Annotated in this window: 68 protein-coding genes (2 of these 68 running past the window's edge); 18 read left to right on the plus strand and 50 right to left on the minus strand. The window is 65.0% G+C overall.

Features of this window, described 5'->3' with window-relative positions; translation table 11 throughout:
• From NJD74_RS10095 to dxs, 3 genes are all read left to right on the plus strand, one after another.
• Positions 1-579: the 3' portion of an acyl-CoA dehydrogenase C-terminal domain-containing protein gene (locus tag NJD74_RS10095; RefSeq protein ID WP_319624090.1), read on the plus strand. The gene continues 1,215 nt to the left of window position 1, outside the view; the window shows 579 of its 1,794 coding nt (coding positions 1,216-1,794); its start codon lies beyond the left edge, outside the window; the stop codon is at positions 577-579.
• Positions 580-839: 260 nt separating this feature from the next.
• Positions 840-1,499, plus strand: a complete 660-nt coding sequence (locus tag NJD74_RS10100) for an HNH endonuclease (RefSeq protein ID WP_019182787.1) — start codon at positions 840-842, stop codon at positions 1,497-1,499.
• Between the two features lie 116 nt (positions 1,500-1,615).
• A complete protein-coding gene (gene dxs, locus NJD74_RS10105; protein ID WP_319624091.1) occupies positions 1,616-3,526 on the plus strand; it encodes a 1-deoxy-D-xylulose-5-phosphate synthase in 1,911 nt (636 codons plus the stop codon).
• Between the two features lie 116 nt (positions 3,527-3,642).
• Here dxs and NJD74_RS10110 read toward each other — a convergent pair whose 3' ends face one another.
• The 3 genes from NJD74_RS10110 to NJD74_RS10120 all read right to left on the minus strand — a co-directional run bounded on the left by NJD74_RS10110 (position 3,643) and on the right by NJD74_RS10120 (position 5,730).
• Positions 3,643-4,200 (minus strand): DUF3011 domain-containing protein, encoded by a 558-nt coding sequence (locus NJD74_RS10110; RefSeq protein ID WP_046273229.1) that lies wholly within the window; start codon positions 4,198-4,200, stop codon positions 3,643-3,645.
• 167 nt (positions 4,201-4,367) lie between these two features.
• The gene (locus tag NJD74_RS10115; protein ID WP_019182784.1) at positions 4,368-4,571 is read right to left on the minus strand and encodes a hypothetical protein; all 204 of its coding nucleotides are present in this window, start codon (positions 4,569-4,571) and stop codon (positions 4,368-4,370) included.
• Between the two features lie 118 nt (positions 4,572-4,689).
• The gene (locus tag NJD74_RS10120; protein ID WP_319624170.1) at positions 4,690-5,730 is read right to left on the minus strand and encodes a linear amide C-N hydrolase; all 1,041 of its coding nucleotides are present in this window, start codon (positions 5,728-5,730) and stop codon (positions 4,690-4,692) included.
• A 282-nt stretch (positions 5,731-6,012) separates the two neighbouring features.
• On the opposite strand from NJD74_RS10120, the gene NJD74_RS10125 reads away from it, so the two are divergent.
• Complete coding sequence (locus NJD74_RS10125; RefSeq protein WP_319624092.1) at positions 6,013-6,297, plus strand: peptidase; 285 nt, start codon at positions 6,013-6,015, stop codon at positions 6,295-6,297.
• Between the two features lie 12 nt (positions 6,298-6,309).
• Here NJD74_RS10125 and NJD74_RS10130 read toward each other — a convergent pair whose 3' ends face one another.
• From NJD74_RS10130 to NJD74_RS10140, 3 genes are all read right to left on the minus strand, one after another.
• The gene (locus NJD74_RS10130; protein WP_319624093.1) at positions 6,310-6,573 is read right to left on the minus strand and encodes a hypothetical protein; all 264 of its coding nucleotides are present in this window, start codon (positions 6,571-6,573) and stop codon (positions 6,310-6,312) included.
• A 69-nt stretch (positions 6,574-6,642) separates the two neighbouring features.
• Complete coding sequence (locus tag NJD74_RS10135; RefSeq protein ID WP_319624094.1) at positions 6,643-8,007, minus strand: HAMP domain-containing sensor histidine kinase; 1,365 nt, start codon at positions 8,005-8,007, stop codon at positions 6,643-6,645.
• Positions 8,004-8,678 carry a response regulator transcription factor gene (locus tag NJD74_RS10140; RefSeq protein WP_019182779.1) on the minus strand — a complete coding sequence of 225 codons (675 nt, stop codon included), beginning with the start codon at positions 8,676-8,678 and terminating at the stop codon, positions 8,004-8,006. The genes NJD74_RS10135 and NJD74_RS10140 overlap by 4 nt, the downstream gene beginning before the upstream one ends.
• Before the next feature lie 115 nt (positions 8,679-8,793).
• On the opposite strand from NJD74_RS10140, the gene NJD74_RS10145 reads away from it, so the two are divergent.
• From NJD74_RS10145 to NJD74_RS10160, 4 genes are all read left to right on the plus strand, one after another.
• Entirely contained in the window at positions 8,794-9,582 is a 789-nt protein-coding gene (locus NJD74_RS10145; RefSeq protein ID WP_019182778.1) for a MipA/OmpV family protein, read from the plus strand.
• Positions 9,583-9,584: 2 nt separating this feature from the next.
• Positions 9,585-9,797, plus strand: a complete 213-nt coding sequence (locus NJD74_RS10150) for a hypothetical protein (protein WP_046273230.1) — start codon at positions 9,585-9,587, stop codon at positions 9,795-9,797.
• A 38-nt stretch (positions 9,798-9,835) separates the two neighbouring features.
• On the plus strand, positions 9,836-10,252 hold the full coding sequence (locus NJD74_RS10155; protein WP_070470891.1) for a hypothetical protein: 417 nt from the start codon (positions 9,836-9,838) through the stop codon (positions 10,250-10,252).
• 135 nt (positions 10,253-10,387) lie between these two features.
• Positions 10,388-11,158, plus strand: a complete 771-nt coding sequence (locus NJD74_RS10160) for a transporter (RefSeq protein ID WP_102788054.1) — start codon at positions 10,388-10,390, stop codon at positions 11,156-11,158.
• A 94-nt stretch (positions 11,159-11,252) separates the two neighbouring features.
• Here the strand turns inward: NJD74_RS10160 and NJD74_RS10165 are convergent, their stop codons facing one another.
• The 4 genes from NJD74_RS10165 to NJD74_RS10180 all read right to left on the minus strand — a co-directional run bounded on the left by NJD74_RS10165 (position 11,253) and on the right by NJD74_RS10180 (position 13,844).
• Entirely contained in the window at positions 11,253-11,426 is a 174-nt protein-coding gene (locus NJD74_RS10165; protein WP_019182774.1) for a DUF1328 family protein, read from the minus strand.
• Positions 11,427-11,522: 96 nt separating this feature from the next.
• A complete protein-coding gene (locus tag NJD74_RS10170; protein ID WP_019182773.1) occupies positions 11,523-11,978 on the minus strand; it encodes a GNAT family N-acetyltransferase in 456 nt (151 codons plus the stop codon).
• A 372-nt stretch (positions 11,979-12,350) separates the two neighbouring features.
• Positions 12,351-13,196, minus strand: a complete 846-nt coding sequence (panB, locus tag NJD74_RS10175) for a 3-methyl-2-oxobutanoate hydroxymethyltransferase (RefSeq protein WP_319624095.1) — start codon at positions 13,194-13,196, stop codon at positions 12,351-12,353.
• A 30-nt stretch (positions 13,197-13,226) separates the two neighbouring features.
• Positions 13,227-13,844: a LysE family translocator gene (locus NJD74_RS10180; protein WP_319624096.1), complete on the minus strand. Its 618-nt coding sequence runs from the start codon at positions 13,842-13,844 to the stop codon at positions 13,227-13,229.
• Positions 13,845-13,961: 117 nt separating this feature from the next.
• Here NJD74_RS10180 and NJD74_RS10185 point away from each other — a divergent pair, with 117 nt between their 5' ends.
• Both NJD74_RS10185 and NJD74_RS10190 read left to right on the plus strand, forming a co-directional pair.
• A complete protein-coding gene (locus NJD74_RS10185; RefSeq protein ID WP_319624097.1) occupies positions 13,962-14,423 on the plus strand; it encodes an Lrp/AsnC family transcriptional regulator in 462 nt (153 codons plus the stop codon).
• A 70-nt stretch (positions 14,424-14,493) separates the two neighbouring features.
• The gene (locus NJD74_RS10190) at positions 14,494-14,865 is read left to right on the plus strand and encodes a hypothetical protein (protein ID WP_319624098.1); all 372 of its coding nucleotides are present in this window, start codon (positions 14,494-14,496) and stop codon (positions 14,863-14,865) included.
• 113 nt (positions 14,866-14,978) lie between these two features.
• Here the strand turns inward: NJD74_RS10190 and NJD74_RS10195 are convergent, their stop codons facing one another.
• Positions 14,979-15,998 carry an alpha/beta fold hydrolase gene (locus NJD74_RS10195; RefSeq protein WP_319624099.1) on the minus strand — a complete coding sequence of 340 codons (1,020 nt, stop codon included), beginning with the start codon at positions 15,996-15,998 and terminating at the stop codon, positions 14,979-14,981.
• 6 nt (positions 15,999-16,004) lie between these two features.
• Here NJD74_RS10195 and NJD74_RS10200 point away from each other — a divergent pair, with 6 nt between their 5' ends.
• Positions 16,005-16,730: a helix-turn-helix transcriptional regulator gene (locus NJD74_RS10200; protein ID WP_319624171.1), complete on the plus strand. Its 726-nt coding sequence runs from the start codon at positions 16,005-16,007 to the stop codon at positions 16,728-16,730.
• A gap of 561 nt (positions 16,731-17,291) precedes the next feature.
• Here NJD74_RS10200 and NJD74_RS10205 read toward each other — a convergent pair.
• From NJD74_RS10205 to NJD74_RS10395, 39 genes are all read right to left on the minus strand, one after another.
• Positions 17,292-17,591 (minus strand): hypothetical protein, encoded by a 300-nt coding sequence (locus NJD74_RS10205; protein ID WP_319624100.1) that lies wholly within the window; start codon positions 17,589-17,591, stop codon positions 17,292-17,294.
• A 609-nt stretch (positions 17,592-18,200) separates the two neighbouring features.
• Positions 18,201-18,515: a hypothetical protein gene (locus NJD74_RS10210; RefSeq protein WP_319624101.1), complete on the minus strand. Its 315-nt coding sequence runs from the start codon at positions 18,513-18,515 to the stop codon at positions 18,201-18,203.
• Positions 18,516-18,659: 144 nt separating this feature from the next.
• Positions 18,660-18,857: a hypothetical protein gene (locus NJD74_RS10215; protein WP_319624102.1), complete on the minus strand. Its 198-nt coding sequence runs from the start codon at positions 18,855-18,857 to the stop codon at positions 18,660-18,662.
• 75 nt (positions 18,858-18,932) lie between these two features.
• Positions 18,933-24,098 (minus strand): carbohydrate binding domain-containing protein, encoded by a 5,166-nt coding sequence (locus tag NJD74_RS10220; protein WP_319624103.1) that lies wholly within the window; start codon positions 24,096-24,098, stop codon positions 18,933-18,935.
• 9 nt (positions 24,099-24,107) lie between these two features.
• Positions 24,108-28,676, minus strand: a complete 4,569-nt coding sequence (locus NJD74_RS10225) for a tape measure protein (protein WP_319624104.1) — start codon at positions 28,674-28,676, stop codon at positions 24,108-24,110.
• Between the two features lie 419 nt (positions 28,677-29,095).
• On the minus strand, positions 29,096-29,857 hold the full coding sequence (locus NJD74_RS10230) for a hypothetical protein (protein WP_319624105.1): 762 nt from the start codon (positions 29,855-29,857) through the stop codon (positions 29,096-29,098).
• A 4-nt stretch (positions 29,858-29,861) separates the two neighbouring features.
• Positions 29,862-31,829 (minus strand): hypothetical protein, encoded by a 1,968-nt coding sequence (locus NJD74_RS10235; protein ID WP_319624106.1) that lies wholly within the window; start codon positions 31,827-31,829, stop codon positions 29,862-29,864.
• 3 nt (positions 31,830-31,832) lie between these two features.
• Positions 31,833-32,069 (minus strand): hypothetical protein, encoded by a 237-nt coding sequence (locus NJD74_RS10240; RefSeq protein WP_319624107.1) that lies wholly within the window; start codon positions 32,067-32,069, stop codon positions 31,833-31,835.
• Positions 32,070-32,125: 56 nt separating this feature from the next.
• The gene (locus NJD74_RS10245) at positions 32,126-32,503 is read right to left on the minus strand and encodes a hypothetical protein (protein ID WP_319624108.1); all 378 of its coding nucleotides are present in this window, start codon (positions 32,501-32,503) and stop codon (positions 32,126-32,128) included.
• 127 nt (positions 32,504-32,630) lie between these two features.
• Entirely contained in the window at positions 32,631-33,110 is a 480-nt protein-coding gene (locus NJD74_RS10250) for a phage tail tube protein (protein ID WP_319624109.1), read from the minus strand.
• A gap of 78 nt (positions 33,111-33,188) precedes the next feature.
• Complete coding sequence (locus NJD74_RS10255; protein WP_319624110.1) at positions 33,189-33,551, minus strand: DUF3168 domain-containing protein; 363 nt, start codon at positions 33,549-33,551, stop codon at positions 33,189-33,191.
• Positions 33,548-34,051 (minus strand): HK97-gp10 family putative phage morphogenesis protein, encoded by a 504-nt coding sequence (locus NJD74_RS10260; protein ID WP_319624111.1) that lies wholly within the window; start codon positions 34,049-34,051, stop codon positions 33,548-33,550. The genes NJD74_RS10255 and NJD74_RS10260 overlap by 4 nt, the downstream gene beginning before the upstream one ends.
• Complete coding sequence (locus tag NJD74_RS10265; RefSeq protein WP_319624112.1) at positions 34,044-34,379, minus strand: phage head closure protein; 336 nt, start codon at positions 34,377-34,379, stop codon at positions 34,044-34,046. The genes NJD74_RS10260 and NJD74_RS10265 overlap by 8 nt, the downstream gene beginning before the upstream one ends.
• Positions 34,376-34,855: a head-tail connector protein gene (locus NJD74_RS10270; RefSeq protein ID WP_319624113.1), complete on the minus strand. Its 480-nt coding sequence runs from the start codon at positions 34,853-34,855 to the stop codon at positions 34,376-34,378. Before NJD74_RS10270 ends, NJD74_RS10265 begins: the two co-directional genes overlap by 4 nt.
• Position 34,856: 1 nt before the next feature.
• The gene (locus NJD74_RS10275) at positions 34,857-35,339 is read right to left on the minus strand and encodes a hypothetical protein (protein ID WP_319624114.1); all 483 of its coding nucleotides are present in this window, start codon (positions 35,337-35,339) and stop codon (positions 34,857-34,859) included.
• 60 nt (positions 35,340-35,399) lie between these two features.
• Positions 35,400-36,650 carry a phage major capsid protein gene (locus NJD74_RS10280; RefSeq protein WP_319624115.1) on the minus strand — a complete coding sequence of 417 codons (1,251 nt, stop codon included), beginning with the start codon at positions 36,648-36,650 and terminating at the stop codon, positions 35,400-35,402.
• An 11-nt stretch (positions 36,651-36,661) separates the two neighbouring features.
• Positions 36,662-37,504 carry a head maturation protease, ClpP-related gene (locus tag NJD74_RS10285; RefSeq protein ID WP_319624116.1) on the minus strand — a complete coding sequence of 281 codons (843 nt, stop codon included), beginning with the start codon at positions 37,502-37,504 and terminating at the stop codon, positions 36,662-36,664.
• Positions 37,482-38,744: a phage portal protein gene (locus tag NJD74_RS10290; protein WP_319624117.1), complete on the minus strand. Its 1,263-nt coding sequence runs from the start codon at positions 38,742-38,744 to the stop codon at positions 37,482-37,484. Before NJD74_RS10290 ends, NJD74_RS10285 begins: the two co-directional genes overlap by 23 nt.
• Before the next feature lie 8 nt (positions 38,745-38,752).
• Positions 38,753-40,633, minus strand: a complete 1,881-nt coding sequence (locus NJD74_RS10295; RefSeq protein WP_319624118.1) for a terminase TerL endonuclease subunit — start codon at positions 40,631-40,633, stop codon at positions 38,753-38,755.
• Positions 40,590-40,967 (minus strand): hypothetical protein, encoded by a 378-nt coding sequence (locus NJD74_RS10300; protein ID WP_319624119.1) that lies wholly within the window; start codon positions 40,965-40,967, stop codon positions 40,590-40,592. Before NJD74_RS10300 ends, NJD74_RS10295 begins: the two co-directional genes overlap by 44 nt.
• Positions 40,968-41,152: 185 nt before the next feature.
• On the minus strand, positions 41,153-41,500 hold the full coding sequence (locus NJD74_RS10305) for an HNH endonuclease signature motif containing protein (protein WP_319624120.1): 348 nt from the start codon (positions 41,498-41,500) through the stop codon (positions 41,153-41,155).
• Positions 41,500-41,790: a hypothetical protein gene (locus tag NJD74_RS10310; RefSeq protein ID WP_319624121.1), complete on the minus strand. Its 291-nt coding sequence runs from the start codon at positions 41,788-41,790 to the stop codon at positions 41,500-41,502. The genes NJD74_RS10305 and NJD74_RS10310 overlap by 1 nt, the downstream gene beginning before the upstream one ends.
• Positions 41,790-42,089, minus strand: coding sequence for a DUF1064 domain-containing protein (locus NJD74_RS10315; RefSeq protein ID WP_319624122.1), 300 nt, complete (start codon positions 42,087-42,089; stop codon positions 41,790-41,792). Before NJD74_RS10315 ends, NJD74_RS10310 begins: the two co-directional genes overlap by 1 nt.
• A gap of 53 nt (positions 42,090-42,142) precedes the next feature.
• A complete protein-coding gene (locus NJD74_RS10320; protein ID WP_319624123.1) occupies positions 42,143-42,433 on the minus strand; it encodes a hypothetical protein in 291 nt (96 codons plus the stop codon).
• Positions 42,434-42,448: 15 nt separating this feature from the next.
• Positions 42,449-42,958, minus strand: a complete 510-nt coding sequence (locus NJD74_RS10325; RefSeq protein WP_319624124.1) for a hypothetical protein — start codon at positions 42,956-42,958, stop codon at positions 42,449-42,451.
• Positions 42,955-43,458: a glycoside hydrolase family protein gene (locus NJD74_RS10330; RefSeq protein ID WP_319624125.1), complete on the minus strand. Its 504-nt coding sequence runs from the start codon at positions 43,456-43,458 to the stop codon at positions 42,955-42,957. Before NJD74_RS10330 ends, NJD74_RS10325 begins: the two co-directional genes overlap by 4 nt.
• A gap of 32 nt (positions 43,459-43,490) precedes the next feature.
• Complete coding sequence (locus NJD74_RS10335) at positions 43,491-43,697, minus strand: hypothetical protein (protein ID WP_319624126.1); 207 nt, start codon at positions 43,695-43,697, stop codon at positions 43,491-43,493.
• 196 nt (positions 43,698-43,893) lie between these two features.
• Positions 43,894-44,553 carry a hypothetical protein gene (locus NJD74_RS10340; RefSeq protein WP_319624127.1) on the minus strand — a complete coding sequence of 220 codons (660 nt, stop codon included), beginning with the start codon at positions 44,551-44,553 and terminating at the stop codon, positions 43,894-43,896.
• A gap of 31 nt (positions 44,554-44,584) precedes the next feature.
• Complete coding sequence (locus NJD74_RS10345; protein ID WP_319624128.1) at positions 44,585-44,788, minus strand: hypothetical protein; 204 nt, start codon at positions 44,786-44,788, stop codon at positions 44,585-44,587.
• Positions 44,789-44,835: 47 nt separating this feature from the next.
• Positions 44,836-45,306 carry a hypothetical protein gene (locus NJD74_RS10350; protein ID WP_319624129.1) on the minus strand — a complete coding sequence of 157 codons (471 nt, stop codon included), beginning with the start codon at positions 45,304-45,306 and terminating at the stop codon, positions 44,836-44,838.
• Positions 45,303-45,671: a Ref family recombination enhancement nuclease gene (locus NJD74_RS10355; protein WP_319624130.1), complete on the minus strand. Its 369-nt coding sequence runs from the start codon at positions 45,669-45,671 to the stop codon at positions 45,303-45,305. Before NJD74_RS10355 ends, NJD74_RS10350 begins: the two co-directional genes overlap by 4 nt.
• Positions 45,671-45,898, minus strand: coding sequence for a hypothetical protein (locus NJD74_RS10360; RefSeq protein ID WP_319624131.1), 228 nt, complete (start codon positions 45,896-45,898; stop codon positions 45,671-45,673). The genes NJD74_RS10355 and NJD74_RS10360 overlap by 1 nt, the downstream gene beginning before the upstream one ends.
• Complete coding sequence (locus tag NJD74_RS10365) at positions 45,898-46,827, minus strand: DHHA1 domain-containing protein (protein ID WP_319624132.1); 930 nt, start codon at positions 46,825-46,827, stop codon at positions 45,898-45,900. Before NJD74_RS10365 ends, NJD74_RS10360 begins: the two co-directional genes overlap by 1 nt.
• On the minus strand, positions 46,824-47,072 hold the full coding sequence (locus NJD74_RS10370; RefSeq protein ID WP_319624133.1) for a hypothetical protein: 249 nt from the start codon (positions 47,070-47,072) through the stop codon (positions 46,824-46,826). The genes NJD74_RS10365 and NJD74_RS10370 overlap by 4 nt, the downstream gene beginning before the upstream one ends.
• Positions 47,072-47,725 (minus strand): hypothetical protein, encoded by a 654-nt coding sequence (locus NJD74_RS10375; RefSeq protein WP_319624134.1) that lies wholly within the window; start codon positions 47,723-47,725, stop codon positions 47,072-47,074. The genes NJD74_RS10370 and NJD74_RS10375 overlap by 1 nt, the downstream gene beginning before the upstream one ends.
• A complete protein-coding gene (locus NJD74_RS10380) occupies positions 47,715-48,602 on the minus strand; it encodes a helix-turn-helix domain-containing protein (RefSeq protein WP_319624135.1) in 888 nt (295 codons plus the stop codon). The genes NJD74_RS10375 and NJD74_RS10380 overlap by 11 nt, the downstream gene beginning before the upstream one ends.
• Before the next feature lie 3 nt (positions 48,603-48,605).
• Complete coding sequence (locus tag NJD74_RS10385; RefSeq protein WP_319624136.1) at positions 48,606-48,917, minus strand: winged helix-turn-helix domain-containing protein; 312 nt, start codon at positions 48,915-48,917, stop codon at positions 48,606-48,608.
• Positions 48,914-49,444: a phage regulatory CII family protein gene (locus NJD74_RS10390; protein ID WP_319624137.1), complete on the minus strand. Its 531-nt coding sequence runs from the start codon at positions 49,442-49,444 to the stop codon at positions 48,914-48,916. The genes NJD74_RS10385 and NJD74_RS10390 overlap by 4 nt, the downstream gene beginning before the upstream one ends.
• Positions 49,445-49,554: 110 nt before the next feature.
• Positions 49,555-50,001, minus strand: coding sequence for a helix-turn-helix transcriptional regulator (locus NJD74_RS10395; RefSeq protein WP_319624138.1), 447 nt, complete (start codon positions 49,999-50,001; stop codon positions 49,555-49,557).
• On the opposite strand from NJD74_RS10395, the gene NJD74_RS10400 reads away from it, so the two are divergent.
• The 7 genes from NJD74_RS10400 to NJD74_RS10430 all read left to right on the plus strand — a co-directional run.
• The gene (locus NJD74_RS10400) at positions 50,000-50,758 is read left to right on the plus strand and encodes a helix-turn-helix transcriptional regulator (RefSeq protein ID WP_319624139.1); all 759 of its coding nucleotides are present in this window, start codon (positions 50,000-50,002) and stop codon (positions 50,756-50,758) included. The two genes, NJD74_RS10395 and NJD74_RS10400, sit on opposite strands and share 2 nt — an antisense overlap.
• A gap of 58 nt (positions 50,759-50,816) precedes the next feature.
• Positions 50,817-51,560: a hypothetical protein gene (locus NJD74_RS10405; protein WP_319624140.1), complete on the plus strand. Its 744-nt coding sequence runs from the start codon at positions 50,817-50,819 to the stop codon at positions 51,558-51,560.
• Between the two features lie 166 nt (positions 51,561-51,726).
• Positions 51,727-51,924 carry a hypothetical protein gene (locus tag NJD74_RS10410; RefSeq protein ID WP_319624141.1) on the plus strand — a complete coding sequence of 66 codons (198 nt, stop codon included), beginning with the start codon at positions 51,727-51,729 and terminating at the stop codon, positions 51,922-51,924.
• Positions 51,921-52,109: a hypothetical protein gene (locus NJD74_RS10415; RefSeq protein WP_319624142.1), complete on the plus strand. Its 189-nt coding sequence runs from the start codon at positions 51,921-51,923 to the stop codon at positions 52,107-52,109. Before NJD74_RS10410 ends, NJD74_RS10415 begins: the two co-directional genes overlap by 4 nt.
• Positions 52,106-52,240 (plus strand): hypothetical protein, encoded by a 135-nt coding sequence (locus NJD74_RS10420; RefSeq protein WP_319624143.1) that lies wholly within the window; start codon positions 52,106-52,108, stop codon positions 52,238-52,240. Before NJD74_RS10415 ends, NJD74_RS10420 begins: the two co-directional genes overlap by 4 nt.
• Positions 52,228-52,410 carry a hypothetical protein gene (locus NJD74_RS10425; RefSeq protein ID WP_319624144.1) on the plus strand — a complete coding sequence of 61 codons (183 nt, stop codon included), beginning with the start codon at positions 52,228-52,230 and terminating at the stop codon, positions 52,408-52,410. The genes NJD74_RS10420 and NJD74_RS10425 overlap by 13 nt, the downstream gene beginning before the upstream one ends.
• Positions 52,403-52,561, plus strand: the start of a protein-coding gene (locus NJD74_RS10430; RefSeq protein ID WP_319624145.1) for a hypothetical protein. 381 nt of this gene lie beyond the right edge of the window; only the first 159 of its 540 coding nucleotides appear in the window; the start codon lies at positions 52,403-52,405; the stop codon falls past the right edge of the window. Before NJD74_RS10425 ends, NJD74_RS10430 begins: the two co-directional genes overlap by 8 nt.

Below are 52,561 nucleotides of genomic sequence, written 5' to 3' on the forward strand. Positions count from 1 at the left end.
GGCATCGAGAACACCTACAACGCGCTGCAGTGCTTCGGTGGCCACGGCTATATCCGCGAGCACGGCATGGAACAGCTGGCGCGCGATGCCCGCATCACCACGCTGTATGAAGGCACCACCGGCATCCAGGCGCTGGACCTGATCGGTCGCAAGACCGCCTCCAGCCAGGGCGCCGGCCTGAAACTGATGCTGGCCGAGATCGAGGCCTTCGCCAGGGCCAATGAAGGCAACCCGGCGCTGGCCGAGTTCATCGCCCCGCTGCGCGGCAAGGCGGACGAATGGGGCAAGCTGACCCTGGCGACCCTGCAGCGCGCGGCCACCAACCCGGACGAACTGGGCGCGGCCAGCTTCGATTACCTGTTCTATTCGGGCTATGTGGTGCTGGCCTACTGGTGGGCACGCAGCGTCGCTGCCGCCGATGCCTCCGCGCAGAGCGCTGCGTTCAAGCAGGCCAAGCGCGAGACCGCCCGCTTCTACTTCGCCCGCGTGCTGCCGCGCACGCTCAGCCACGCCGCCGCGATCCAGGCCGGCGCCGAACCGCTGATGGCGATGACCGACGCGCATTTCGGCGAAGTTTGATCGGTCGCCGGACCACCGACGCCTGATCGTCGGTAGGTGCCGACCGCCAGTCGGAGCACCGATACCTGATCGTCGGTAGGTGCCGACCGTTGGTCGGCACCCCGATACACGTTCTGGAGAAAAGCCCCCTTGATGTTCAAGGGGGCGCGCCAACGGCGCGGGGATAAGGTGGAATGCCCGGGGCCGAATCGTTACCAAATGGGTAGGCGCTTGCCGCCTATACCCATTTGGTAACGATTCGGGTATAAGCTGTTTTCCCGATGGAGACAGACACTACACGCTTGGGTCTGATCGATACCGGAGCCTCGTCCGCCCCGGTCGCCGAGGTATCGCCGATCGTTACGCTGCATCGGCCCGGCTCGGTACGGTTATTGGCCCTGGACGCCCACGGGCGCGTGCTCGACTGGATCAATTGGCAGGACGCGTCCTGCCTCTACGCACGCGGTGCGGTCGCCTGGACCCTCGGTGACCCCTGCCTGCACATCCGTGGCGGCATCTGCCGCACCACCGGCCTGCAGAGCGGCCTGGACCTGCACCCGATCATCGCCGCCCGCGGGCATGCCCGTTCCCGTGCGATCGACCCCACCCCGAATCTCTCCAATCCGGCCCTGTTCGCGCGCGATGCGCATCTGTGCCTGTACTGCGGGCAACAGTTCAACCGCCCGCAACTGACCCGCGACCACGTCATGCCGATCTCCAAGGGCGGCCTGGACGTGTGGGAGAACGTGGTCAGTGCGTGCTTCCACTGCAACTCGCGCAAGAGCAACCGGACCCCGCAGCAGGCCGGCATGCCGCTGCTGGCCGTGCCTTACCGGCCGAGCTGGATCGAACACATGATCCTCTCCAACCGCAACATCCTGGCCGACCAGATGGCGTTCCTGAAGGCGCAGCTGCCCAAGCGCTCCAAGCTCTGCGCCTGAGTGCACTGCGACGTTCTGTCGCAGCTGCCGTCACCGTTTACTCACTGAAAAGGCGGTTTGCTTGCCCCACCCCCGTTTGGGGGGGAAAATAGGCGCTCAGAAGAAGCGCGATAAACATGATCGACTCCGCCCGCTATCCCCGCCTTGCGCGCATCCAGTCACCGGATGACCTGCGCAGGTTCGATGAATCCGAACTGCCCGCGATCGCGGATGAACTGCGTGCCTACCTGATTGAGTCGGTCGGCAAGAGCGGCGGCCATTTCGGCGCCGGCCTGGGCGTGATCGAACTGACCGTCGCCCTGCACTACCTGTATCAGACGCCCGTCGATCAGCTGGTGTGGGATGTGGGTCATCAGACCTACCCGCACAAGATCCTGACCGGCCGCCGCGACGAGATCCACACGGTCAAGCAGAAGGATGGCGTCGCGCCGTTCCCCAAGCGCGAGGAAAGCGAGTACGACACCTTCGGCGTCGGCCATTCCTCGACCTCGATCTCCGCAGCGCTGGGCATGGCGATCGCACGCCAGGCCGAAGGCGATGACCGCAAGGTCGTGGCCGTGATCGGCGACGGCGCGATGACCGCCGGCATGGCTTACGAGGCGCTCAACCACGCCGGCGGCATGGAGCAGGAACCGAACCTGCTGGTGATCCTCAACGACAACAACATGTCGATCTCCGAGGCCGTCGGCGGGCTGACCAAGATGCTCGGCCGGGCCACCGGCAGCCGCACGCTCAACGCGCTGCGCGAAGGCGGCAAGAAGATCCTCGGCGACAAGAAGCACAACCCGACCGCGCGCTTCGTCAAGCGCTGGGAAGAACACTGGAAGGGCATGTTCGTGCCGTCCACGTTCTTCGAGGAAATGGGCTTCCATTACACCGGGCCGATCGACGGCCACGACGTGCCGGCGCTGGTCGCCACGCTGAAAACGCTCAAGAGCCTGAAAGGCCTGAAGCTGCTGCACGTGATGACCACCAAGGGCAAGGGTTACGAGCGCGCCGAAGGTGACCAGATCGGTTACCACGCGGTTGGCCCGTTCGATCCGGACAAGGGCCTGGTCGCCAAGGGCGGGGCCAAGAAGCCGACCTATACCGACGTCTTCAGCGACTGGCTGTGCGATGCCGCCGCGGCCGAACCGAAGCTGATGGGCATCACCCCGGCGATGCGCGAGGGCTCTGGCCTGGTGCGTTTCAGCAAGGAATACCCGGACCGCTACTTCGATGTGGCCATCGCCGAACAGCACGCCGTGACCTTGGCGGCGGGCATGGCCACCCAGGGCGCCAAGCCGGTGGTGGCGATCTACTCGACCTTCCTGCAGCGCGCCTACGACCAGCTGGTCCACGACGTGGCCGTGCAGGAGCTGGATGTGCTGTTCGCGATCGACCGCGCCGGCGTGGTCGGCCCGGATGGCGCTACCCATGCCGGCAACCTGGACCTGAGCTTCCTGCGCTGCGTGCCGCACATGGTGGTCATGGCACCGTCCGATGAGGCCGAATGCCGCCAGATGCTGACCACCGGCCTGCGCTACGCCGGCCCGGCTGCGGTGCGCTACCCGCGCGGCAGCGGGACCGGCATCGCCGCCGGTACGGATCTGGCCACGCTGGAGATCGGCAAGGCCGAGCTGCGCCTGCAGGGCAGCCGGATCGCCCTGCTCGCGTTCGGCAGCACCGTGACGGCCGCCGAACAGGTCGGCCGCGAACTGGGCCTGACCGTGGTCAACATGCGTTTCATCAAGCCGCTGGACCGGGCCCTGCTGCTGGACCTTGCGCAGCGCCATGAAGGCTTCGTCACCATTGAAGACAACGTGGTTGCCGGCGGTGCCGGCTCCGGCGTGGCCGAGCTGCTCAATGCCGAGAACGTGCTCAAGCCGTTCCTGCACCTGGGCCTGCCGGACAGCTTCCAGCACCATGCCAGCCGCGAAGACCTGCTGGCCGACGCCGGCATCGATGCCGCCGGCATCCGCCAGGCCGTGCTCAAGCGCTGGCCGATGCTGGTCAAGAGCGGCCAGACGCTCAGCGCAGCGGGCTGACGCGCTGTCGGCCACCGTCGGGTGGGCTCGCCGCAGAAAGACCGAGGCCGCGTCTGATCGACGCGGCCTCGTTCGTTTCAGCCTGCATCACGCACCCTGGCGCTGTGCAGCGGCCCTCAGTAAATCTGGAACTGTGCCCGGCAGCCGCCGTCCACCCAGACCCCGGTACGGTCCCAGCCCCAGGTGCGGCCTTCGATGCAGGCATTGCGCGAGGTCTGGCGGATCAGCCGCGCCTCGCGGCGCACATTGGCCACGCAGCGCTGACGGCGATGGTCATTGGAATCGCAGGTCAGGATCTGGCCCCGGCCACTGTTGCCGCCGCCGTTGTGCCCCCAGCCACCGCCGCCATTCCAGCGGCCGCCGCGGCCACCTTCGGCGATGAACTCGGCCCGGCAACCCTGCGTCACCCATACGCCGTTGCGGGCCTGGCCCCAGGTCTGCCCTTCCACGCAGGGCGAGCCGGAGATCTGCCGCACCAGACGGGCACGGCCCGGCAAGGCGCATTGCTGCGTGCGGTTCTTGATCGACTCGCAACGCACCGGGCCGCCGCTGTAACCGTCGTCGTAGTAGCGGTCGTAGTTCTGCGCCTGGGCGGCACCGGCCAGCGCCATCAGGGCCGGCACCACGGCCCAGCGCAATCGTCTGGCTGCCTGGGAAGGGCGGTTGTTGGACATGGGGGACCTCGATGCTGTGTGGGGAGGCGCACAGGATCGGTGATCGTCCGGCCGGGCGACATAGGCCAGAAGTCGCTGATTTCATGCCCTATTTAGGTACCCGACGCGAGGCTGACTGAGCCGACCGAAGCCGGTCACATCCGTTCTGGTGGCTGCTTCACGGCCGCTCAGCCGTAGCGCACGGCGTCCACGTAGGTTTCCAGCACCTGCACCCGGACGGCGCTGCTGTTGCCGGTTTCGGCAAAATGCTCGCGCGCCAGGGCATCGGCGAAGTCAAAGGCGGTGGCACCGTTGCGGAATGCGATCGGTGCGGATTTGGCCGGATGCACGACGTGCCAGCGGCGTTCGATATGTTGCAGTTTGATCACCATGCGGATCGTTCCTTTGCGGCATGCCTGGGCGAGAAGCTCACGACGGGAGGGATCCATCCCTCAGCAGGAACGATAGAGCAGGCCGCAGCCTACGGGTATCGGATTAGTCTGATTTTGCTCAACTATCGGTACCAAGGAACCGGAAAGGTTCGGCCGGCTGGAATCGGGGCAGCGCGTCGCCGGCGAACACATTGCGCTGGTCCGGCCCCAGGGCGAGTTTCAGCACCGGCGCACCGCGCGAGAAATCGGCCTTGTTGAGATCCACCCAGAAGGTATTGGGTGTCATCGCCGATTCGAAGAAATACAGCTTGCGCTTGTGATCGGCGACAGTTCGCCAGCGGGTGGAAGAAATGTTCGGCTCCCCCGGCGTGGTGATTCCATAGGGCACGGACACATTGCGGATCACACTGAACACGCTCGCCAGCGCCACCACCGGATCTTCGCTTTTCGGAATGGCGTTGATGTAGAACTTCGCGCGTGCGAACCGATCGGCCGAGCGGTTGGTGCCGGGCAGCATCACGGTGCCACCAATCTCCTGCCAGTACGCGTTCAGCGCCAACTGCTGGTCGAACACGGGCGAGTTGGTCATCACCTGGTAAGCGCGATCGTGATGGATCACCTGCCTGCCGTTGATGTATTCGACGATGGCGCTGTCGCCGCTGGCGTCGGACAAGGACAGGTGCAGCGTGGCCAGTCGCGATTCGCCCGGCACCTTGTCGGTCACGATGGAAAACGGCTCGCGTTCCAGCGCGGCGACGGCCTCGGCAACGGTGGCGAAATTGTCGAGCGCGTACTGCGCCCACAACGAAATCGCCAGCCCGGGTTTGCTGCCACGCTGCTGTGGGTACTCCGATTCGGCCAACCACAGCAGATTGGCTGACAGTCCCGCTTCGTTGAGGCCGTCGGTGGTGGAGATGTCGTAGCCGGTGGCGACGACGCTGCCGTAGCGCGACGTCCAGCGGATCGAGCGCGGACCGGCCTGGCCATCGCGGCTGATGCCTTTGGGCAACACCCATAGATTGGTGGCGACATCGCTTTTCCAATCCATCGAGCGGGCGGTGATCACGTCCTGGTTGTCGCCCAGGTACACCACGCGCGTGCAGGCATCGGCCTGGGCGCAGACACAGGTGAGTGCCGCAGCAAGCGCAATGTGACGCATCGAAAACAGCAGTTTCATGGCGTGCCTCCTGGCCGTGGCGCTGACAAGCTGGCGTCGAACCTGATACAGGCGATACCCACGCAGACTCGTCGCAAGCATCCTGCTTCAACGCATCATCGCTTCCACGGCGCTGGTCATGCACTACAACGCAGCATCGGCGGAACCGTTCCGCGCCATATCAGCCCACGCCAAGTGATGGAGGAGTGAACCCGGCATCCTGCACGTGGCATCGACGGACCCGGCGCGAGACTGCCTGCGACCTCAAGCGCCCATGGAGGGTCCATGTCCATTCGAGCCGCCCTGCTTCCCCTGCTTCCCCTGCTTCCCCTGCTCGCCGCCCTCACCGCCTGCGCCCATCCTGCACCGCCACCCTCACCCACTGCGGGCGTACCGGGCGCAGACCGCGATGCGCACGGGTGCATCGGCTCGGCAGGCTACCGCTGGTGCGAACGCACACAGCAGTGCGAACGTCCTTGGGAACTGGCGAAGGCCAAGGGGCTGGAGAATACCGCCGAGGTCATCACCGCCTACTGCGCTGAGCCGCCGGCCGGGCCGGCGAAACGCTGATCCCACACGGGATCAGCCGTCCTTGTTCTTGCCGCCGAAATCGAGCGGCTTGCTGTCGCCACCGCCTCCGTCATTGAACCGGATGTTCAACTCATTGCAGCGGCTTTCACGGCGGGCGACCTGCGCCGGCAGGTCCTTCACCTGCGGCGAATCCTCGCACTGCGGGCGCGAGGCGACATCGTCATAGGTGGCGCACCCGGACAGGCCAGACAGGGCCAGGCCGGACAGGGCCAGGCCGGACATCACGATCACACCGAACAGCGAACGTACGCGCATCGAACCGGCACCTGAAAGGGGGACCTGTCCGTTGTCCCACGACGCCTCTGCCCGATCAGCTGCCATTGGTCATGCCGGGGTCGCTGCCAGCACCGGCCGCGGATCCACCGGCAGCACCACCAGGAACCGCGCGCCACCACCGGGGGCGCTGTCCACGGCGATGGTGCCGGCATGCCGCAGCACGATCTCACGCGCGAGATGCAGGCCCAGCCCGCTGCCGCTGCCGCTGGGCCGCAACCGATGGAACGGCTCGAACACGGACAGCCGCTCGGCCTCGGGCACACCAGGGCCTTCATCGCTGACCGACAGGCTGCCGTCATCGTGCAGCGCCACCGCGATCATGCCGCGGCCACCGCCGTGGGCGATGGCGTTCTGCAGGAGGCTGGCGATGACACGGTGCAGTGCATGTGGATCGCCGCGGACCCAGATCGGTTGGTCGGGGGCGTCCACCGAGAAGCCGTAACCGGCATCCACGACCAGCGGCGCCACGTCGGCGGCTACCTCACGGGTCAGTGCGGAGAGGTCGATGCGCTGCGACTGGCTGCCGTGGCGGTCCAGCCGCTGCAGATCCAGCAGCTGCTCGGCGATGTTGCTCAGGCGGCTCAGGTCCAGCTGCAGGCGCGAGCGTGCCTCGCCGGGCGGCAGATCGGCCAGCCGCGTGGCCAGGATCGCGATCGGCATGCGCAGCTCATGCGCTGCGCCGGCGAGGAAGCGGTCCTGGGCGTCGTAGCTTTCACCGATGCGGCGCACGGCCGCGTTGAACGCATCCACCAGCGGGTAGATCTCCAGCGGTACCGCGCGCGTATCCAGGCCGCTGCCACGCTCGTTGACCTGGATCGCGGCCGCCTGCGCTGCCACGCGGTTGACCCCGCGCAGCGCGCGGTGGATCACCCACGGCGCCACCACCAGCGTGATCACCAGCACCGGTAATGCGATCCAGCCCCCCAGATAGCGGAAGATCAACAGCAGCTGCCGCACGATGCTGCGTTCGGGAATGCCGCCCACCGCCACGTGCAATCGCCCTTCGGGCCGATCCACGACGACCACGCGCACGGCAAGCGCATCGGCATTGATGCGGGTGCGGATATCGGTCTGCTCGATGTGATCCAGCCGCGCGACCAACGGGCGGTACTGCACGGGCACCTCGCCATGCACCAGCCGCCGGCCGCGTTCGTCGGCGGCGGCGAACCAGAACGTGGCCGGCGGGCGCGGCACGGCCAGGGCGACCTTCGGTGGATCCGCCTCCAGCCCCTGGGCGCCAACGGAGATCGCCGATGCGATCTGGTCACTGGTCTTCCAGTCGATGTAGGCCGAGCGACGCTCGCCGTAGGTCAGCACCATCGCACTCAACGCCAGCGCGATGGTCGCCGCCTGGATCAGGCACACCTTCCAGACCAGGTTGAAGGCCAGGGAATCGGGTTTGAGCAGTCTCACGGCGTGTCCTTGAGCAGGTATCCGATGCCGCGCATGACATGGATCTCCACGCCGGCATCAGCTTCCAGCAGCGCCTTGCGCAGCTTGGAGACATGCGCATCCAGCGCATTGGACTGGATGGCATCGTCAAAACCGTACACAGCCTCCAGCAACGAAGCGCGGCCCACCGTGCGCCCCTGGCGCAGCGCCAGCGCTTCGAGCACCAGCAGCTGCCGCCGCGGCAATGCCAGCAGCACATCGCAAACGCGTGCCTCGCGCGCCACGAAATCGAACTGCAGCCGGCCCAGTGACAACACCGGCAGGGTGATCTGCGAGGGGCGCCGGGAGATCGCGCGGATCCGTGCGAGCAGTTCTTCCACGGCGAAGGGCTTGGTCAGGTAATCATCGGCACCGACATCCAGCCCGGTGACCCGGTCGGCCACCGAAGCGCGCGCGGTCAGCATGATCACCGGCAGGTTCGGCACCCGCTCACGGGCGACCTGGACGAAACTGGCGCCATCGCCATCGGGGAGCTGGCGGTCCAGCAGGAGGATCTGGTGTACGCCGGCCTTGAGCGCTTCATCGGCCTGGGCCATCGAGCCGACCACGTCGACCACCATGCCATGGCGCGCCAGGCTGACCTGGATCGCGCTGGCCATTTCCGGATCATCTTCCAGGAGAAGAAGGCGCATGGGAGCGGTGCCTGCGGGGTACGAAGGAGGCGATGGTACCGCGCACGCCGACGTAACGTTCCGACAATGTAGGGCGCCCACCATGAGGCTCCGGTTGTTCCCCTTCGGCAGGTCCATGCACGTCCGTTTCCGCTTTTCGCGTCCTTCTTCCGCTCTGCTTGGCCTGGCCCTGGGCACTGCGTTGACCGCCACCGGCGCCCAGGCCGCCGATGCCCCCGAAGCGGGCAGGAAAGGAAGCGTCGGCATCGCCGTTGTCGCCCTCAAGGCCCCGTACGCCGGCTATGACACCGATCGTCTGGCCGCCCCGATCGTCAGCTGGGAAGGCCGCTCGTTCTTCTTCCGCGGTGGCAGCGTGGGCTATCGCCTCCACCAGACCGCGCAGTCCGAACTGGCACTCACCGCCTCGCCGTACGTGATGCGCTTCAAACGCCGCGACAGTCATGACCCGCAGCTGCGCCAGCTGGACAACCGCAGCCTGTCCGGGATGCTGGGCGTGTCCTGGCGCCACCAGGCCGACTGGGGCGTGCTGCAGGCCAACGCGCAGGCCGAAGTGACCGGGCACGGGGGTGGCTTCTCGGCCGATGCCCGATATGCCTACCCGGTTCCCGCTGGCCGCGTGACCTTCATGCCTGCGGTGGGGGTGACCTACACCAGCGCCGATCTCAACGACTACTACTTCGGCGTGAGCCAACGCGAAGCGGCCCGTAGTGGCCTGGCGCATTACTCGGCCGGCAGCGGCGTGTCGCCATACATGGACATCGCCGCGGTGATGCCGCTGGGCCCGCGCTGGACCGCGACCGCATCGATCCGTCGCACGTCGCTGGCCGATGCCGTGCGCGACAGCCCGATGACCCGTGGCGATCACATGGACACCGCCGCCCTCTCCCTCAGTTACGGATTCTGATCATGCGTCAGGGAATCGTACGTCGTGTCGCGGATCTGGCCTTGCAGATCGAACCGGACCGCGCCGCCGTTCTTGAATGGATTCTGCATTCCCCCCTGCCCGCGCTCGACGGGCAGACCACGTTCGAGCTGGCCTGCCAAGGCCAGGGCGAACGCGTCGTCGCGCTGCTGGACACGCTGCTGCGGCAGGGCGGTCCGGCGCTGCCACGCGGCTGAACCCACGTTTTTCCCCCACCGGTGTCCTGGAGGCGCGAATGCACAACGCAACCGATACCCTGCTGCTGCGAGCAGCCAATGACGACCTGGCCGCGCATGCGATCGTGGCCAATCTCCACCGCGCGATCCAGCAGCGCATGGACCGTGACAGTCAGGCCCATGGCCGGTTCTCGCGTGCCTACATCGCCGAGCTGTTCGATATCGGGCGCACCATCAGTGCGCAGTGCCGGCCGCACCACGTCGACAGCGACTGGATCACCGCACGGCGTGCGTGGCTCGATGCGGTCCTGCGCGAACATCCGCTGGACCGTGGTGATGCGCAACTGACCGCCGCGCGGCATGCCGCCGATGGCTTCCTGCTCCGCGCCTGTGTGCTCGGCTGTGACGCCACGCCGGACGCGGCGACCGACCGCGTGCGTGATGCCCTCATCGCCATGACCCGGCCAGCACGCTGAGCGACATCGCACACCGCCCTGCGGGCGGGTGCCGCCGACACCTGCACATGACCGCCGAAATCACCGTGGTACATTCCGGCCAAGGGGCAGGCTGACTGCGCCTGATGCCGGTATCGGCCGGCCTGGAGCGTGCGCATGCGGTGTTCGGCCCTGCTGGTTTCTCTGCTGTTCTCCGGTGCGGTGCACGCGCAGCAGGACGCGCCGCCGGACCTGGCCTTCGATCGCCCCGGCATCGGCTTTGCCGCCTCGACCCTGCCCCTCGGTGGCGTCGCGCTCGAGGCGGGGCTGCCCGCTTTCAGCCGAGACCGCGACGACGGGGGGGTGCTGAGCACGCAGTACAGTGCCGACATCAACCTCCGTATCGGGTTGGCCAGCCATGTGGAACTGCAGGCCTTCACCTCGCCCTGGAACCATCTGCGCGTGGCACCGCGCAATGCCCCCGCCGAGCGCAGCAGCGGTGCCGGTGATGTGGGCGTCGGCCTGAAGTTCGCCCTGCCCCTGCCCTCGGACACGCACGCCGTGGCGCTGTTGGCCAGTACCACCTTCGCCACCGGCTCGCGCGACTTCAGCGAAGGCGCCACGCAGTACGCGCTGGGTGCGAGCTACGAGTACGCGTTCAACGATCACTGGACCGGCGCGCTGTACGCCAATGTCACCCGCGGTGGCAGCGAGGACAGCGTGACCTGGGCACCCAGCCTGAGCTTTGCCGCCACCGATACCATCAGCACCTATCTGGAGGCGGGCTTCACCGATAGCGACGGTGAGCCTTCGACCGGAATAGCGGGGGCTGGCATCACCTGGATGGTGACCCCGACAGTCCAGCTGGATGCCTCGTTCGACGTGGGCCTGGATGAGGACAGCCCGGACACGCAGGCCGGGCTGGGGGTATCGGTGTATTTCCAGTGAGCTGCGTGCGCTGGAACGAGAGCCACCAATGAAAAGGCCTGCGCGAAATCGCGCAGGCCTTCGTTCCTGACGGTTGGCGCAGGCGCGCGCCCGGTCAGGTCACCTTCTTGGCGATGGTCATGCCGAGTACGAACAGCACGACGGCGATGATGATGCCCGCCCAGAACAGGAACTTGGCAATGCCGATGGCGGCGCCACCGATGCCCGCAAAACCGAGGGCGCCGGCGATCAGGCCGATGACAGCAAAAATGATGGCCCACTTGATCATGATGATCCTTTCCCCGAATCGGGTTGAATGACAGGACTCCACCGTAGCCACTGGGCTGTCTCACCTTCGTGAACGCGTCGGCTGAACGGTGTGAAGTCAGGGACGGGCCATGAGCTGCATGTTCATCGGCTGATACCTCAGGCCGGAGGATTCGGCCGCCTCGCCTGCGCACGCAAAGCCATAGCGCTCATACGCCGGCACCGACGACAGCGAAGCGCTGACACTCAGCACATCCACGCGTGCGTGATCGATCATGGCGGCCATCAGCGCCTTGCCTATGCCCTGCTGCTGAGCGGCAGGGTCCACGAACAACATCGCCACGTGGCGGCCCTCCTTGAGCTCCGCCACACCGACGATACGGTCCTGCTGTTCGAACACCAGCATGAGGTTGTCGTGCGACATCCGCGTACGGAATCCTTCCACCGAAGCGATGCGGGAAAACGTCTCGATACCAACTGGGGTCAGTGAATCGGCCACCGATCCCATGAAGGCCGCCATACAGATGCGGCTGGCCTGTTCCAGATCCGCCGCTACCAAGGTGCGCACCGCCATCTTTTTCTCTTTCCTCGTCCATGGGGTTGAGCAGTCACTCTACCCCGATGGCCCCTACCCGCCCATTCTTCGTCGCATGCGGGGGCAGGCCAGGGATCCTCACCCGGCACATCGGGCAGTGGCGAGCGCTCGGCAGTACTGCTGCCCCGGGCACGGACGAACCCGCCGCGTGCGGGCACCGGCAGCACCCAGGACACCGAGCGCCACGCGCCCTGCCCGGTCCAATCGCCAGCCCCGAACACCCGCGTGTGCATGCTCAGCCCCTGCGCATCGCCCTGCGCGCCCACGATCAGCTCCAGATGATCCATCACCGGATGCTGACCGGCGGCATTGGGCGGGGTGGGCACGCGCCTCAGGCGATACGCCTGTCGATCAGAACGTGTGTTCCGGGCCGGGGAACGTGCCTGCCCCCACCTCAGCCGCGAACTCACGTGCCGCCTTCTGCAGCAGCCCGTGCATGTCCGCGTACTGCTTCACGAAGCGCGGCAGCTTGCCGGTGCGCAGCCCGGCCATGTCCTGCCAGACCAGCACCTGTGCATCGCAGTCGCTGCCCGCCCCGATGCCGACGGTGGGGATCTTCAGCGCCGCGGTGATCTGGGCGGCAACCGCGCCGGGCACCATCTCCATCAGCACGGCGAACGCACCTGCCGCCTCCAGCGCACGCGCTTCCTCGATCAGGCGCGCGCCATCGTCGCCCCGCCCCTGCACGCGGAAGCCACCCAGCTGATGCTCCGACTGCGGCGTGAAGCCAATGTGCGCCATCACCGGAATGCCACAGCTGACCAGTTTGCGTACCTGCGGCACCATCTCGATGCCGCCCTCCAGCTTGACCGCATGCGCCCCGCCTTCCTTCATGAAACGCACGGCGGTATGGAAGCACTGCTCCGGCGAGGCCTGGTAGGAACCGAATGGCAGATCGGCGATCACCAGCGGCCGGCGCGTGCAGCGGCTCACCGCGCGCAACAGCGGCATCAGCTCATCGACCGTGACCGGCAGCAGCGAGTCGTTGCCGAACACGTTGTTGGACGCCGAATCGCCGATCAGCAACACCGGAATGCCGGCGTCTTCGAAGATCGCCGCGGTATACATGTCGTAGGCGATGAGCATCGCCCACTTCTCGCCGCGCTCCTTCATCTGCTGCAGATGCGGGATACGCACGCGCGGGGCCGGGACCGGGGCACTGCCCGGCGTCGCGTAGGGATGGAGCTGTTCGGTCATGCCAAGGATCCTCGTGGGGACAACGTGGGGTCAGAGTGTGCCGGTTGCGCTCAGCAAGAGCACCGCGATCAGGATCATCGCGGCGCCCGAGATGCGGCCGACCACGCGTGATGCACGGGGGCGGGTGCGCAGCACGGCACCGGCGCCATACCCGACGGCCAGATAGACCGCCGCGCAGCTGACCAGATGCACCATGCCCAGCGCGAGGATCTGCACAGGCATCGCCCATGCCGCGCTGGCGGAAATGAACTGGGGCAGCAGCGCCAGGAACAGCAACAGCACCTTGGGATTGAGCCCGCTCACGCAGGCGCCCTTGACCGCCCAGTGGCGCCAGCCCGCCACGGCCTGCCCCGCTTCGGCGGCGGCGACCGGCGGATGGCGCAGCAGCCCGATGCCCAGCCACAGCAGATACAGCGCACCCAACACGGTCAGTACGTGCAGCGCGACCGGTGCGCGCACAAACATCGCACCGACGCCGGCGGCCACCAGCCCGATCGCCAGCAGGTGGCCAGACAACAACCCGGCTACTGCCGGCGCCACTGCCCGCCCGCGCAGGCCGGCGGCGATCAGGTGCGCCCAATCCGCACCGGGAGTGAGCACAAAGAGGATCGAGACCGCCCAGAAGGCGGCAATGACGCTGGGGTGCATGGGTCCAGGGGCGGTCTTGCCGCGATCTACGTGCCAGACAGGAGAATATTCCCGCGTCTCTGGAATGTGCTTCCAAATACTTGCCCCATACGGCGCTGCAGGAGGAAACTCTTGCGCATGGACATCACCGATCAGCGGATTCTTGCCGAGCTGCAGAAAGACGGCCGCCTCACCGTGACCGACTTGGCCGAGCGCATCGGCCTGAGCGTCTCGCCCTGCCATCGCCGCGTACGCGCCCTGGAGCAATCCGGCGCGATCCGTGGTTACCGCGCCGAGCTCGATCCGGCCGCCTTGGGTCTGAAATTCTCGGCCCTGGTATTCGTCACCCTGCGCGACGGCGACCGACAGGCGGTGGATGCCTTCGAGCACGCCGTCGCTGACGTACCGCAGGTCCTGCAGGCCCAGCGCCTGTTCGGTGATCCGGACTACCTGCTGCACGTCATCACACGCGATCTGGCCGCATTCCGGCTGCTCTACGACGAACACCTCTCGGCCCTGCCCGGCGTGCAGCGGCTGACCTCCACGCTGGTGATGAAGGATGTGGTGATCGACCGGCCACTGCCGTTGCACGGCCAGTGAGGCAACGGCTTTAAACCTTTCGGTCGTCACTTGCATCCAACGGTGGATGACCCACCGGGAGAGAAAGAACATGACGGCATGGAAGCGGACCCTGTTGGCCCTGCTCGTTGCAGGTGTGCCGTTCGGCCCGACTGCTGCAGCTCCTCCCGCTTCGACGCAGGTCGTCACCGCTGACATCGAGAACTTCTGGATCGCCCACGACGCGATCCGCAGCGAAGCCGATCCCGCGCGTAAACAGCGGCTAATCCAGTCGCTCTACATTGACAGGGGCTCGCCCGGCCTGCATGCCCTGAGGCAGGCCCGCGGCTATACCGCCGAGCAGTACGTGGCCGCCATCGACGCCTGGCCCCGCTACTGGGCGTCGGTGCGGCCGCTGACCCACCGCGTGTTCGCCGCGACTACCGCAGCCGTTCCACAACAACGGCCAGAACAACATCCATGAGTACATCCACACCCAGCAGATCGAAGCCGGCGACACTCTGGCGCAGTACGTACGCGCTGCGCGAAGGCGTCGCGCTATGACGGTGCAGTCAGCGACCTCCTCACTGCGCTCGCTCAGCGCTCGCTTAGAAAGCTCCTGACTTCCGCCCACAACGCAACCCGCCGCGGCTGCAGATGCAGCCAATGGTTTCCACCGGAGATCTTGACGTCACGCTTGTCGCGGCAGTTGCGCAATGTATCGAAGAGATGCCGCGCGTCATCGTCAGTGGTCACGTGATCCCACTCACCGCGAACGATCAGCACAGGAATCTGGATCGCCGCGCTGTCGACCAGCGATTGCCCACCCCAGGAGGCGGCGACATCGGCTGAGGGACCATTCGGAATCCGCACAGACGGTGGCGTGCGTTGGGACGCGGTCTCATCGCTGGCCAGGTAAGCCGCACACCATCGATCCAGTTCCATGTCAGTCACAGGGGTTGGCAGGCTCTCGGGCATGCCGGTACGTTGGCGAGGACGCTGCGCTGCTTCGTCCATCAGCGCCCACGCGTCGGTGGGGCCGCTCACCTGCCTGCCATGACGGGGAACAAGCGGCCCGAACAGCACCAGCCGCGACACGATCTCCGGGTGCTGGATCACGGCGCGCTGCGCGGGCAACGTGCCCCAGGAGTGGGCAATCAAGTGGATTGGTGCGCCTGGCCTGACAGTACGGATGTGCTGCAGCGCTGCGACGATCTGCTCGGCTGCGTCGTCGCATCGACCAAACGGTGGGCCCGCGTTTGCATCCTTGGCAAACACCGCGGGGCGCTGCGCGTCACCGTAGCCAGCGAAGTCGAGGGCCCACGCATCGAAGCCAGACTGCTGCAGATCGTCCATCCACGACACACCGTGCATTTTCCAGCCCACCGCCAGTGCACTTGGGAAGGTCGCGCCGTGCACGTACAGCACCACCTCGCCTCCCGCCGGTTGCCGATAGAGCGCAAGCGTCAGTGACTCGCCGCGATGCTGCCAAGGCAGCTCGAATGACTGTGCCGCCGCGCCCACGGCCATAGTGTGTCCGCCGACAGGAAATACGCTCGCACCCAGTGCAAGCCCGGGAAGTTTCAGCATCGCTCTGCGCTTCATGGGATCAATCATGTGAAGATGCGCGAAGTATCAGCCTCTTCCTGCCACGAACGCTTCGGCGCGTATCGAACCATGACCACCGTGCCTCCCATTGCCCGTATTGCGAGCCTGATCGGTGATCCGGCACGTGCCCGGATGCTGTCCGCGTTGATGGATGGGCGCAGCAGAACCGCTGGCGAACTGGCCCGGGAAGCCACGATCACCCCGCAGACTGCCAGCAGCCATCTCGCCAAGCTGGTCGAAGGCGACCTGCTCACGATCGAGAAGCAAGGACGACATCGCTACCACCGGCTCGCCAGCAGCGACGTCGCACATGCGCTGGAGGCACTCTTTGTGGTCTCGGCACCGGTCCAGCCCAAGCAGCGCCTCGGACCCACAGATACCGGAGTTCGGCGCGCGCGCGTCTGCTATGACCACATGGCCGGCGAGATCGCCGTGCAATTGACCGAGCACTGGCGTGAGCAGGGCTGGTTCAGCGTCAGCGGCGACGCATGGTGCCTGACGTCAAACGGTCGTGAGGGCCTGCACGCGCTCGGCATCGATCTGCCCAACGCGCATCTGCGTCGTCCCGCGCTGCGCGGGTGCATCGATTGGAGTGAGCGCCGCTGCCATCTGGCAGGCCAACTCGGCGCAGCCCTGCTGCAGGCGATGTTGGTGCAGGATCTGGTCCGCCGGCAGTCCGGATCACGCGTGTTGACGATCACCGCGCATGGCGAGCGTGAGCTGGCGCGATGGCTGAGATAGCGCCGTGGAGAATGTCGGCGAACGGGGAGCCAGAAAAGAAAAAAGGCCTGCGCATCGCTGCACAAGCCTTCATTCGAATCACCAACATTGGTCGGGACGGCCGGATTTGAACCGACGACCCTCTGCCCCCCAGGCAGTGCGCGAGTCCTACCTATGTCACTGTTTTAAAAGGCGAACCATTGTCTTTCGCCCTGACAGGAATCTCTCAAATCGCCCAATAACAATCAATAGGTTGCACGTCGTTAGGGTGCAGAGCTATACGTCGCGGTCGAGCCACCCTAGCCTCATGCGGCCTCCTCGTCATAGCCGACGTGTAGGCGGTTGGCGATGCCTTCGAATCGAGCGGCCTCAGCGCGGAGGCGATCAGCACCCCGCCTCCGAGTCGCTCTCGCCCGCCAGTCGCCGCTGTGATTAGTGTCCAAGTCGTCGGCCTGCTGCCATAGCGAAGCTGCCCTCGCGCGCGCCCAGCGCGCCTTGCCAATGCTCTTCTGATCCATGCAGCCACTGTCGCCGCCGGCGGTCGCACGCGACGATACGGAGTCAACGCCGGCTGACTGACTACTAGGTCCGGTTCTTTCGCTGGGCAGCGCGAGCCACTTCACGCTGATCGATCTGCAGGCGAAGCCGCTGCTGATGCCGGACCGCCCACAGCTCAGACCCGATCACACCCTGCTCGTAGCTGGTACAGATCCTGCGGCCGCGGTGCTGGTCGTCAAGATGACGGTCCACCTCGACCCACCAGACCTTGTCGTCCACTCGCTGCGACAGGCGCAGCACCTCCGTCATGCCGCAGTAGATGGCATCGGGGAGTTCATCGGCGCAGCTGCCGACCGAGCGCCATCGGAAGTCTGGAGGAAGCATGCGCGCAGGATACGGGCCGCGGTCTCAAATTCCGCGACACCCCGTGAGGACGAAGCAAAGGGGGGCCGGGCTACTCAGGCCCCCGAGCTCCGGGACCTAACCACGCAGTCAAAGGTGGCATTGGTCAATGCGCGGGAAGGCAGGAGGGAGCATTCTTCAACTCCCACTCCTGACCACCGTTCAGCTAGAGTGGACACTCTTGGCCCCGCACCGCTGCGAAGTGGTTTTGTAGCAAGGACCCTGCAATGGCTAATACAGGTTTTTTTTACCTATATGACGTGGTGAGCGGTCCTGGCAAGGTGCTTGGAGCGAACTGCACTGCGCTCAAGGAAGTGCGCGCCGAGTGCATGCTTTGCCGAACGGCATTCACCGCCTCGGGCCCGCCGACGCTAGTTAATATTCTCGGCGGAGGAGTAGTGCTGCAATGCCCTGGCTGTAGCGTGCATCAAGCAATCGCGGCTGCTAGATTCGCCGAGTTCGCCGAGCGATTTCCGAATGGAGCCGCAGGCTCACCCCCTGATTTCAGTCCATTCAACGTCAGACAGCGGTCCGATTAGCCATAGTACTTTGGCAGTCGTCGCAAGCGTTCGGTGAAAACCGCGATTTTCATCACACTTTTGGGCGACTACCTTCGTCAGCGATTACTTCCATGATCTGCTTGGCAAGGGCTTCCGCTGCGACCAAGGCATCAACACAGGAGGAGGCCCTCCAGTTCAGGGCCTGTGCCGCGGTCCCTTCAACTTCGATGGATAGCAACGTCCACTCAGCGTTACTGTCGCATCGTAGCTCCGCAGAGTATTCGCGGCCTTCCACCGAGAGCTGCACTGTGTAGGAGCCATCATGGGTATGTTGGTGCGTCACCGGCTTTGCCCTGTGTACTTTCCCGTACAGTCTGCACATGCCGTCGCTGGTCATCAAGTCCAAGCACCAAGCTCCGCCCGCCGATCGAAAGAGGCGGTCTACTGCTTGCCAGCGAGCCACCGGCGATGGAGGCCTATCGCGTCAGCCGCACTGTGAACACGCCGCGCAACAACCAACGGACCCTGTTGGACCAGGTCGCCTGAGGCCTCAGGCGGCCTCGTCTTCGGGCTCGACCTCCGCGGTGAAGCTGTAGATCCGACCGACCTCCATGCCGGCCGCAGCCGCTGGCGACACCGATAGCGTCATCTGCGGCACACCCGCATCGAGCGGAACGAAGCTCAGCGTAACGACGCCGCGCTGGTCTGCCGTCTTCATTTCCATCTGCAGCTTTGCACGAAATTTCATAGTTCTCTCCTGGTAGTGCGGCGGCTGGGAACGCTGGCCGCCGCGTCAGCGATTGGTACGAGGCAGTGGTGCCGCCTATGGCTCTTCGGTACTGACCACTGCGATGGTCTGACTCACGATCTGCGGGATCGCCTGCGTGGTGATCGCGCCCTCGTAAATGAAGTTCTGGAAGGTAGATCCCGGCTCGGTAGCGGTGAAGGAACCGCTGCAGGCGAAGTAGTACTCCTGCTGCCACCCCCCGTTGGGCAATTCCCGGATACCAGCGTCACGATCGTGATAGGTGAGGTTGACCAATACGGCGGACGCGGGGAAAGCCTGCTGGGAAACCAACTCCAGACCAGCACCCACGTTTCGACGCAGACGTAGAACGGTGCTGGACGCGATTGCTGGCGGCGGCGGCTCGTTGCTCGAGGATCTTCCGTCATACCAGGTGGTGTAGGTCGGAGAGAACGTGCTGAACGATGCCACCACCACCCGCTGTTTACCGTGCGCCACGAAAGGACCGACCTCAACGTATGGATTGGCAGCGGTGCTGCTGGTGCGATTGGCGTTCTTCCAGATACCTGCCGACAGCGAACCGCCCCAGTAGGCGTTTCCGTTTACATCCATCCACATCGTGGCATTCAGCTTGTTGGCGGCGCCGGCACCCACGTTCGGCCCGAAGTAGTCCATCAGGTCCCCGCCGCCAAAGCCGGTGCCGATGATCCGCTGCGAGTTCCCCTTCCATACGCGGATGTAGCCATCGCGCATCTCGATGCCTTCCGGCTGGTTCGGGCTGAGGATCTGGAGGACGTTGGCCAAGATCTTCATGTCCACGACTTTGCCGTCGTTCTTCGTGACCATACCGCCGGTCAAGCCGTCGGCCGTGACGTAGAGGCTATAGCCAGCCAGAGTCTCGCCTCCGCCCGCCGAGTACGGGGACGGGCCAGTCTGCCCCTCACGCATCTCTTCCAGCATAGGCTGGAAGATCCAGAAGTAGTTGCCCTCGTTGTTGCTGAGGCCCAGGCCCCTGAGGTAGTACCCGACCCGCGCATAGACGGCGCTGGCCGGCGCAACCATGGACGCGCTCAAGCGCTTCAGCCTTTCCAGCGTGATGGGCGGCCGGATGTTGGTGGCATCGGCAGGCCCGGAATACTGCTCGCCAACCGTGTTGCCGTTGGCATCCCTGAAGGAAATCAGGAGGGCCAAGCCCACCCGGTGGCAGTTGATGTAGGCGGAAAAGCAGTAGCGCTTCCCAGCGACGACAGGCACGGGCTGTTCGTCACCGGCCCAGAACTGGGTGTTCAAAGCAAGATTCGAGGGTGCAAATCCACCGAAATGGGCCAAGCCAGGCGGAGACCACTCCGGCCCTGCGACCAACCCCAGTTCGTTCCACGTGCCATTGCCAGAGTTCCACCATCCCCAACCACGCCGCCCATCCTTGAACAATGTGTTGGAGAGCAGGTTGCCGCCACCGGTCATCGTGTCTTTCACCATGGCCGTAAGCGTCTGCACGACCTGAGTGTCAGCTTTGCCAGCAACGCTGGCACCGACCTGGTTGACCTGCTGCCCGAGGGCAGTGATCTGGCCGCCCTGCTGGGTGACGGTCGTGGTCAGCGCGGATAGGCCGGTAGCGGCCGCATCGGCCGTCGTCTTGGCGCCATACGCGTCGGTCACGTCCTGCCAGATAACGTTGTCTACCAACACGCCCACGTTCTGATCGGTCAACCCGCCCGTTGGCATCGACCCCGGAATTGATACCCAGAGCTGAGCTGACCGCGCATTCGGGGTGTTCACGGTCACGTAGGCAGAGACGCGTGTCCACTGGCTCAGCGCGTCCAAACGGCGATTTTCAACACCGGCATGCCATGCTCGGGCGTTACCGCTGGTGAGCACGCTGAGGCCGAATCGGAACACCGCCGCACCGGGCGCCACTCCTGAGAAGAAGCTGTTATTGCGGACCACCGCCTCAATAAAGTAAGTCCGCCCCGTCACCACTGAGATGCTGGGCCCGAAGTACGCATCAGTGTTGCCGGTGGATGGCGCAACGGTGCGACGGAGCAAGCCGACCCGGGTGCCCTCGAAGCACGAGCTACCTGCATTGCCTGCTTTGGCGCGGAACTCCCCAGCCGCGGCAAGGGTATGGATGATCTGCTCTGACGCGAATCCCTCGAACCCCGCATCAATGACGATGTTAGGGCCGGCAGCCTGCGTAGCGGCAATCGCGGCATTCACGCTGGTGATGGCCTCCCCTTGAGCTGTGGTGGTGCCCTCCAGCGAAGTCACCTTGCCGCTGAGCGTCGAGGTGGCGGCTGCATTCGCCTCTGCAGCCAGCTGGTCGGTGATGTCGTAGAGTTCGACGCTATCGACCCTCACCACCGCATTGTTGGGGTAGTTATAGACCCACAGGCGCACGGACCCGATCGTGGCATCCACAGCGTCGAAGTCGACGTTATATGTGGCGAAGCCAGAAGTCAGCGTCAATTGCTTGTCGCTGTAGCCAACAGCGAGGGTTTCGCGATTTTGGCGCTGCAGACGCAGCATCAGGTTCATGGCACCGGACACGCCCATTGCGCGCACGATGGCTCGGTATCGCCGTGCCCCACGGTTGGGAATCCATTGTGCGTCCATCGCACCCAAGGCAGGGTTCGACGACGTGGTACGTGTCATCGTTACGCCAGGGCGGCTGTCGCCAGCTGTTTCACTCCACACCGGGAACGGCGTCTGCAGGGACCACCATTGCAGACCGGCGGAGAAGTTGCTGTTGGGGATCAGGTTGTCGCCGAGCGTGCGCAGGCCATCGAGCTCTGCGTTGACGGTGGTGATCGCCTGACCCAGCGAGGTCAGTGCTGCTCCTTGCTGCGTGACCTTTGTGTCCAAGGTGCTGAGCGCACCGGCATTGGCACTTGCCTGGCTCTGCGCCGCATTGGCGGTCTGCTGCGCTGCTGCTGCTGCCGCAGCTGCATCTGTCGCCACCTTGTCGCTTACGGCAGCCCACGCCGTCCCGTTCCACCGCTTGGGCGTGTTGGCATTTCCCGTGGAATCGATCCACAGGTTCTGCGGCAAGCGATCGGCGACCATCGGTGCCGCCGCCCCATAGATGACCTTGCCTTTCGCCCCGGCGGCATCGGCCGCGGCCTGCGCGGCCTGCTGGGCGGCGGTGACGTTGCCGTTGGTCTGAGTCAGTCCGGACTGGACTTGCCCAATCAAAGTTGCCTGCGCATTCTGCGTCCCTTCGATGATGCCGGTTCGCGTAGTGAGGGAAGACAAGCCAGATGCGGTGGCCGCTATCTGCTCTTCGTCGGTGACGTCGACGAGCTCGAAGTCATCGACCAGAACATAGCCCGCAGTATTGCGAAGGCCGGCTGACAGGCGGAACCGCGCTGTGCCCTCTGCAATTGTGAAGACGGCCTCCACCAGCGTCCAGTTGGTCCAACCCGAGTTGTAGGTGCGCGACCACAGCAATACTTCCGTGCCGTCAGTGCGGACGGCACCTACGCGGATCTTTGAATTGTCGGTGTCGCCAACGTAGTCCGCACTGACCTTTACCCAGGCCCGCAGCCGATAGCGCCGTCCAACTTTGACCTCGATTCCCTCATTGAGGTTGGCCTGTGCCGAAGTGACCACCCCAAACGGCACGCTGGCGCCTTTCAGGCACTTGCCGCCACCGCGACCTTCCGTGGCGCTGACCGACCATGCGCCAGGCTGGCCACCCGATATCTGCCATCCAGCGAGGTCATTGACCAGGTCGCCGTTGATCACCAAGTTGAGGCTCCGGCTCAACGCCGCGCGCAGATCCGATGACACCTTCGTGGTTGCTTGGGCATTGGCTTGGTCGGCGGCAACCATCGCCTCCTGTAGCGCAGTGACAGTTGCAGTGGTTGCGAGCGGGCCTGCACCTGCAGGCATCCTCGCTTCCATCGTGCTGATCCGCTGAACCTGCGCACTGTCGGCCGCCACTCGCGCGGTGCGCTCGTCACCCACGAAGCCCTGCGCCTGGCTGAGATCGTTCCCGGTATAGTTGCCGCGCATCTGCACGGCCAACGTATTGCGCTGGGTTGCCTCCGCGGCGAGCGCAGTCACCCGGGCCTGCGTCTCTTCCTGTACCAGCGCCACGCTGGCGCCTGGGGCCGGCCGGCCGATGGCGATGTAGTCGTACTCGACATAGTCGTTGACGGTCTGGCCACGGGTGAGAGCGATACGCACCTGCCGTATCGGCGACGGGCCAGACCATGGAATATCGCTGATGTCCACGGTGGCAACGCCGGCGGCATCGAACGCCGGCGGCGCGATCGTTGTCGACTTCCCGTCATTCCAAGCCTGATCAGCCTCCGTCGTCCAGCGGACCAGGCCAAGCCAGATCGGATTGCCGGTCCTGCGCATACGCAGCTTGATGAAGCGATAGGCGTTGCCGTCGATCCCCAGGGCCGCAGGCGATTGTGCGTAGGATGCGCTGTTGTTGGTCGGGCGGAGCCAGCCATCGTTGAGAGTCGGCGCTCCTCCGTTGCTGCCCCACCCTTCCACCGTGGTCGTGAAGTGCCAGATCGTCTTGCTGTCGAACTGCGTGCCGCTGCCGGCGGCGACCTCGGACAGCGCGCGGGACAGCGAATCGAATCCGTTCTGCTGCGTCTCGCTGACCGCGGTGATGGCAGCCTGGCGCTCCATCTTCTCGTTGAGCAGCTGCGTGGCGCGCGTTTGGCTCTCGGCGGCGACCGCGTCCATGGTCTGGCCGATCTGGGTGACGCGGGTCTGCGCCTCCTGCACCAGCCCGGCGTTCACCAGCGCGATATCGCGAACGCGACTCGCAGCCTCATTGCCATCGGCCAGCACGCGGTCCACGATTTCCTTGTCCAGCTTCTGCTGGGCGGCGATCAACTCGGCGGTGGTCGGCGCGGGCGTGGCCTCCACCACCGTGCCCTGCCCCGGCTTCCCCCGCACGGACGCGGTGATTCGGAAGAACCACTTCTGGCCGCTGCCATCGCTGTAGAGGTAGCGGGTTTCGGTGGTCCGGTGGATCTCCGTCCACGGCCCGTTCTGGCTGGGGCCCCGCTCGATGATGTAGACCACCCCGGCCTGATCGACGGCGTCCCACTCGATCAGGACGCCGTCGGCGACCGGCTCCGGCGTGACGCCCTCCACCGGCGGCGTGCCTGGCGACACGTAGACCATCGGGAACCACGACGTGTTCTGCGCCGCGACCTGAGTGACGGACGGCAGCGCGCCCGCCCCGATATCGATCAGGGTAATTTTCCGTTCTTGCATTGGGGATCCTTAGTTCAGCGCCTCGCGCAGTGACGCGCTGTTGCTCGTGCGTACGCCGGATGTGGTGACGCGCAGTAGATCGCGGAGCACTTGGTTCTGTTCGGCCAGCAGGGTGTTGCTCTGCTGAACGGCCGCCGTCGTCTCGGCCTGGCCCTTCCCATCGACCACCAGGTCGAACACCGCCCGGCTGAAGTTGTCCGGAAGCGCCTCGATCACGTCAGCCAGCTTGCCCATGCTGGTTCCGTCTTCGAGGTCGAGGTTGCCCACCTTCATGCTGTCAATCAGGCCGGTGACCTGCCCGTACAGGCTGTTGTAGTCCTGGCCACTGGCGTAGAGGTTGCGGCCGAAGCCCAGCGCGGCTTGTGCGGCCGCCTGCGCCGCGCTGCTGTCGCCACCGGATACGGCGCGCTCCAGCTCCCGCATCGTCTCCTGCAGTTTCTCCTGATCGGTCAGCGGCGATAGGTCGCTGACCGACAGCCCGTACTTCATGGCCTTCTTGTCGGCGTCTATCTGGGCCTGCAGCTTGCCCATGTTGGTCGCCCGCAGCGCCTCGATCTTGGCCAGGTCTTCCGCCCGGGCGCCGGACAGGCCCAGCGCCTTGGCGTAGTCGTTGGCCGCCTTCACCTGCTGGCGGTACGTGCGCTCGATCGTGAGCGCTTGGGACTGGTACTGCGTCAGGTTGCCGGTGAGCAGCTGCGTGGACACGTCGGCCATCAGCGTGGCGTAGTTGCCCAGCAGCCCGGTGACCTTCTCGATCTGGGTTGCCAGATCCGTGCCGGCGACGCCGGCCAGGTCCTGGAAGTAATCCACCGCCTTGTTGACCTTCTCGATCTCCATGCTGTTGAGCGCCCGACCCAGCTCGTCGGCATTGCCCACGGCCAGCGCGATGGATGCACTCAGCGCGGAGAACACGTCGGCCGACTCGTAGTAGCCGTCGAGCTGGTTTCCGAACCCGGCCGCCCGAACCGCCTCGGTGAACAGGCGGTCGGTCATGTCACCCAGATAGGCTTCCAGCTGGGCCTTGGCCTCGGCCGAGTCGGCCGACAGCGTCAGCTTGCCAAGGTTCACGCGCACACCGGCCAGCTGTTGGGTCAGATCTACACCCAGCTGCTTGGCCAGATCCGTGGTTGCACCGCGCACCTGGCGCGCGGCCATATCGAACGTGCGGTCGATGTTCGGGTCCAGGCCGGTGTACTGCGTCCACTTCTTGTCGCTGCGGAACAGGCCACCCTTGGCCTTGACGTCGGCATAGCTCTGGCCGGCAAAGCCATCGAAACCATAGCTGCCGGTAATGCCCTGCCCCGTGATCTTGGGCGCGCTACGGCCGAACAGCTTTGCGTGGATACTGGAGCCGGACAGGATCGATGCCGTCTTGTCGTTGAGGCCCAGGCCACGGAAACCCTTGTCCGCCAGGCCGACAGCTCCCGCCGTGGCGATCTTGCCTGCCCAGCTTTCGCCGTTGGCGATGTCCCATCCCTGGTCGAACAGCTCCGCGTTTTTCATCATGCCGGCGACGATCCAGCCGATGATCGGCACCGCCGCCGCGGCGGCAGACCCGGCAGCGCCAGCGCCAGCTGCTGCGGTCCCACCCGCGGCGCCGCCGCCGGTGAGTGCCGCGACGTTGTTGCCGAATCCCATGAGGCTGCCAGCGCTGGCGCCACTCGAGGCGGCGGAGCCGGCACTGAAAAGGCCCTGCCCCTTGGACAACAGCCCGGCGATCGTCCCAAGGTTCTGGCCACCGGCGGCGAATCCGTTCCCGCCGAACATGCCCATGATGCTCTGCATGCTGAAGCCGCCGCCCTGGCTGCCCCAGTTGCTGAAACCCTCCATGATCCTGGTCTGGATCGGGATCACCAGCTTCTGCTGCAGCAGCTGGCGCGCGAGGTCGCGCAGTCCCTGCTTGGCCACGTCCCTCAGGTCATCCCAAAGCCCGTTGAAGTCGCGCAGCCCGCCGGCAACGAAGTCCGCCATGGCATCCGCGGCATCGTCGACGCCGTAGATCACCACGTTGGCCCACGCCTCGACATTGGCCGCGGCCTCTTCCACCTGCAGCGACAGCGCCGCGGAAGCATCAGCCGCGGCCAGCATCGACCGCTCGTATTCTTCAAAGCTCGACGCGCCCTTGGCCAACGCAAGCGCTTCCTTGCCACCGGCGGCCTCCATCGCCTTCTGCAGCTCCTGGCGCATGTCGCGTTCATTGAGCAGCTGCCGGCGGTAGAGCTCGCGCACACGGCCGATCTTCCCCAGCATGGACACCTCGGCGTCCATGGTGGCCAGCAGAGATTCCGGGCTGGACAGCGCCTTGTTGATTTCCGCGGTGGACTGCTCAAGTGCCTTCTGCGACTCCAGCACCAAGGCGTTGTACGCCGCCCGCTCGATGCGCCCCTCCTTGAGCGATTCCTTGAGCTTGTCCTCAAGCTGCTTCTGGCGCTCCGTGGCCTCGGCCAGCGGTCCCGCCATGGTCGCGACCGCCATCGCCGCTTGCTCGTTGTAACGCTTGATTGCCTCCGCGTCGGCTTTGCGATCCTTCGCGCCGGCACGCTCAGCGGCCGCTGCACCCTTACGAGATTCGGAGAAGGTCTTCTGCGCGGCGGCCAGCTCGGTCTGCAGCCGGATGTACTGGGCGCCTTGCTCGATGTACTGCTTTACCTTCGGGTCGTCACGCTTGGAGAAGTCGACTCCGCCGGCCTGGGCTTCCTTGAACCAGTCGGCCACGTCCAGCTTTGCGACCTCGCCCGCGCTCTTTCCCACGCGAGCCAGCTGGCCGGGAAGCGACTGCATTGCCGAAGCGATACGCTTTCCGGCAGCGCCAGCCGAATCGCCCAGGACGTTGAACGAGCCCGACAGGGCGTCGGTCGCGGTCTTCGCCTGGTTGCTGCTGCCAGTAAAGGCCTCGAGAATCGATCTCTTGCGGTCGACCTCCCGGCCAGCGGTAGCAGCTGCGGCCGTCTCTTCGGTCAAGCTCTTAGTGACTGCGGCGGCAGCCGGGGAGCCCTCAATCATGGCCCGCCAAGCAGCCTCAAGACCGGTGGCAAACTCGTCCGCCGTGACTTTTCCCGCCTTAAATGCGGCATCCAGCCGTTCGGTTTCCTTGATGAAGGCCGACGCCTGGCCGACGCTGGAGAAGTTAGTAGCGGCCGCCACCATCTCGCCAATTGAGCCGGTGATCGTCTTGTAGTTGGCGTCAATCTCCTTCTGCAGGCGCAGGATCTCGCCCGCCTGCTGCTGGCGATTCAACTCGCGGAACTTTTCGATCGCAGTGTCAGCAGCACCGCCGAAATCGATCAGCGCGGCTGACGCAGTGTTGGTGTTGTCTCGGAAGATCAGCCAACCTGCCGCCGCAGTTGCCAGCATGGTGACGATGCCAGCGGGGCCGCCCAGCATGGCGAGCGTCGAGGATCCGGCTCGTGCCAGCCAGCTGGCGTTGGCAGCCGTCGCCTGAGTCTGTGCCTGTGCCAGCAGCAGGGTTGCTTGCCGGTGTTCAAGAGTCGCGGCCGCAGCCTTGGAGCTTACCGATACGCTGCCGCCGATCGCAGCTGTACGGCGTACCTCTGCCTGAGCATCCAGCATGGCAGCGCGGGTGCGCAGCTCAAGTTGCTGGGCCGCCGCCAAGCTCTGCGCCGCGGCGACCCGATCGGCAACCATCCCAGCGTTTGCAGCTGCCACCCGCGCGAGAAGGGCCTTGAGCAGCGGACCAGAAGCCACGGCCGCGCCAGCCACTGCCACCATCTCCAAGTTGTTGCCGAGCGCCCCGATACCAGCCGCGAGCGCCCTTGAGGCGCCAGTTGCCTCATCCGCCCGTCCGATCATCACCTGCAGGTTGTTGTTGAACAGCGTCATCGACTGTCCAACGGTGGCGTCCATCTTGCCGAACGCCGCGTCCACAGCCCCGGCCTGGCTCTGCAGTGCGTTGATCACCTGTTGGGAAGACAACTTGCCCGCGGCACCCAACTCTCGCAGCTTGCCGATCGGAACATTCAAGCCTTTCGCAATGGCCTGGGCCAGTGCGGGCGCTTGCTCGAGCACTGAGTTCAGCTCTTCACCGCGAAGCGTGCCGGATGCAAATGCCTGGCCCAGCTGTACGAGTGCTGCGTCCGCCCCCGCAGCCGACGTGCCGCTGATAACCATCGTCTTGCTGATAGTTTCGACGACGCGCGCCAAGTCCCTGCCAGAGAGGTTCAGAGCCTCTTGGTTCATTGCGATGCGTTGATACAGCTCTGCGGTGGCGCCGAGCGGCTGTCGCGCAGCACCGGCGATGCGGATCACATCTGCCTGCGCGGCCGCAAACTGAGCCTGCCCCTGAGTCACCAAGCGCAGCCGATTGTTGAGGTTCGTCCACTCGTCCGCCTTACCGACTGCGGCTTTCACGGCCACCAGCGCAGAGGTGAGGCCCACAGCTTCGAAGGCAACGCGCCGGAAGCCGGCCGCGACCTCGTCGGCCCCGCGCCGCGACGCTTCCGACATAGACGATTGGATTGCTGCCATGTCGCGCCGGACTACGCGAGCAGCCTTTCCGCTGTCGCGCTCGAAGGAGCCCGACTTCAGCAGCAGGTCTACGGTAAGGGTGTAGAGGCTCATTGCGATTCCAAAAAAAAGCCCGCACTAGGCGGGCTTAGAGACTTATGGAGGGTTCTTACTAACGGATCGGGATCTCCGACCCGTTGATGGTCACGCCAGTCACGACGCCAGCTGCGTCGGCAATGCAGGACGCTGACGCCGGCTGAGAACTGCCATATCGTTCCGGCAGAGTCAGTCCCGACCCTGAGGGCCATGCGAAGTAGTGCTCGTTCCCAGACCCCATATCCTTCGCATACGGGACCTTGGTGCTGCCTGCGTCCCCGGTTGCGGACTGAATCGCGCTCATACAGTTCAGCAGCGCCTGCTTGGAACCGTCGTCCCGCGCGGAACAGGCAACCATCAACGCCAGCAGTAGCAGGGGTGGGAACCGGAGTGCATATCTCATAGAACCTCCCGATGTTTTGCTGGGATCATGCCAGCTACGCCGGGATTTCCTCAAATTCCAGGTATCCGCTGAAGTACTGTCGGCTGATGTTCTCGGCAGAGGGCAGCTGGGTGGCGTGGCCATACATGGCAGCGCGCGCGGCCAGAACCGGATCGAACGCCTTGGTCTGAATGTCGCGGTATTGCGGCACGACACATGCGCGCTGGCGCCCCGCCATCGCCATTGCCACCGTCTCCCAGTCCGTTCCGGCCATGCCGCCCTTGCGCACCACTGCCGTCGCGCGGCCCGACAGCGTCGCGGTCAGGCGGCGGTACACGGCACCGGCTACCGTGTTCACCTGCCCACCCTTGGTCCGCGTGTGGGTGCTGGCGTCGATCGGCGCCACCGCCCATCCATCCGTGATTCCAACGTCCACCGTCCGGAAGATCGCGATCTCCCCCACCTCCACGTTGGCCACAGTGGTTTCGATCTGGACCGCCACACTGCTGACCGCGGCCGTGCCGGTCGGGAAGAGCCATGCACATACGGTCCCGGTCGGCAGGCGTACGGTCTGGCCGGTGGCGCCCGCCGCCCGCACGGTGACGCCGGCGGGCACGTTGAGGCCCAGCACGGCCACGATGCCCGGCACAACAGCCTCAGCCAGGGTGATATTTACGGACAGCGCACCGGTGCGGGCGATACGCGCCCGGCGCGCGGGCTTGCCGTCGAACAGCGCCGCGCCTCCGTCTGCCGTCAGCCAGGTCCCACCTACCAGCGCCACCGACTGAGGGGCTGGCATTCCATATCCGATCAGCATCCGATCAACCCCACACCGTCAGGACCACGTCACCCGTGGCCGGGTTGCGCTCAACGCGCCGTACCAGCACCGCCTTGCCCTCTTCCAGGCCGTACCGCGGGTACGTCAGGCGACCGATCTGGCCGGGTTGCGGCGCCAAGCTCTGATCGCCGCGCACCGTCACCTGGTAGAAGAACCGCTGCTGCCGGTACATGCCCACCACCCGGTCGATCTCCGACTGCGCGTCGGCTGCGTTCCAGAAGAGCGAGATAACTGGATCTGCCGCGTCCGCGCGGCGATAATGCTGGTGTAGCGCCCCGCCGCCGTATACCTGCGCGCGGAACAGGCCGGTCAGCTCGTCGCGGCGCCCCTGCGGCACGTCCACCACATCCGTGACCAGGTCCGAGGCAGCCAACGCCTGAGCGTTCGGGCGGTAGGCCATGCGGCGCGTCAGGTTCGGCGCGTCGTCTGGCACTGCCAGCAGATCCTCGGCCAGGTGGTTGGCCGTGAGCTCAAACGCCGGAGCCCCGGCGAACGTTTCGGGGGCCACCACCCGGGTGAAGCGCAGCACCCCGGTGGCGTCCTGGTAGCAGGCCGCCCCATAGCTGGGGAGGATGGCGTTCATGGCATCCCTCCCGGTGATGGCATTGCCGGCGTAGTAGCCCACGCCCGCATAGCCCGTCGCGGCATCAACCGCGGCGCAGTCGCCGCCTGACCATGAGGTCTTGCCCAAGCGGCCCATGATGTCGGCTATCGCCTGCTGCAAGGTGGCCGGGCGCTGGCCCGGTCCAACGCTGGACAGGTCCGCCACCACCGGCGTGACCGGCGGTGACTTCATGATCAGCTGCTGTCCGTCCGGCGACAAAGTGAACGTGCCCGGCTCCATGAGGTCACCACGGTCCATCACCGCATCGTCGTAGACCAGGCCGTCGGCCACGAACATCGCCGTCGCATCCGAGTTGGCACCCATCGCCGGCACGCTGGCCACCGCCCCGATCACGACCGGCTGCGGCTTCCAAGCCAACGCGGCGATGTTCGGCATGAACACGCCGCGATTGATCGTCTCGTCCAGATCGTCGTGAGCGTCGCGGAAGTGAACCGTTTTGCTGCCGTCGTCGTTGATCTCGATGCGGTCCACGGTGAAGCGGAACACGGCAGAGGTGTCTGCCAGCATGCCGGCGGAACTGCCTGCCCGGATCTGGACCGGCATCCCCGAGGCGCCGGACAGCGCCAGGCTGTCGAGCAGCCCGTCGGCGTCGAGCACCACGCACTCAGCAGCACTGGTCTGGGTGACCGGGTCACCGCCCCAAGGCCAGAAGTTGATCTCGCTGATCAGGTTCACCCCTTCGGCGATCAGCCCCTCGTAGCGTGCGTTGGCCGGCAGGTCGCCCGGTGCAGTCAGCCAGTCCGCGTCGGACAGGCGGGTGACGGGCCCGGAGGAGGTAGCCACCTTCCAGCCGGCGAGCGCGGCAGGTCCCCGAGCATTCCACTGCCCGGCGTTCACCACCATGCACAGACCGCCGGCCTTGCTCGCCGCGAGCGCGGCGGCAAAGTGCAACGGGCCGGCCAGAGTGATATCCCGCTGATGCACCTGCGTGGCGCCCAGGTAGAGCTGCAGACGGGTCGGCGTGCCGAACACCAACCGGAGCCCAGCAATATCACCGTGTCTGGCGACGGGCAGACCGCTGGCGACAGCCGCGCCGTTCAACATGACCCGACCGGTCCCCAGCTCCCAGCCAATCCCGGCAGGCGTGGCCCCCGGGTAGGTACTGAGCGGCGCTGCCGCGGTAACAATGCCGACCACTGCCGACATCGGATCGTCGCCCCAAACGGCGAACTCGACCCCCACCGTTCCCGTGCTTTGCGCCACGTCCGACTTGGCCATGCGGCTGATATTGGCCGCGGCGGTGGTGGCCAGCGTGAGGCCGCCGTCTCGCGCCGCCAGCAGCGGGCCGATGGGAACCGCCGCGAAGCGCCCGAAATTGTCAGCCATTGGTCATCCTAGTGAATCGAACCAGTCCTGCGCCTCGTCGTCGTCCGACCGGGGCAGCAGCACGTCCATGAAGTCCTGCATGCCGCGCTTCGTGCCTGCTTGGCTGTGCGCGGAGAAGGTGAAGGCAGCGAATGCGGCCGGCTTGATGTGCAGCCCCACCGGATCGATGGGGTTTCGCTTGTGGAACTCCCACCACCGCAGGAACTCCTTGCGCGACATGGTCCCGCGCAGCTCGGCCACCGTGCGATGCAGGTGGCCGGCCAGCACATGCCAGAACCAGTCCTCGCCCCGCTGCCTTAGGCGTTTCCCGCCTCGGCCTGGGCGTCAGCGGCCTTGTCGCCGAAGCCCGAGTGCTTCATGGCCACCTGCTGCAGCTCGGCGGCCACCAGCGGCTTCAGCTGTGCCGCCTGGGCGTCCGTCATCACCGGCTTGCCGTCTTCGTCGCAGATGGTGGCGGCGATCAGCTTGGCACGGTCTGCGTCCTGCCAGAGCTTGCGGAATTCGGCGTCAGGCAGTTCGCGGACGTAAAACTGGGCCTTGTCGCCGTTGGGCAGCGTGACCGTATCGGCGTGCACGTCCTTGGACGCGAACATGCCCAGGCTCGTGAACGCCTGCAGCACCGTCTGCGAGGAAGCGACGGCTTCAAGCGGGAGGGTTTCGTTGGTCTTGCTCATTGGCCGTTTCCTTGAATGGCGACAGGGCGCGCGGGCCGCGCACGGCTAACACGCGGAGGATCCGCGCGCCCTGTCAAAGAGATGGCCCGCCGAAGCGGGCCGAGAGTGGTGCAGCCGTTGCCGCCCGTTACGGGCCGCCAGCAGGCCGGTGAGTGGTCACCGCGCCGGAGCCGCGGATGGTGACCGTTGCCTTCCAGACGTCGTTGTCTTGGCTGCTCACCGCGAAGTTCTGCACGAACCCGTCGAACTGCTTGGAAAGCACCGTGGTCGGCGGGGTGATCTTTCCGGCCACGGCGACCGGCTTGGGGACACCGGCCGTTTCGCTCAGCGGGGCGGTCACCAGCCAGTTAACGACGGCGCCCGTCTTGTGCAGGTCTTCCAGCTTCTCGTGGTCGACGCTGTCGTAGATGATTTCGATGCTGGTGCTGCCGGTCTGCTTGCGGCCAGCGACGAACTGATCCCAGTCGTCGTCGTAGTCGGAGATATCGATCTCCGACGCCTGGCCATCGGGGAAACCAACAGAACGCAGGCGGGTCACCTTGATGACTTCGGCCGCGCCGATGGCGACGAACAGCTGCGAGTGCTTCGACTTGATTACCTGTCCCATAGGGATTTCCTTGTGTTGCGCCCGTCGCCGGGCATAAAAAAAGCCCCTTGCGGGGCCGGTGAGTTGCCGTTGTGTGGATCAGCGCAGCTGCAGGAGCCGTGCGTCGAATGAAATTCCCATCGCATCCGCGCCGTCGCTGTCGGGCGTCGGGTTGTACGACTCGATGCTGCCCACGCGCTCGACCACATCACGGATGGCCACCGCGGCGCCATTGGCTTGGGTCAGGCTGTCGCCCCATACGGTCAAGCGAACCCGCCACCCATCTGCAGGCGGTGGCTCGGACAGCATCGCCGTAGGCGATCCGCCGACGACCTCCCACGTCGCGTATGGGAGTGCGGTGTCCTGCGGTGCAGTGCCCGGCCAGACCCTGATGGGGTCGCCCAGCACTTGCCGGACACCCGCGTCGCCCTGCAACAGGGATTGGATCAAGGGGACCATCATCTCCAACCCTCCTTTCTCATCTGACTGTTGAGCGCGCTCCAGGTCTCATCGATGATCACCTGCGCCGCCTCCGGCCCCTTCGCTTCGCCTGCCGGCGTCAGGAACGGGTTGGCCCTCAGCTTCTTGGTGCCGAACTCGAGAAACCGCCAGTAGTAGGCCCAGCCACGATCGACATACGACTTTCCAGCTCGACCACGTCGCTGATTGCGCTTGGTGTTGGCGTACTTCCGACGGCGACCCGATTTGACCCCCACGGTGAAGTACTCGCCGCCTTTCCCGACGCCGGCGCGCGTCCTGTTGCGAGCGTTGGCTCGGCGCGTGACGATTTGGCTTGCCATGAATCCGGATGCCTTCGGCGCCCTACGCCTCGCGTCGTCCCGGATCACATTGCCGCCCTTGCGCATACCGGTCTGGACCGCCCTTCCCTGCACGGCCTTGGGAGCCTCTCGCAGCGAGCGCAGGAGACCGTCAAGACCTTGCATGGATATCTGCTCAGCCATCACTGCGCTCCGAGATAGCGATAATGGCCAACTCACTTCGATCGTTGCTTGGGGCGACGCTCTTGATGTCGAAGTAACGCCCGCGAAAGACGATGCGCCACTGCGGATCAACTTGCCGGGGGCGAATATCGAACCGGACTTGCTCGCGGTAGTGGTCGGCGCCGGCAGCCACGGCTTCGGTAGTGGCGGCAAGGTTGTTGGTGGCCTTGGCCCATACCGACACTACCTCAGCCCACACCGGCTTACCTGGGCCGCCGAGCGGGTCGCGCGTCGTGGTCTCCCGCTCGAAACGGATACGGTGCTGTAGGTCGCCGTCCTGAAGCGTCATGGCATCATCACCCTTCGATATGGACGCAGGAGACTCTTGGCTCCGTTGGGGAGCTCTATCGCCTGGGCCCCCACTACTACGTCGGACCGGTTCGCGTAGAGATGACCGATCGTCAGCAGTACGGCCGTGACGATGCTGGGATTCACGACTACACCGTGAATGCATGCATCCGCCTCGGCCGTGGCCTCGCCGAATGCAACTGCGGCAACACGGATCGCCGCGGTGCGTTCCTCGCGGTCGAGGATGAAAACTGCGTCCGCCAGTGCCTGGTCGCGCGCTATTGCTGCTGCCTTCACCGCCGCCGGGTAGCCGGCCCGCGCTTGGGCCAACTTGGCTGAGTCCTCGTAAACCCTACGATTGAGATACGCCTGCGCTGCGTCCACTGCGCCGGCGATGGCCGGCTGCAGCTGCTCCTCGGGATAGTCAGCCTCGACTCGCACATGCGAGCGGGCCTGTGCGATCGAGACGATGGGCATGTCAGTCCTTCTTCGCTTCAGCCAGCGCTGCGGCCAGTTTTTCAGCACCCCAGCGCTTATCGAACGGGATACCTGCCGCCTCCAGCTGGGCGATCAGGGCCACCTTGTCGCCGGCTACCTGCTGCTTGTCGCCGGTCTCGCCGCTTTCGGCGGTCAGACCCTGCACGATTTCAGCGATCGCGACTTCGCGGGCCTCCTCGCTCAGCTCGTTCCAGGCCTCGACGGACAGACCCGAGGCTGCATGCGCCTTGCTGACCACATCACCGAGAGACAGTTCGCTTCCGTCGGCGAACTCAAACCGCGACGGCTGCAGGTTGGAGCCCAACAGCGTCAGCGGCGCCGGAGCGCCAGCGACCAAGCTCAGTGCGCCTACCGACAGTGCACCGGCCTCCAGTTCGGGCGGACACTCATCGCCGGAAGCGAACTGGATGGGATAGATCTGGCCTTCCGGAACCCCACGGAAGGGCTTGATGAATTTTGCCATTGCGGCTCCTCGAACACAGGATTGAAGCCGGGCGGCGCGAGGCCGCCCGGCAGGTGGTGATCAGGCCGAAGCCGCGATCTTGAGGGCGCGCATCGGCTCGGGGTTGTGTACGCCGCCGCCCACACGCTTGGTGGTGTAGAACATGACGTAAGGCTTGTTGGTGTACGGATCGCGCAGCACGCGCACACCCTTACGGTCGTACACGGTGTAGGTCTGCTTGAAGTCACCGAACAGCGCGGCGATCGCGTTTGCCGCTACGTCCGGCGTCGCTGCCACGTCCTGCACGGCGAAGCCGGCCAGAGTGGAGGGCTGACCGGCCACCAGGGACGGCTGCCACAGGTAGTTGCCCTGCGCGTCCTTCAGCTTGCGGACCACGCCCTGGGTTTTGCGGTTCATGGCGAACTTGGCGCCAGCGGTGAAAGCTGACGGCAGGTCGTAGACAAGGTCCAGGATGCTGTCGCCATTGATGCCGGCTGCAACACCGCTGCTCACTGCCTTGATGGCGCCGAACGGGTGCTTGGCGGCGTTGGCGCCACCTTCCACGTAGGTCAGGATGCCGAACGGCTTGTTGACACCGTTGCCGGAGAAGAACGCATCACCTTCCTGCCTGGCGAATTCCAGCTCGACTTCGCCGGCCAGCCAGGTCTCCAGGTCGATCTCGGCATCGTCCAGCAGCTGCTGGGTGGCGGCCGGATTGGCGTAGATCTCGCCCCAGCCAAAGCTGAGCGGGCGCAACTTCGAGGTCGCGGTCTCCGGGCGGGGGTCTTCTTCTCCCACCCAACCCGAGGACGTGCCGCCGGTGTTGTACAGCTTGGTCAGGCCGGCACCCGAACAGGGCTGCACGTTGGCCAGCTGTCGCATATCCGAGACGATAACCAGACGGTCGGTGATCGAGCGATCCCATTCGACCGGTGCCAGGTAGCCGCCTTCGTCGGCCGCGCCCTTGTTGAGGGCAGCCTGCACTTCACCCTTGCGGAAGTGAGCACGGAACGAATCGGTGTACTCGGCATCGGCCACGTCGCTGGCGGCGCCGCCACCGCCCATCTGGAACGCGGCCATCTGGGTATTGGCCTGGTCGACCGCGGCTTGCAAACGGGTGATGTCGGCGTTGATGTTGTCGACCTTCAGGGCCTGCAATGCATCGGCATTGCCCTTCTTGATCTCGTCCAGCTGCTTGTTGTGCTCGGCCTTGAAGTCGGCGAATGCGTTGTTCAGGCTCTCCACCAGCGCCTTCACCTCGGGCTGGCTACCACCATCGGCGTGCACGGAAACGAGGCCACGCGGAACGCGGCCGTGGGTCATCTTGGTCATTTTTTGGCCTCTTAGGCTTTGATGTTGTCGAGAAGGCCCTGCAACAGGGCCTTGGTTTCCTGTCCGCCAGCGCTCGGCATGGCAGGGTCGGCAGCGCTCGGCTTGCCGTTGAACAGCGATTTGAGGGTGTCGCGTCGCATGGAGCGGGAGTGGCCAGCCTTGGCCATTGCTGCTTCCACTAGGGCTAGCGCCTTGCGGCCGCCCGATGTCTGCTTGGCATCCTTGGTAGCGGCGGCCCCCTCGAGCAGGCCATCGGCAAAGCCATCCTCCGCGGCCTGGGCGGCGCCAATCCACGTCTCCTCGTCCATCATCCGGGCCGCTTCCGCCTCGGTGACACCCGATCGAGCGGCGTAGACCTTCGCCATGGCCGCGTCGAAGGGCTCCAGCAGCTTTGCCGCGTCCGCCATGTCGTGCCGATTGCCGATGGCCACCGCCCACGCGTTGTGGATCATCAGGAATGCCCCGTCTCCCATCAGGATCTCATCCCCGGCCATGGCGATAACCGATGCCGCCGACGCAGCCAGCCCCATCACCTGGACCGTCACGCGGCCTTGGTGCTCGCGCAGCAGGTTGTAGATCGCCACGCCCTCGAAGAAATCACCCCCGGGGGAGTTGATGTTCACCACCACGTCCTTGCTGCCGATCGCACGAAGGGCGGCGCTGATCCGTTTGGCGGTAACGCCGGTGCCCTCCCAGTTCTCGCCGATCGAGTCGTAGATGGAGATGCTGTTCGCGTCGTTGCCGGCAGCGCGGACTTCCGGCTCCCAGCGCTCCAGCGCGTCGGGCCGCATGTCGAACTGGGCAGCGCCGAGCCGTCGCTCGGCGCGAATTTCAGGTAGCTGCCGGAGGCTCATTGCTCTTTCCCTTCTGCGTCATGGGGTTGATCAAGTCGTTGGCGCCTGGCTGGTCCGATTCGGGGTAGTCCAGCAGGTCGCGGATTTCGTTCTGCGTGTGGAACGGCTTTGTGCCACCGGAGCCGAGGGCGGCCTTGAAGAACTCCGCCTGGTCCTTCAGCGTTCCGCGCATCAGCGCCCTCACGTTGAACTTCGGCTGGAATCGCTCCAGGTCGCGCTCTGGAATCAGCGATCGCGCTACCGCCTGCTCCCAGTTGGTGAAATGCTCGAGCATCGTGTATTGCAGGAAGAAGATGCCCAACTGTTCAATGCCGGTGCCCCAGCTGGTGTCGCTCAGGAACAGCAGCGGGCGGGGAACGCCGTAGAGCCTGGCCACCTCTTCCACCTGGGCATTCCGGTTCTCGACGTGCTGCGCTTCCTGCGCCGTGCTGCCGAACTTGTTCGCCTTGGCACCCTCTTCCAGCAGCATCCATTTCTGTGCTGCTGCAGCGCCGGCATACTCGGTGTCCAGCGACCCACGCATGCGGCCGTAGGCGGTATCGCTCAGCGCGTTCGGCACTTCGATAGCGCCACCTGCCATGTTGCCGGTTTCGAAGATGCGGCTGGCGGCCCGCTCCGCATCGAGCGCAAGGCGAATGGCCCGGTCCGCCAGCTTCATTCTCGACAAGCTGGTCACACCATCCACGGAGATATCGCGGATGTGCAGGACCTCTTCCTGCTTGAGCACCACCTCACCACGCTTCTTGCTGTTAAAGCGGTAGAGCATCCGCCAGTCGTCGCCCAGCTCAGGCTTCACAGCCAACGAGTCCAGCGGGATGAGGTTGATGGGCCGGCCTGCTGACCACACGATCCGCGCGTACGCGTCACCGTGGCGCTGCCGCGCAAGCTCCATCTGCCGCTTGAACTCCAACGGCGTTTGCCATGGGTTTGGCTTGACCTTGAGCAGGCGGTGGGCCGGGTGCTCAGTAGCGATCCGCTTCTTGCCGCCTGACTCGATCAGATTCAGCGGCAGCATGCCGATGGTTCCGCAGATCAGGGACAGGCAGCGAAGCACTGCCATGTTGCGCAGCTGGTAGCCACCACCGCCGTGCCCACTCTGCGCCCGGATGAACTCCAGCAGCGCCGGGTCATCCATCCCTGTGAACTGGCCGGCCTCAGCTCGTGCACCCTGTGGCGCAGCCTGCTGCGGATTCCAGATCCGGTCCAGCGACTTGATATCTTCCTCGTTGAACCTGGACATTGCGTTTCCTATAGAAATCGGATGCCTCGCTGCTCATAGACAGAGGCGGGCGCGGCCGATGAATGTGCGGAGCCGAAAGCCATCACGACCGCTACCGCGGCGTCGATCTTGTTGACCGACCGTGCCTTCGACAGCCAACGGTTTTCCCACTTATCGCTTTCGATGACGGCCGACATGATTGCCGAAACCAGCACCGGGTTCCCGAGCAGGCGGACGCGTCCTTGCAATAGGGCTTCTTCGAACAATCGGAGAGATCCGGGCATCCAGAGACCTTCCGGCAGCGGCTTACCTGCGGCGGCGGCGGCTTTTACTGCAGCATCGGTGGGCTTGCCCTTCTTCAGGCCACCCTGCGGATGTTCGACGAACGAAACCGAAAGGCCTAGCTCCTTCACTTCCTCTTCGAACTGGCGAAACGCGTACCGGTCGTAGGCAACCTGGACGATCTCGAAGTCACGGTCGTACTCGGCCACCGTTTGGGCGACGTGCCGGTAGCTGATCGTCTGGCCCTGCGGAGCATGCAGTTGCCCCTTCGCAATCCACGTGCTGTACGGAAGCTTGTCGCGCAGTTCACGTGCCCTGACCGTATCGCCTGGGGTCCATGCCTCTACCCACGCGTCAAACGTTGGCTTTTTGACCAGCGTCTTCTTGCCCTCGACCTCTACCAGAACTTCCTTCGAGCCGGTCTCCACCACCGCGCCCAGCGCCGTAATGTCGCGGTTCTGCGAGAGGTCCAACCCGAGATGGAGGCGCTTGCCTTGGTGCTGCGAGGTATCAAACGACTCCAAGGCCGGCTCGAGCGTGTCGCGGCTGAGCCACGCTTGGTCTGCGTCGGTCCACATGCAGAAGTTGAGCCGCAGAATCTCGTTGAGCTTGCTGGGAATCTGCTTGGCCAGGTCAACGCGGGCCTGCAGGTACTCCTCCGTGATGGTGATCCCCAACATCGGGTTGGCCTTCAACCAGCATCGCGAATCCTCCAGCGGGTCGTCCCCCTCATCGAGGCCGCAAACGAACGAGAACGTACGGTCATCGATGGGTTCGCCGATGAAGGTCGGATCGTTCACGGCCTCGTAATGGCCAGCGGCCACCTTTACCGCATGCTCATGTTCGGCCCATGCAACGCTGTTCCGATCACTGCCCGAGTTGGTGATCATGAAAAGCAAGGGCGAGCGACGGAACTTAAACCCGTTCTCCATCATTTCGATAATCTTGCCGTCCGCCATCTCGTGCACTTCGTCGGCTAGGACAAAGTGCGGGCGGTAGCCTGAACCCGTCTTGCCAACATCGCGGGACGCTGGCCGGAAGTAACTCTGCGACTTGTGGTGGGCGATGTTGTATTCCTTGCCCTCACCGCCTGAGAACTCCAGCCGCTTTTTCAGCGCAGGCGAAGCCTTCACCATCTTGACCGCATCGCGAAACAAGATGCCTGCCTGATCCTTGTGCGAGGCCACCGCGTACACCTGGGCGCCGGCTTCCTGATCGGCGCATAGCCCGATCAGCGCGATGCCACCGGCCATCGGCGACTTGCCGTTGCCCTTGCCTTCCTCGATGTACGCGCGCCGAAAGCGCCTCGTGCCATCGGCCTGTTTCCAGCCGAACAGGCTGCCTATCTTGAAAGCTTGGCTGGGGTGCAACTTGAATGGCTTTCCTTCGAACTGCCCCTCACTGAGCCGCAGCACGTCTTCGAAGAAGGCAATCTTCTTGTCCGCAGCTTCGCGGTCGAAGTACAGGCCTCTCTCGTTGGCGTCTTGAAGGTCTTTCAGGTGGCGACGGCAGGCGTTGCGCACATGGGGGCCCGCAACGGTCCTGCCTGCCACCACCGCCAGCGGATATTCGCTGGTCCGGCAGTCAGAAATGCTTGTCGTCCGGGTCTTCGTCGTCGCCTTGGCCATGATTCACTTTTGTCTCATCCACCGGCGTGGCACCGAGCTTCGACAGGAGCGAGCCCAGAGCCTGCATCGCCGAAACGCCCATCTCCGGGTCAGTCTCCATTCGCGCGGCGAGGATGCACACCTGACGCAGGAGCAGCCGGTGACCGGCGTGCAGCCAGGGCATGTTCTCGACCTGCTCCTTCCAGACGGCGACCTGTTGTTTGGTCATCCCCTTGTAGGGAGCGCCAATTGCTTTTGGGCCCTTCGGCGTCTTTCGCTTGCGATGTCGCTGCGGATTCTTTGCCGCGGCTCCGGACACCGCTGCTTTTGCTGCTGGGGTACGCGGATTTGCCATGTTTCACCGCCTGAATCGCTCACTGAACGACGCGACGTTCGTTAAGAAATGGGGTCGTCTTTCCAACTGTGGATGCGTGCGTTTGGGGGGGCGCACGTATCGCTGGCAAATCGACCCAAACTTTTTCGCCCCCCGTTCAGGTCTCTGTGGATAACCTGTGGACATAATCATTCAGGTTCCATGGGCTACTTCGGCCGCGCGATCCCCTGCCGTGACGCTTGCAAGGGCCATCCATCGGCGTCGCAACCGATCAGGACGCGCTCGGTGTTGCCGAAGCCGCCATCCTCGCGTGCGGTCTTCCTGCTATGGCAGCTGACGCACAGTGTCCGAAGGTTCTCCGGAGCGTTGTTGTTCGGATTGCCATCCACATGATCGACGTGGGCTTTCCCCTTGCCGGCGCACAACACACCACAGCCATGCTCCTGGCACCGGTACAGGTCTCGCAGCAGGATGGTCTCCCGCAGCGCGCGCCACGCACTGCTGTTCGTTGGCAACGCGCGCTTGGCTTGGCGGTTGCCGGCCAGCCCTGCCATCAGTACGGATTCCCGTCCAGATCCACACGCTCGGGCGCGGCGCCTTCTTCCTGCAACGGTGCGCCCGCTTCCTCACCCAGCAGCTGCGCGACGGCCTGCACCAGCAGTCCGACGTGCATACCCAGCTCGGCGATCTGCTTTCCCTGCTGCTCGATGACCCCGACCAGGCGGTCCACGCGCGCATCCGTGCTGGCGTCGATGCGCGCAGCCAAGGCCGCATCTGCTCCAGCTCGCGCGGCCTGCTCAACGCTCAGGGCCTTTGCCAACGCTTCGATCTGTGCAACGTCCATCAGAACTCCTCCACTGCCCAGCCGCCACCATCCCGCTTAGGCTTGACCTTCACCGCGATGAAGCGGAATGCGTACATGGCCGCAGCGATTTTGATCTTGGCGCGCGCGTCGTCCTGCCAGTGGCCCTTGACCTCGTGGCATTCCATGACGCCGTCCGAAGCCATCACGGCGAAGTCCGGCGTGTAGAACGTGTTGTCAGCCAGACGCACCTTCAGCCCCTCGAACCGGTGCCACTGGATCTCGCCGGCGAACTGCATCGCGCGCAACCGTTCCGCATATGCTGATTCGGTCTTGTTCATCTGGCCGACCTTGAGCCGGCCAAGCGCCAACATGGCCTTGCCCTGCCCAGACATCAGCGCGGGCTGCGGCGGCGGACCTGGGCCTTGGCCTTCTTGGTCTTCGGCTGCGGAGCCAAGCGACCCTGCACTTCGATCAGAACCCCGTTGACCGCGGCCAGCTGGCTGCTTAGCGAGGTGATCTGTGAGCCGGCGGCGGAATCCACATTCTCGCTGTGCGCCTTCACCTCGGCCAGCTCGGCGCGCAATGCCTCAGCGTCGACCTCGACGGCACGCAGGCGCTGTGCGAGCCGCTGGGAGGGAGTCGGCCACAGGGTGACACCGAGTACTTTGATGGTTCGGGACATGGTGATCTCCAAGGATCAGGGGCGCTTGGCGCCGTTGATGGCCGCCTCGACGGCCCGGTATCGGTCTACGGTTTCGTCTCGCTCGGACTGGGCGAGCTCGCAGGCTCGTACAATTCCTGCCGCACCGAGCCTGCGTAGTCGGTCTTGTTCTGCAGCCGCTGCGGCAGCGGCGGCACCGTCGGCCAGGCGGCTGGTTTCGCAACTGGCCCAGTGGCCGCGCAGCCGGCCAAGCTCACCATCGCGGCCAGCAACAGCAGCTGCGATGCGCTCTTTATAGTCAGCATTGATCTTTTCCTCTCGCTCGTCGGCGGTATCTCCCGCCTGCTGGACGCCCGCTACCTGCTCGCGATCGACAGAGCGCGCCACCTTCTCTCCAGCCAGGGCCCTCCGTCCGTCGGCCACCTCGGCCGTGGCGGTACTGAGAGCCGCGCGATCCCCGCGGCAAGACCAGCCTGCAGCGAACGACAGCACGCAGCACACGGCCCATGCGATCAGCAGGCCGATGACCAAATAGGCCCGACTCATGGGGCAAGCTCGGCAACGCACTTGGCATGCCGCTCCAGCTGCCGATACCACACGCCCCAGCACACCTTGTTGGGCTTGCCATTGATCAGCGTCGAGCAGTCGTAGCCGCCGGCACGCTTCCACAGCAGAAGGGCATCACAGGCGGCACGGTAGTTGCCCACCAGCAGCTGGCGCCGCATAGACGATGACTGCCAGCTGCCCGTCCCGTACTGGTAAGTGAAGTCCAAATAGAGGTCGTACTCGCCCTGCGTGAGGTAGACGCCAGGGAGGGAGGCGCGGAATCGCTTCTCCTCGCCGGCGATGTGCGCCTGAGCCGTGTGGAGGGCGCGATCCGGGTTGATTCGATCACCGAGCTGCACCGGCGTCCCGTCGGCGTGGAAGGTCGATCCGAAGCCGATCGTGGGGCGGTCGTTCTTGGTGGGGATGACGGCCGTATCGGTATAGCCCTCCTTGGATACGATCGCGACCAATCCGGCAGCGCTCAGGACCAGAAGCGCCACGAGCGACCGACCTGGTGCGCCACCGGGCCGGCTCATGCCTTGGTCGCCTTGGCAGCCTGCCGCCACTCGCGCACCCAGCGCCAAACCAGATAGGTGATCTGGCCGACCAGGTACACGACGGTCAAGATCACGACCAGGCGGTCGAGGTTGACGCCGCCGGCGACGGCCCCGGCCACCGCGACCGGCGGCGTGACCTTTGCCGCAGCGCTCGCCGCGGTGCTGATGATTTCGTCCCGCATGGTTGCCCCGTGGATTGTCCGGTTCGGCATTTCGCCCCTCCCGGTTTGGTCAATAGGTGCCCGCCCCGCTGCCGGCTTGGCGCGAGGGTTAATCCGGTCTGGGAAGCGGGCAAAGAAAAAGCCCCGGCTGTGGCCGGGGCTTGCGTCTGGATAGTGGCAAGAATGCCCCTGTTTCCGATGACCCTTCAAGTCATCGCTATGCAGCGCGCGAAAGCGCCTGCCTGAACTGGCGCGCAGCTTCGTTCTCTGCGGCTCGCATCTGGATGAGCATCCACTCGTAGACTGGCTGCCAGAACCTGCTGTATGCCGAGCAGTCGGCCCCGATGGCTGTTGCGCGCTTCCGGCCGCTCAGTTGCTCCAGGCCACTGCCGTCGCATGCTTCGCACTCCACGACGCCGGTGCCCTCCGGTGCAGCCTGTGTGCGCAATCCCTCGCATCGCTTGCAGCAGCCGGCAGCCGCCATTTCGCCGATCACCGCCACCGCCAGTCCGCCTAGCTGCTCCATGGTGCTGATGGGCCAACACAGCGCGCGCGTGCCCTCCAGCTTTGCCTCAGCGCGCGCAAACTCCCGTCGCTGCATGTCCGTCACCGCGTTTCCCGCCCAGCCCATGCAGGTTTTGGCGATGCCGTATTCCGTCCGCGCCAGGCTCAGCACCTGCTGGTGCCGGTTGTATTCCGGAGCAACCAGCGCGATGACAGCCTTCCGCAGATGGTCGATGCGCCGCGCCGCACTCTCTGGCCACCACAGGGCCTCCAGCAGCTCACGACCGAGGCCGGCGGGCACCATTCCCAGCGCCGCGGCAATATCCTGGGTGGTCAGGTCCGGCGTGCCGCCACGGCCGGTGTCAAATTTCACGGTTGTTGGCCCCATCCGGCTGGACAGCAGCTCACGTACATTCCCCATGGCCTTTCCCCTTGTGCTCTCGTCGATTGATTTCACGGCGCAGCGCGCGTGCCCGGCGCAGTGCCTGCTCTGCCTCGCGGCGTACGGCTGGGGCGGTCCACGCCTTCGTCCATCGCATCGCGGCTATGTCTTGCTGGATGCTGCTCAGCAGCGCCAGCGCCTTGTCGTCGTAGCGGGTCAGGTCCATCCGTCCAGCTTCTTCCCAGTGCGTCGCACTGATCGCGACGCGCCTACCTATTGCCCCCTATTCCAGGAAGCAGGCAGGTACTCAACCCGTCCGCCCCGCTTCCGATATTCCTCATATGTCTCGAAGACCGGCTTGGCCGTTGGAGCCGCCCGGACGGGCTTGGGGATCATTGCGGCGCGCAGCCCAACCGTCGCGCCGCGCGCAGCCCTTGCCCTCTCCACGCGACGCCGGTTCTTTGCCTTGGTGCGCTCTGCCCTCTGCGATTCGGTCAGCCGGGGCCGAGCCATCGCCGCGCCACTTCTGCGGAACCTCGCGTCTTCACGCTCGCCAGTCCTAAGCAGGTAGCCCCGCGCGACCAGGTAGCGCAGCGTGCTGTTGATCCCGTCCTTCGCTTTGTCCGTGTCCATGCCATCAGCTGCCAACTTCTCGTACAGCCCCGCATAGCTCAGCCCTTCTGTCAGGGCCTGCTCGAACGCCGCGCGAACGCGATCGGCGCATGTTTTCTTGCTCTCACTCACGCAGCTGCCCTCAGCTCGATGATGTAGGTCTGTTGTTCAATCAGTTCGTCGTCGCTGCCATACGTCTCGTGGAAGGTGCGCGAGCCGTCCATCAGGCTCGGGCCCCACGTCTCCCGCATCTCGGCGAAGGTCTTGCCCTGCATCGGATGGCGGCGGTGGTGCCACACGCACAGGGCGTACCCGAAGGCGTGCCCGCGGCGCTTGTTCCCGCTCTTGGCGTGGTTGTAGTCGCAGCCGTAGACCGCCTGGTGGGGCGCGAGCAGGCCTTGGGCGGCCAGCGAGAGGCACGCCATGCAAGGGCCGACCTTGGACGCCTCGATCCGGGCGCCCTCTGCTTTCGTCGGTGGCGGGGCGCTGGACCGCATCAGCGCACGCCTCCCTTCTGGTCCTTGTCCGCCAGCCGCCAGCCGTGCTGCCAGGCCAGCGCCTTGTCGTCCAGCGGCTGCACCTTGCGCGGCTCCAGCTCGTCCTGGGTGTCCACCCACACCATGTGCGGGTTGGTGCTCAGCCCTTCACCGTTCAATCGGGCCGAGTACCCGGCGTTGATCTGGGAGGCGTACTTGCTGCGGGTGCTGAAGGCGGTGAAGTCCATCACGCCCTCGCCAGTTCGTGGTCGCGCGGGACCGTGAACCCTGCAGCGCGCGCATGCCCGCCACCGCCGTACAGCTTGGCAACCTCGCTCACGTCCACGCCCTGATCCGTCGAGCGCAGGCTGAAGACCCGGCCGCCGTCCTTGTCGTAGTAGCAGGCCGCGAACGGCTTGCCCTTCGCCATCAGGTGACCGGCATCGCTCGCCAGGGTGTACGGAAGGCTCGCCGCCGGCACCTCGTAGTGGCCGATCACCATCTGGCGCTTCGCCACCTTCACCAGCTCGGCCACGTCCTTGTGGTGTTTGCGCTCGATCGCCACGCCCTGGGCGCGGAGGGTCTCCATCGGCGTTTCCATCAGCAGGTCCCACACATCGAACTCGTAGGGGTAGCTAAAGACCGCCGCCTGGATCTCGCGCGTGCCCGGCAGCGCGAAGCGCCACAGGTCCCGGTCTTCCACATGGTCGATCAGCTCAGGACGCGGCGAGCCCGGGTGGAAGAAGTCCCACGCGATGCCCGCGCCGCTACGGTCCATATCGAAGAACGCGCACACGATTCCGTCGTGAACCGTGGCCGTGTCTTCATAGTGCAACCAGGCCTCGCGCGCGTCCGGCAGATTGTCGAGTCGGACAATCCTCACAGCTTTCAATCCAACCTGCCCGATGGTGCCGATGTTGATTGCACCGGACCGCAGATCGGCCTCCGCGCTTTTGTGGTGGTCGAGCACGAGGATCGATCGCGCGACCTGAGCCATACCGACGAGCTGCGCGCGCGGGTAGCTGAAGTCGACCAGGATCACATCGCGGCCGGCCACCTCCGGCGGCGCCTCGCCGTGCACACCCGGGTAGAACTCGGCGTCCAGCGCCTGGCGCACGGCCCATGCCGCGGTGAAACCGTCGGCGCAGTTGGCGTGGTAGATGACCAGTGGTTTCATCGGGCTGTTGCTCCTGTCTGTGCGGTGTTGCGGCGGCGGGCCGCGCGTTGGGCGTTGCGGGCAATGGCTTCAAGCCGTTCCGCCTCCGCGATGTAGTGGTCGTGCCGGTCCTGCCTCACTGAGGCGCTGAACTGGTATTGCTTCAGTGCTTCGTCCGCAGACTCGCGGTAGAGCCTTGCCAGCTTCTTCCCGGCCAGGCGAGGGTCGTGATCGAAGATGTCGAGCTGGTTGTTGTCCGAGCGCATCAGGCGGCCAGCTCCCGTGCCAGTTCCTCCAGGCGCGCCAGGATCTTCGCGTTGGCGCCCGGCGAGGCCTCGACCTTCCCAGCCAACAGGGCCACCGGGTTGAACGCCGGCGTCGCCGCGGTCAGCTGCAGGTGGTCGCTCACCTGGTCGTGCGTCAGCAGCCCCTTACTCACCGCATCCGTGAGTGCCGCGTTGCGGCTGGTGAGGTCGAAGCCCAGCGACGGGGTGTAGCTGGCCGGCAGGCGTGCAGCGCGCGCATCCTTCACCAGCCGGGTGTACGTCTCCAAGAAGGCCTGGCGCGCGGCGATCTTGTCGCCCGCCTGGACCAACGGCAGCGCGGTGTTCCATGCCTGTTGGGCGAGCGTGGTCCAGACCACGGTGTTGCGCTCGTCCGCTGCCTGGATGGCCACCGCCCACGCTTCGTTCGGTGCCGGGTGGCCGTCGTCGATGCGCTCCAACACTGCGGCGAGGGACAGGCGACCCTTCAGCTCCCGGCGGCAACCTTCCAGCGCGCGCTCCAGCTGCGCCAGCGGATAGCAGGACAAGTCCCGAACCATGTACGCAGCGGTGGAGGGACGCAGCTGGTCGCCAATTACCTCAGCCGTGACCACCAGCAGCTCGACGAGCCGGTCCTGTTCGTGATCAGCCAGCATTTGTCGCCCTCCCCTTGCGCAACAGCGCCTTGGCTTCGTCAGCGGTGCTCAGATTCGATTGGGTCTGGTCCGTGTGCTGGGCGCTGGTCGTCGTGACCTGCCGGCCAGTGGCCCACTGCGTCCGGTATGCCTCGGCCCCGGCCAGCAGCACGCCCAGGTCGTGCATGCGCTTAACGGCGTACTGCTCGTTGACGCCCAGGAACCAGCCGGCCACCTTCGGCGCTTCCTCCCTGCCCAGCCGCTTCACCAAGTCCCGCACGTTGGTGTTTACCTTGGCGTTGCGCACCGGGTCCACGCCGTGCCGCAGGCGGTAGGCCGTGCGGTAGGCAGCCCACGTCTGCTTGCAGGCTTCCTGCATCTGCGCTTCGAGGGCCGCCTTCGACATCGGCGCAGCCAGCGCCGGAACTTGCGGTTCTTCTGACGGTTCAATGAGGGTTATATGACGGTTAGGCGGCACGGGGCGCACCTCCAGACCTGCGCCCCCTGCCTCACCCCCTGCACCGGGCGCATCCCCTCCTGCAGCGGGCGCACCCCCTGCATGGGGCGCAGCACCTGCGCCCGGTGCATCCCCCGCTTTTCCGGCCTTTCGCTTGCTCTTCGACGGGGCAGCGGAGGCATCGAACTTCGCCGGAGTGACCGCATAGACGCTGCTGCTGTTGAAGCGGCGCTCGCGCGACAGCAGCCCCACCAGCTCAAGGTGATCCATTGCATCGCGTACAGCGCGGGCCGACATGCAGCAGCGCTTGGCGATGGTGCCGATAGCCGGCCAGCACACGCCATCGTCGTTGGCCTGATCGGCCAGGGAGATGAGTACAGCCTTCTGCGTAACGCTCAGGCTCTGCAGCGGCCAACACTGGCTCATGATGATCGTGGACATCGTTCAGACCGCCAGGGTGAAATTGTCGCCCTGGGCCACTGGCCACCAGGTGCAGACGGTGATGTTGCTGATAGGGCAAAGCGCCTTGGCGCCGCGGTGGGCGCGGCCTTCTTTCGCCAAGTCGGGAAGGCGGCGGGCGACCATGTATCGATCCATGCCGGTGGCGTGGGCCAGCTGCATGCTGGTCATGCCCGGATAGCGCTTCACTGCAGCCTCGGTGCGATCTTTCTGCGCGGCGTGGCGCCCGCTCCGGACAAGAAGAGCAACGGCTTCATGGCTACCGGTGATATCGGTTGAACGGGTCAGATGGCTCATCGGGCTGCCCTCCCCTTTGCGGCAGCACGGGCGATGTTGCGAATCAGGCGGTACGCCATCGTAATAATCGATCGCGCCTCACGGATCATGAGTTGCGCTTCATCGCTATCAATGCGGCGGTCGGCCATGGCCTTCACAGCGGTGCCAGCAAGACGACCCATGAAGCTGTTGATCTCAAGCAGCTTGGTCTGGATTGCCCCGACCTCATCAGCCCAGCCACCTTCCGGAGCCGGCGGCACTACCTCGATCGCCAGATCAAAGCGGCCAGCAAATGCCTGCAGCCAGTCCAGCGCGCGCTCCTTACTCGCGGTCTGTTCCTGCATCCACTCCGTCAGCAGCTCGGCAATCTCGATGGTGACCGATTCGCCCTCAAGGCCGCGCAACTTCGCTCGGAGCGTCTCTGGGTGCATCGATTTGCCGCGTCGCTGCGCCAGATACGCGGCAGCCGCCTGTACGCCGCCGGGCGTTTCGCGCACGGAGTTGTAAAGGACGTCGATCCAGTTGAGTGCGGAGGTGCGGCAGGTCATGGGTTCACCTTGGGAAGACGTGTGTTTCAAGGTTTCGGGCTGGCCCGTCATGGCGCACGATCGGCGTCATGGACGAATTCAATTCAGGGACGATGGCCAGGGACGGCCAGTCAGGCGGCGTGGACGCCGAGGTCGATACGGTCGGCGTCCGGATCGTCCGGCGCCGAGGCGGCCGACGACGGCTGCTCCTGCACGCCGAGCAGCTGCAGCACCTGCGGCAAGGCCGGGACGCTCAGCTCTTCCGGCCAGGCCTCGACCTGCTCCACCGGGAGCTGCAGCACCTTCGCCAAGTGCGCATCGGTCTTGAAACCGAACTTCGCCCGCAGCGCGCGCTTGCTCATTCTGGTGTTGACCCCTGCGCTGATCTGGCGGCAGTTGCTCCCGTAGTGCTCCGGCTTCATAGCCGCCAGCTTGAAAGCAGCTTCAGCGCGCGGTGACTTGGTACGTCCGGCCAATATCTCGCGGACAGCATTGGGCGTTACGCCCATCCCGACAGCCAACTGATCAACAGTGGCCCCGGCGCTCAACAACCTTTCGATGTGGGATTTCCAGTCCATGGATGCGCAAGCTACAGAATCCTGTAATTACAGTCAACAGCATTCTGTTACAGAGTTCTGTGACCATTGCCGGATGGAAACCATCGGCACCAGACTCAGAAAGGAAAGGTCCCAGCAGAACATCAGCCGAACTTCATTGGCGCAGATGACGGGGGTCGGTTACAGCACCTTGGCAGAGCTGGAACGCGGAGGCATGCAGACGAGCACGAAGCTACGCGTGATCGCGGATGCATTAGGTGTTTCGCTGCGCTGGCTAGAAACCGGCAAAGGCCCCAAGGAAGAGAAGGGCACCAGCTCGCCTGCGACCAAGGTCGCGGCCGCTGAGACCAGCCAGGGCTATGTTCACGTCCAGCAACTGGATGGAGAAGCAGGCATGGGGGAAGGACGAGTCAACGAGGACTATCCAGAGGTGGTGCGCGCCATGGATTTCGAGCCTGGATACATCCGGTCAGTCGTCGGTTTTGTGCCACCGCCAGGGCGTCTAGTGCTGGTAACGGGGCGCGGCGATTCGATGATCCCCGTGATTCAGCCTGGCGAGGCACTGATTGTAGACACCGGCGTAACCACCTTCGACGGCGACGGCATCTACCTGATTAATACCGGAAACGGCCAACAGATAAAGGCGCTGCAGGATCGGGGAGATGCGATCTACGTCGTTAGCGCTAACGCAGGCCTGTACCCGGCATTCGCATTGCCACCACACGCAGTGGTTGGTGGAAAGGTCTACCTTCGCAACCGAATTGATCGCTTGAACTGAGCCCCAAATCGCGCTGTCTCATCCGCCTATCAGGACCACCATCCAAAAGGAATTGCCCGTGAGAAAATTGCTGCTTGCAACATGTTTTTGCTTAGCCCTGTCAGGCTGCGCCAATCCAAAGAACACTGAACTCCCGACGAAGCTGAGTGAGATGGAGAGCATCAAACCAGAGGTAGAGAAGCTAGAGGACGGCGATAAGGACCTTCTTCAGTCTTATCTCGTGCGGCATGCTCTGGTGGCGCAGTTCTCTGGAAGCGAAAAAGACAGCATAGGCATCCCGGAGGGAGTGACGATTGGAAAGGCGATCGAGGAACAGCGCAAGTTTATCGAAGACCAGAACGCAGAAGCCGCTAAGCAAGCTGCACTGAAGGTTGAGCTTGAGGCAAAGCGGGAAGCCGCCATTAAGCCGATGCGCGAGGCAGTTACCGTTACGCTTGTCTCCAAGGCTATTCAAGAGGAACGAGGCATGAGTGGGCTTCTAATGGACGAACACCTCTCCATAGTGTTTGGCTATAGAAACAACACAGAAAAAGACATCGCCGGAGTGAAGGGCTACGTGTCCGTTCAAGACCTCTTTGGCGATGAGATCTCAGGCTTCGCAATCTCAAACGACGACACCATCCCTGCCGGTCAGAGTGTTACTTGGACTGGAAGCAGATCTGTCCGCTATTCCACTGGTGATAACAAGGACCGCAAGCTCGCAGACCTTGATGAGAGCAAGTACAAAATGCTGTGGACCCCGAAGGTGATCGTGTTCGCCGACGGCAGCAAGCTCGAGGTGCCTGACGGCGGCAGTCAGTGATCACAATTCCGCTATGAAGTTGCAACGGCCCCGCATGAGCGGGGCTTTTGCTTTCTGGCCGTGAGTAATCGAATTACAGAATTCTGTTGACACAGGCCTACAGTATTCTGTAATTTGTTTCGGTCGCCCCAGTAACAGCCCATCCGGGCCGGGGCACGGAGACTTCATGGCCACCCTCACCCTCAGCAGCTCGACCGGGCCTGTCCGGTTCGAAGCGCAGCCCATCTCCAACAAAGTCGCGATGCACGTCGGTGCCGCCGGCCGCGTCTACTTCACCGCCGATGAAGCCGACGCCGTTGCCGTCGACCTGCAGCGCGCGGCTGCCCAGCTTCGCGAGGCCGTCAGCAGCGAGGCCGCCGCATGAGCGTCACGACGGCCGAGCAGTTCTACCGCGCCCAGTCCGTCCGCCGGCAGGCCATTGCATGCGGCTGGGATTCCCGCGCCGCTGTCGGCCAGCTGGTCCGCGCCGGGTATTCGAAGGAAGTCCAGAACCGCATGGCAGCGCGCGCCCTCGCCGCCCATCCAGCGCCGGGAGGCGATGCAGCATGAGCGGGATCGACTTCGCCTTCGGCCTGATCATCGGCTTTGCCGCCGGCGCGCTCGTGGCCACCGTCTGGCTGCAGCGCCGCCAGGAAGAGCACTTCGCCGCCCTGATGGAGCAGATCCGATGCGCAGGCTGATCCGCCACTGGCGCGCCGGCGGGCTGGTGCTGCTGGGCGCCCTGCTCGCGGACGTCGCCTTCGCAATGGCCTGGGCCGGGATTGAAGACACCGGCGTCTACCTGCTCATGGGCGCCCTGCTCTGCGCCACCCAGGTGCCCGACGCGTGGAGGCGCGGCCGCGATGGCTGATCCGACCGTGGCCTCCACCGTGCGCGCCATGCGCCGCGCTGGCGCCGCCGGCGAGCCCGTGCCCGCCGAGGTTGCCGCTGCCTGGGCAAAGGTCTTCATGGAGCAGCTGTATGGCTCGCAGAAGCCGGTCCGGTACGAGTGCCGGCGCCGC

It is taken from the genome of Stenotrophomonas sp. RG-453, assembly GCF_033843685.1.
GTDB classification, from domain to species: Bacteria; Pseudomonadota; Gammaproteobacteria; order Xanthomonadales; family Xanthomonadaceae; genus Stenotrophomonas; species Stenotrophomonas bentonitica_A.

Excerpts from the sequence above, each read along its gene's own strand:
- NJD74_RS10190 (WP_319624098.1), top strand. The coding sequence starts at position 14,494 with ATGACGGCATGGAAGCGGACCCTGTTGGCCCTGCTCGTTGCAGGTGTG.
- NJD74_RS10415 (WP_319624142.1), top strand. The coding sequence starts at position 51,921 with ATGAGCGTCACGACGGCCGAGCAGTTCTACCGCGCCCAGTCCGTCCGC.
- NJD74_RS10395 (WP_319624138.1), bottom strand. The coding sequence starts at position 50,001 with ATGGACTGGAAATCCCACATCGAAAGGTTGTTGAGCGCCGGGGCCACT.
- NJD74_RS10380 (WP_319624135.1), bottom strand. The coding sequence starts at position 48,602 with ATGTCCACGATCATCATGAGCCAGTGTTGGCCGCTGCAGAGCCTGAGC.
- NJD74_RS10285 (WP_319624116.1), bottom strand. The coding sequence starts at position 37,504 with ATGAGCCTCCGGCAGCTACCTGAAATTCGCGCCGAGCGACGGCTCGGC.
- NJD74_RS10250 (WP_319624109.1), bottom strand. The coding sequence starts at position 33,110 with ATGGGACAGGTAATCAAGTCGAAGCACTCGCAGCTGTTCGTCGCCATC.
- NJD74_RS10275 (WP_319624114.1), bottom strand. The coding sequence starts at position 35,339 with ATGGCAAAATTCATCAAGCCCTTCCGTGGGGTTCCGGAAGGCCAGATC.
- NJD74_RS10420 (WP_319624143.1), top strand. The coding sequence starts at position 52,106 with ATGAGCGGGATCGACTTCGCCTTCGGCCTGATCATCGGCTTTGCCGCC.
- dxs (WP_319624091.1), top strand. The coding sequence starts at position 1,616 with ATGATCGACTCCGCCCGCTATCCCCGCCTTGCGCGCATCCAGTCACCG.
- NJD74_RS10130 (WP_319624093.1), bottom strand. The coding sequence starts at position 6,573 with ATGCGCGTACGTTCGCTGTTCGGTGTGATCGTGATGTCCGGCCTGGCC.
- NJD74_RS10265 (WP_319624112.1), bottom strand. The coding sequence starts at position 34,379 with ATGACGCTTCAGGACGGCGACCTACAGCACCGTATCCGTTTCGAGCGG.
- NJD74_RS10230 (WP_319624105.1), bottom strand. The coding sequence starts at position 29,857 with ATGCTGATCGGATATGGAATGCCAGCCCCTCAGTCGGTGGCGCTGGTA.
- NJD74_RS10400 (WP_319624139.1), top strand. The coding sequence starts at position 50,000 with ATGGATGCGCAAGCTACAGAATCCTGTAATTACAGTCAACAGCATTCT.
- NJD74_RS10370 (WP_319624133.1), bottom strand. The coding sequence starts at position 47,072 with ATGCGCTCGGACAACAACCAGCTCGACATCTTCGATCACGACCCTCGC.
- NJD74_RS10235 (WP_319624106.1), bottom strand. The coding sequence starts at position 31,829 with ATGGCTGACAATTTCGGGCGCTTCGCGGCGGTTCCCATCGGCCCGCTG.
- NJD74_RS10280 (WP_319624115.1), bottom strand. The coding sequence starts at position 36,650 with ATGACCAAGATGACCCACGGCCGCGTTCCGCGTGGCCTCGTTTCCGTG.
- NJD74_RS10320 (WP_319624123.1), bottom strand. The coding sequence starts at position 42,433 with ATGTCCCGAACCATCAAAGTACTCGGTGTCACCCTGTGGCCGACTCCC.
- NJD74_RS10160 (WP_102788054.1), top strand. The coding sequence starts at position 10,388 with ATGCGGTGTTCGGCCCTGCTGGTTTCTCTGCTGTTCTCCGGTGCGGTG.
- NJD74_RS10180 (WP_319624096.1), bottom strand. The coding sequence starts at position 13,844 with ATGCACCCCAGCGTCATTGCCGCCTTCTGGGCGGTCTCGATCCTCTTT.
- NJD74_RS10385 (WP_319624136.1), bottom strand. The coding sequence starts at position 48,917 with ATGAGCCATCTGACCCGTTCAACCGATATCACCGGTAGCCATGAAGCC.
- NJD74_RS10100 (WP_019182787.1), top strand. The coding sequence starts at position 840 with ATGGAGACAGACACTACACGCTTGGGTCTGATCGATACCGGAGCCTCG.
- NJD74_RS10325 (WP_319624124.1), bottom strand. The coding sequence starts at position 42,958 with ATGAGTCGGGCCTATTTGGTCATCGGCCTGCTGATCGCATGGGCCGTG.
- NJD74_RS10335 (WP_319624126.1), bottom strand. The coding sequence starts at position 43,697 with ATGCGGGACGAAATCATCAGCACCGCGGCGAGCGCTGCGGCAAAGGTC.
- NJD74_RS10345 (WP_319624128.1), bottom strand. The coding sequence starts at position 44,788 with ATGGACCTGACCCGCTACGACGACAAGGCGCTGGCGCTGCTGAGCAGC.
- NJD74_RS10310 (WP_319624121.1), bottom strand. The coding sequence starts at position 41,790 with ATGGACGTTGCACAGATCGAAGCGTTGGCAAAGGCCCTGAGCGTTGAG.
- NJD74_RS10300 (WP_319624119.1), bottom strand. The coding sequence starts at position 40,967 with ATGGCAAATCCGCGTACCCCAGCAGCAAAAGCAGCGGTGTCCGGAGCC.
- NJD74_RS10220 (WP_319624103.1), bottom strand. The coding sequence starts at position 24,098 with ATGCAAGAACGGAAAATTACCCTGATCGATATCGGGGCGGGCGCGCTG.
- NJD74_RS10120 (WP_319624170.1), bottom strand. The coding sequence starts at position 5,730 with ATGCGTCACATTGCGCTTGCTGCGGCACTCACCTGTGTCTGCGCCCAG.
- NJD74_RS10195 (WP_319624099.1), bottom strand. The coding sequence starts at position 15,998 with ATGATTGATCCCATGAAGCGCAGAGCGATGCTGAAACTTCCCGGGCTT.
- NJD74_RS10360 (WP_319624131.1), bottom strand. The coding sequence starts at position 45,898 with ATGGACTTCACCGCCTTCAGCACCCGCAGCAAGTACGCCTCCCAGATC.
- panB (WP_319624095.1), bottom strand. The coding sequence starts at position 13,196 with ATGACCGAACAGCTCCATCCCTACGCGACGCCGGGCAGTGCCCCGGTC.
- NJD74_RS10140 (WP_019182779.1), bottom strand. The coding sequence starts at position 8,678 with ATGCGCCTTCTTCTCCTGGAAGATGATCCGGAAATGGCCAGCGCGATC.
- NJD74_RS10305 (WP_319624120.1), bottom strand. The coding sequence starts at position 41,500 with ATGGCAGGGCTGGCCGGCAACCGCCAAGCCAAGCGCGCGTTGCCAACG.
- NJD74_RS10390 (WP_319624137.1), bottom strand. The coding sequence starts at position 49,444 with ATGACCTGCCGCACCTCCGCACTCAACTGGATCGACGTCCTTTACAAC.
- NJD74_RS10255 (WP_319624110.1), bottom strand. The coding sequence starts at position 33,551 with ATGATGGTCCCCTTGATCCAATCCCTGTTGCAGGGCGACGCGGGTGTC.
- NJD74_RS10170 (WP_019182773.1), bottom strand. The coding sequence starts at position 11,978 with ATGGCGGTGCGCACCTTGGTAGCGGCGGATCTGGAACAGGCCAGCCGC.
- NJD74_RS10155 (WP_070470891.1), top strand. The coding sequence starts at position 9,836 with ATGCACAACGCAACCGATACCCTGCTGCTGCGAGCAGCCAATGACGAC.
- NJD74_RS10185 (WP_319624097.1), top strand. The coding sequence starts at position 13,962 with ATGGACATCACCGATCAGCGGATTCTTGCCGAGCTGCAGAAAGACGGC.
- NJD74_RS10315 (WP_319624122.1), bottom strand. The coding sequence starts at position 42,089 with ATGAACAAGACCGAATCAGCATATGCGGAACGGTTGCGCGCGATGCAG.
- NJD74_RS10410 (WP_319624141.1), top strand. The coding sequence starts at position 51,727 with ATGGCCACCCTCACCCTCAGCAGCTCGACCGGGCCTGTCCGGTTCGAA.
- NJD74_RS10260 (WP_319624111.1), bottom strand. The coding sequence starts at position 34,051 with ATGGCTGAGCAGATATCCATGCAAGGTCTTGACGGTCTCCTGCGCTCG.
- NJD74_RS10215 (WP_319624102.1), bottom strand. The coding sequence starts at position 18,857 with ATGAAATTTCGTGCAAAGCTGCAGATGGAAATGAAGACGGCAGACCAG.
- NJD74_RS10355 (WP_319624130.1), bottom strand. The coding sequence starts at position 45,671 with ATGCGGTCCAGCGCCCCGCCACCGACGAAAGCAGAGGGCGCCCGGATC.
- NJD74_RS10125 (WP_319624092.1), top strand. The coding sequence starts at position 6,013 with ATGTCCATTCGAGCCGCCCTGCTTCCCCTGCTTCCCCTGCTTCCCCTG.
- NJD74_RS10225 (WP_319624104.1), bottom strand. The coding sequence starts at position 28,676 with ATGAGCCTCTACACCCTTACCGTAGACCTGCTGCTGAAGTCGGGCTCC.
- NJD74_RS10290 (WP_319624117.1), bottom strand. The coding sequence starts at position 38,744 with ATGTCCAGGTTCAACGAGGAAGATATCAAGTCGCTGGACCGGATCTGG.
- NJD74_RS10375 (WP_319624134.1), bottom strand. The coding sequence starts at position 47,725 with ATGCTGGCTGATCACGAACAGGACCGGCTCGTCGAGCTGCTGGTGGTC.
- NJD74_RS10295 (WP_319624118.1), bottom strand. The coding sequence starts at position 40,633 with ATGGCCAAGGCGACGACGAAGACCCGGACGACAAGCATTTCTGACTGC.
- NJD74_RS10165 (WP_019182774.1), bottom strand. The coding sequence starts at position 11,426 with ATGATCAAGTGGGCCATCATTTTTGCTGTCATCGGCCTGATCGCCGGC.
- NJD74_RS10110 (WP_046273229.1), bottom strand. The coding sequence starts at position 4,200 with ATGTCCAACAACCGCCCTTCCCAGGCAGCCAGACGATTGCGCTGGGCC.
- NJD74_RS10150 (WP_046273230.1), top strand. The coding sequence starts at position 9,585 with ATGCGTCAGGGAATCGTACGTCGTGTCGCGGATCTGGCCTTGCAGATC.
- NJD74_RS10200 (WP_319624171.1), top strand. The coding sequence starts at position 16,005 with ATGCGCGAAGTATCAGCCTCTTCCTGCCACGAACGCTTCGGCGCGTAT.
- NJD74_RS10115 (WP_019182784.1), bottom strand. The coding sequence starts at position 4,571 with ATGGTGATCAAACTGCAACATATCGAACGCCGCTGGCACGTCGTGCAT.
- NJD74_RS10425 (WP_319624144.1), top strand. The coding sequence starts at position 52,228 with ATGCGCAGGCTGATCCGCCACTGGCGCGCCGGCGGGCTGGTGCTGCTG.
- NJD74_RS10145 (WP_019182778.1), top strand. The coding sequence starts at position 8,794 with ATGCACGTCCGTTTCCGCTTTTCGCGTCCTTCTTCCGCTCTGCTTGGC.
- NJD74_RS10270 (WP_319624113.1), bottom strand. The coding sequence starts at position 34,855 with ATGCCCATCGTCTCGATCGCACAGGCCCGCTCGCATGTGCGAGTCGAG.
- NJD74_RS10245 (WP_319624108.1), bottom strand. The coding sequence starts at position 32,503 with ATGAGCAAGACCAACGAAACCCTCCCGCTTGAAGCCGTCGCTTCCTCG.
- NJD74_RS10205 (WP_319624100.1), bottom strand. The coding sequence starts at position 17,591 with ATGCTTCCTCCAGACTTCCGATGGCGCTCGGTCGGCAGCTGCGCCGAT.
- NJD74_RS10365 (WP_319624132.1), bottom strand. The coding sequence starts at position 46,827 with ATGAAACCACTGGTCATCTACCACGCCAACTGCGCCGACGGTTTCACC.